Annotated in this window: 66 protein-coding genes and 1 pseudogene (1 of these 67 cut by a window edge); 47 read left to right on the top strand and 20 right to left on the bottom strand. The window is 67.3% G+C overall.

Translation table 11 applies throughout. From position 1 onward, the window contains the following. The 3 genes in view from A5699_RS26125 to A5699_RS26115 are tightly spaced (at most 23 nt apart) and all read right to left on the bottom strand, a layout consistent with a single transcriptional unit that may run on beyond the window. Positions 1–398: the 5' end (the start) of a class I SAM-dependent methyltransferase gene (locus tag A5699_RS26125; protein ID WP_067776099.1), read on the bottom strand. 412 nt of this gene lie to the left of the window's left edge; 398 of the gene's 810 nt are visible here — the first part of the coding sequence; it begins with the start codon at positions 396–398; the stop codon falls past the left edge of the window. Beyond that, complete coding sequence (locus A5699_RS26120) at positions 373–885, bottom strand: DUF2505 domain-containing protein (RefSeq protein WP_157561455.1); 513 nt, start codon at positions 883–885, stop codon at positions 373–375. The genes A5699_RS26125 and A5699_RS26120 overlap by 26 nt, the downstream gene beginning before the upstream one ends. Before the next feature lie 23 nt (positions 886–908). Then, entirely contained in the window at positions 909–1415 is a 507-nt protein-coding gene (locus A5699_RS26115) for a DUF2505 domain-containing protein (RefSeq protein WP_067776096.1), read from the bottom strand. A 26-nt stretch (positions 1416–1441) separates the two neighbouring features. Between A5699_RS26115 and A5699_RS26110 the strand changes: the two genes are divergently transcribed. Beyond that, positions 1442–2536 (top strand): UDP-N-acetylmuramate dehydrogenase, encoded by a 1095-nt coding sequence (locus A5699_RS26110; protein WP_067776093.1) that lies wholly within the window; start codon positions 1442–1444, stop codon positions 2534–2536. 6 nt (positions 2537–2542) lie between these two features. Beyond that, complete coding sequence (locus A5699_RS26105) at positions 2543–3871, top strand: Ig-like domain-containing protein (RefSeq protein ID WP_067776090.1); 1329 nt, start codon at positions 2543–2545, stop codon at positions 3869–3871. A 71-nt stretch (positions 3872–3942) separates the two neighbouring features. On the opposite strand, the gene A5699_RS26100 is transcribed toward A5699_RS26105, so the two are convergent. After that, a complete protein-coding gene (locus tag A5699_RS26100; RefSeq protein WP_067776087.1) occupies positions 3943–4698 on the bottom strand; it encodes an SDR family oxidoreductase in 756 nt (251 codons plus the stop codon). Between the two features lie 275 nt (positions 4699–4973). Between A5699_RS26100 and A5699_RS26095 the strand changes: the two genes are divergently transcribed. From A5699_RS26095 to regX, 6 genes are all read left to right on the top strand, one after another. Next, entirely contained in the window at positions 4974–6242 is a 1269-nt protein-coding gene (locus tag A5699_RS26095; RefSeq protein ID WP_231965840.1) for an ROK family protein, read from the top strand. A 10-nt stretch (positions 6243–6252) separates the two neighbouring features. Next, complete coding sequence (gene mshA, locus A5699_RS26090) at positions 6253–7557, top strand: D-inositol-3-phosphate glycosyltransferase (RefSeq protein ID WP_067776081.1); 1305 nt, start codon at positions 6253–6255, stop codon at positions 7555–7557. Continuing rightward, the gene (locus tag A5699_RS26085; RefSeq protein ID WP_067776078.1) at positions 7554–8054 is read left to right on the top strand and encodes a YbjN domain-containing protein; all 501 of its coding nucleotides are present in this window, start codon (positions 7554–7556) and stop codon (positions 8052–8054) included. The genes mshA and A5699_RS26085 overlap by 4 nt, the downstream gene beginning before the upstream one ends. A 14-nt stretch (positions 8055–8068) precedes the next feature. After that, positions 8069–8821, top strand: coding sequence for a phosphoglyceromutase (locus tag A5699_RS26080; RefSeq protein WP_197508398.1), 753 nt, complete (start codon positions 8069–8071; stop codon positions 8819–8821). 142 nt (positions 8822–8963) lie between these two features. Beyond that, on the top strand, positions 8964–10151 hold the full coding sequence (locus A5699_RS26075) for a cell wall metabolism sensor histidine kinase WalK (protein WP_067776075.1): 1188 nt from the start codon (positions 8964–8966) through the stop codon (positions 10149–10151). Positions 10152–10159: 8 nt separating this feature from the next. Next, positions 10160–10846, top strand: a complete 687-nt coding sequence (regX, locus tag A5699_RS26070; protein ID WP_067776073.1) for a two-component sensory transduction protein RegX — start codon at positions 10160–10162, stop codon at positions 10844–10846. Positions 10847–10854: 8 nt separating this feature from the next. Here the strand turns inward: regX and A5699_RS26065 are convergent, their stop codons facing one another. Beyond that, positions 10855–11631 carry a hypothetical protein gene (locus A5699_RS26065; protein WP_067776070.1) on the bottom strand — a complete coding sequence of 259 codons (777 nt, stop codon included), beginning with the start codon at positions 11629–11631 and terminating at the stop codon, positions 10855–10857. A 152-nt stretch (positions 11632–11783) separates the two neighbouring features. Between A5699_RS26065 and A5699_RS26060 the strand changes: the two genes are divergently transcribed. From A5699_RS26060 to A5699_RS26025, 9 genes are all read left to right on the top strand, one after another. Next, a complete protein-coding gene (locus A5699_RS26060; RefSeq protein WP_067776067.1) occupies positions 11784–12782 on the top strand; it encodes a Ppx/GppA phosphatase family protein in 999 nt (332 codons plus the stop codon). A gap of 2 nt (positions 12783–12784) precedes the next feature. Then, positions 12785–13879: a hypothetical protein gene (locus A5699_RS26055; RefSeq protein ID WP_067776063.1), complete on the top strand. Its 1095-nt coding sequence runs from the start codon at positions 12785–12787 to the stop codon at positions 13877–13879. A 34-nt stretch (positions 13880–13913) separates the two neighbouring features. Further along, the gene (locus A5699_RS26050) at positions 13914–14759 is read left to right on the top strand and encodes a sugar phosphate isomerase/epimerase (RefSeq protein ID WP_067776060.1); all 846 of its coding nucleotides are present in this window, start codon (positions 13914–13916) and stop codon (positions 14757–14759) included. 28 nt (positions 14760–14787) lie between these two features. Then, on the top strand, positions 14788–15606 hold the full coding sequence (locus A5699_RS26045) for a thioesterase family protein (RefSeq protein WP_067776058.1): 819 nt from the start codon (positions 14788–14790) through the stop codon (positions 15604–15606). 45 nt (positions 15607–15651) lie between these two features. Beyond that, a complete protein-coding gene (proC, locus tag A5699_RS26040; RefSeq protein ID WP_142253924.1) occupies positions 15652–16512 on the top strand; it encodes a pyrroline-5-carboxylate reductase in 861 nt (286 codons plus the stop codon). A gap of 138 nt (positions 16513–16650) precedes the next feature. Beyond that, positions 16651–16878, top strand: coding sequence for a cell division/environmental response transcriptional regulator (locus A5699_RS26035; protein ID WP_003882954.1), 228 nt, complete (start codon positions 16651–16653; stop codon positions 16876–16878). 118 nt (positions 16879–16996) lie between these two features. Then, positions 16997–17098 (top strand): 30S ribosomal protein bS22, encoded by a 102-nt coding sequence (locus A5699_RS28810; RefSeq protein WP_003402602.1) that lies wholly within the window; start codon positions 16997–16999, stop codon positions 17096–17098. Between the two features lie 29 nt (positions 17099–17127). Further along, complete coding sequence (locus A5699_RS26030; RefSeq protein ID WP_067776052.1) at positions 17128–18264, top strand: SDR family oxidoreductase; 1137 nt, start codon at positions 17128–17130, stop codon at positions 18262–18264. A 35-nt stretch (positions 18265–18299) separates the two neighbouring features. Next, on the top strand, positions 18300–19367 hold the full coding sequence (locus tag A5699_RS26025; protein WP_067776049.1) for a lysophospholipid acyltransferase family protein: 1068 nt from the start codon (positions 18300–18302) through the stop codon (positions 19365–19367). Between the two features lie 78 nt (positions 19368–19445). On the opposite strand, the gene A5699_RS26020 is transcribed toward A5699_RS26025, so the two are convergent. Together A5699_RS26020 and A5699_RS26015 are read right to left on the bottom strand one after the other, a co-directional pair. After that, positions 19446–19976 carry a MaoC family dehydratase N-terminal domain-containing protein gene (locus A5699_RS26020; protein WP_067776046.1) on the bottom strand — a complete coding sequence of 177 codons (531 nt, stop codon included), beginning with the start codon at positions 19974–19976 and terminating at the stop codon, positions 19446–19448. A gap of 100 nt (positions 19977–20076) precedes the next feature. After that, a complete protein-coding gene (locus A5699_RS26015) occupies positions 20077–20970 on the bottom strand; it encodes an HAD family phosphatase (protein ID WP_067776043.1) in 894 nt (297 codons plus the stop codon). A 107-nt stretch (positions 20971–21077) separates the two neighbouring features. On the opposite strand from A5699_RS26015, the gene A5699_RS26010 reads away from it, so the two are divergent. The 10 genes from A5699_RS26010 (at position 21078) to A5699_RS25965 (ending at position 28724) form a co-directional block, all read left to right on the top strand. Continuing rightward, positions 21078–21293 (top strand): glutaredoxin family protein, encoded by a 216-nt coding sequence (locus A5699_RS26010; RefSeq protein ID WP_231965839.1) that lies wholly within the window; start codon positions 21078–21080, stop codon positions 21291–21293. A 53-nt stretch (positions 21294–21346) separates the two neighbouring features. After that, positions 21347–22699: a glutamyl-tRNA reductase gene (locus tag A5699_RS26005; RefSeq protein WP_067776040.1), complete on the top strand. Its 1353-nt coding sequence runs from the start codon at positions 21347–21349 to the stop codon at positions 22697–22699. Positions 22700–22702: 3 nt separating this feature from the next. Further along, positions 22703–23659, top strand: a complete 957-nt coding sequence (gene hemC / locus A5699_RS26000) for a hydroxymethylbilane synthase (RefSeq protein WP_067776038.1) — start codon at positions 22703–22705, stop codon at positions 23657–23659. After that, positions 23656–25332, top strand: a complete 1677-nt coding sequence (locus A5699_RS25995) for a bifunctional uroporphyrinogen-III C-methyltransferase/uroporphyrinogen-III synthase (RefSeq protein ID WP_067776035.1) — start codon at positions 23656–23658, stop codon at positions 25330–25332. The genes hemC and A5699_RS25995 overlap by 4 nt, the downstream gene beginning before the upstream one ends. Positions 25333–25476: 144 nt before the next feature. Then, complete coding sequence (gene hemB, locus A5699_RS25990) at positions 25477–26409, top strand: porphobilinogen synthase (protein ID WP_067776032.1); 933 nt, start codon at positions 25477–25479, stop codon at positions 26407–26409. Continuing rightward, positions 26406–26828: a hypothetical protein gene (locus tag A5699_RS25985; protein WP_067776029.1), complete on the top strand. Its 423-nt coding sequence runs from the start codon at positions 26406–26408 to the stop codon at positions 26826–26828. The genes hemB and A5699_RS25985 overlap by 4 nt, the downstream gene beginning before the upstream one ends. A gap of 20 nt (positions 26829–26848) precedes the next feature. Further along, positions 26849–27256: a hypothetical protein gene (locus tag A5699_RS25980; protein ID WP_067776026.1), complete on the top strand. Its 408-nt coding sequence runs from the start codon at positions 26849–26851 to the stop codon at positions 27254–27256. Further along, positions 27249–27731, top strand: coding sequence for a DUF3093 domain-containing protein (locus A5699_RS25975; RefSeq protein WP_231965834.1), 483 nt, complete (start codon positions 27249–27251; stop codon positions 27729–27731). Before A5699_RS25980 ends, A5699_RS25975 begins: the two co-directional genes overlap by 8 nt. Further along, a complete protein-coding gene (locus A5699_RS25970) occupies positions 27728–27955 on the top strand; it encodes a hypothetical protein (protein WP_067776020.1) in 228 nt (75 codons plus the stop codon). The genes A5699_RS25975 and A5699_RS25970 overlap by 4 nt, the downstream gene beginning before the upstream one ends. 4 nt (positions 27956–27959) lie before the next feature. Beyond that, complete coding sequence (locus tag A5699_RS25965) at positions 27960–28724, top strand: APH(3'') family aminoglycoside O-phosphotransferase (protein ID WP_067776017.1); 765 nt, start codon at positions 27960–27962, stop codon at positions 28722–28724. A 12-nt stretch (positions 28725–28736) separates the two neighbouring features. On the opposite strand, the pseudogene A5699_RS25960 reads toward A5699_RS25965, so the two are convergent. Beyond that, positions 28737–29176, bottom strand: a pseudogene (locus A5699_RS25960) (low affinity iron permease family protein). Between the two features lie 137 nt (positions 29177–29313). On the opposite strand from A5699_RS25960, the gene A5699_RS25955 reads away from it, so the two are divergent. Genes A5699_RS25955 through A5699_RS25940 form a run of 4 tightly spaced genes read left to right on the top strand, consistent with a single transcriptional unit; the run spans position 29314 to position 31534 of the window. Next, positions 29314–30177, top strand: coding sequence for an oxygenase MpaB family protein (locus A5699_RS25955; RefSeq protein ID WP_067776014.1), 864 nt, complete (start codon positions 29314–29316; stop codon positions 30175–30177). Further along, entirely contained in the window at positions 30164–30778 is a 615-nt protein-coding gene (locus A5699_RS25950) for a TetR/AcrR family transcriptional regulator (RefSeq protein WP_067776011.1), read from the top strand. The genes A5699_RS25955 and A5699_RS25950 overlap by 14 nt, the downstream gene beginning before the upstream one ends. A 43-nt stretch (positions 30779–30821) precedes the next feature. Beyond that, positions 30822–31016, top strand: coding sequence for a hypothetical protein (locus tag A5699_RS25945; RefSeq protein ID WP_067776008.1), 195 nt, complete (start codon positions 30822–30824; stop codon positions 31014–31016). A gap of 35 nt (positions 31017–31051) precedes the next feature. Then, positions 31052–31534: a pyridoxamine 5'-phosphate oxidase family protein gene (locus A5699_RS25940; protein ID WP_067776191.1), complete on the top strand. Its 483-nt coding sequence runs from the start codon at positions 31052–31054 to the stop codon at positions 31532–31534. Here A5699_RS25940 and A5699_RS25935 read toward each other — a convergent pair. From A5699_RS25935 to A5699_RS25910, 7 genes are all read right to left on the bottom strand, one after another. After that, positions 31491–32132, bottom strand: a complete 642-nt coding sequence (locus tag A5699_RS25935) for a hypothetical protein (RefSeq protein ID WP_067776005.1) — start codon at positions 32130–32132, stop codon at positions 31491–31493. The genes A5699_RS25940 and A5699_RS25935 overlap by 44 nt on opposite strands. Before the next feature lie 239 nt (positions 32133–32371). Beyond that, positions 32372–32506: a hypothetical protein gene (locus tag A5699_RS30180; RefSeq protein WP_255376482.1), complete on the bottom strand. Its 135-nt coding sequence runs from the start codon at positions 32504–32506 to the stop codon at positions 32372–32374. A gap of 155 nt (positions 32507–32661) precedes the next feature. Next, on the bottom strand, positions 32662–33330 hold the full coding sequence (locus tag A5699_RS25930) for a hypothetical protein (RefSeq protein ID WP_067776003.1): 669 nt from the start codon (positions 33328–33330) through the stop codon (positions 32662–32664). After that, a complete protein-coding gene (locus A5699_RS25925; protein ID WP_067776001.1) occupies positions 33327–33899 on the bottom strand; it encodes a CsbD family protein in 573 nt (190 codons plus the stop codon). Before A5699_RS25925 ends, A5699_RS25930 begins: the two co-directional genes overlap by 4 nt. Positions 33900–34047: 148 nt before the next feature. Continuing rightward, positions 34048–34431, bottom strand: a complete 384-nt coding sequence (locus A5699_RS25920; RefSeq protein ID WP_067775998.1) for a nitroreductase family deazaflavin-dependent oxidoreductase — start codon at positions 34429–34431, stop codon at positions 34048–34050. An 89-nt stretch (positions 34432–34520) separates the two neighbouring features. Further along, on the bottom strand, positions 34521–34901 hold the full coding sequence (locus A5699_RS25915; protein WP_231965833.1) for a type II toxin-antitoxin system VapC family toxin: 381 nt from the start codon (positions 34899–34901) through the stop codon (positions 34521–34523). A gap of 26 nt (positions 34902–34927) precedes the next feature. After that, a complete protein-coding gene (locus A5699_RS25910; RefSeq protein ID WP_067776189.1) occupies positions 34928–35152 on the bottom strand; it encodes a type II toxin-antitoxin system CcdA family antitoxin in 225 nt (74 codons plus the stop codon). 99 nt (positions 35153–35251) lie between these two features. On the opposite strand from A5699_RS25910, the gene A5699_RS25905 reads away from it, so the two are divergent. From A5699_RS25905 to A5699_RS25870, 8 genes are all read left to right on the top strand, one after another. Then, a complete protein-coding gene (locus tag A5699_RS25905; RefSeq protein ID WP_067776186.1) occupies positions 35252–35638 on the top strand; it encodes a nitroreductase/quinone reductase family protein in 387 nt (128 codons plus the stop codon). Between the two features lie 83 nt (positions 35639–35721). Beyond that, positions 35722–37032, top strand: coding sequence for a glutamate-1-semialdehyde 2,1-aminomutase (gene hemL, locus A5699_RS25900; RefSeq protein WP_067775992.1), 1311 nt, complete (start codon positions 35722–35724; stop codon positions 37030–37032). A 20-nt stretch (positions 37033–37052) separates the two neighbouring features. Then, on the top strand, positions 37053–37640 hold the full coding sequence (locus tag A5699_RS25895; RefSeq protein WP_067775989.1) for a histidine phosphatase family protein: 588 nt from the start codon (positions 37053–37055) through the stop codon (positions 37638–37640). Further along, positions 37641–38264 (top strand): TlpA disulfide reductase family protein, encoded by a 624-nt coding sequence (locus A5699_RS25890; RefSeq protein WP_067775986.1) that lies wholly within the window; start codon positions 37641–37643, stop codon positions 38262–38264. After that, a complete protein-coding gene (locus A5699_RS25885) occupies positions 38261–39040 on the top strand; it encodes a cytochrome c biogenesis CcdA family protein (protein ID WP_067775983.1) in 780 nt (259 codons plus the stop codon). The genes A5699_RS25890 and A5699_RS25885 overlap by 4 nt, the downstream gene beginning before the upstream one ends. A gap of 107 nt (positions 39041–39147) precedes the next feature. Next, positions 39148–40689, top strand: a complete 1542-nt coding sequence (locus A5699_RS25880; RefSeq protein WP_231965838.1) for a cytochrome c biogenesis protein ResB — start codon at positions 39148–39150, stop codon at positions 40687–40689. After that, positions 40686–41666 carry a c-type cytochrome biogenesis protein CcsB gene (gene ccsB, locus A5699_RS25875; RefSeq protein WP_067775977.1) on the top strand — a complete coding sequence of 327 codons (981 nt, stop codon included), beginning with the start codon at positions 40686–40688 and terminating at the stop codon, positions 41664–41666. The genes A5699_RS25880 and ccsB overlap by 4 nt, the downstream gene beginning before the upstream one ends. 139 nt (positions 41667–41805) lie before the next feature. Further along, positions 41806–43074 carry a MinD/ParA family protein gene (locus tag A5699_RS25870; protein ID WP_197508399.1) on the top strand — a complete coding sequence of 423 codons (1269 nt, stop codon included), beginning with the start codon at positions 41806–41808 and terminating at the stop codon, positions 43072–43074. Positions 43075–43080: 6 nt separating this feature from the next. On the opposite strand, the gene A5699_RS29395 is transcribed toward A5699_RS25870, so the two are convergent. Further along, positions 43081–43242 carry a hypothetical protein gene (locus A5699_RS29395; RefSeq protein ID WP_139335052.1) on the bottom strand — a complete coding sequence of 54 codons (162 nt, stop codon included), beginning with the start codon at positions 43240–43242 and terminating at the stop codon, positions 43081–43083. Positions 43243–43317: 75 nt separating this feature from the next. Between A5699_RS29395 and A5699_RS25865 the strand changes: the two genes are divergently transcribed. Then, positions 43318–43599, top strand: a complete 282-nt coding sequence (locus A5699_RS25865) for a DUF4229 domain-containing protein (protein WP_067775974.1) — start codon at positions 43318–43320, stop codon at positions 43597–43599. Here the strand turns inward: A5699_RS25865 and A5699_RS25860 are convergent. Then, positions 43596–44951: an MFS transporter gene (locus tag A5699_RS25860; RefSeq protein WP_067775972.1), complete on the bottom strand. Its 1356-nt coding sequence runs from the start codon at positions 44949–44951 to the stop codon at positions 43596–43598. The genes A5699_RS25865 and A5699_RS25860 overlap by 4 nt on opposite strands. A 139-nt stretch (positions 44952–45090) precedes the next feature. Here A5699_RS25860 and A5699_RS25855 point away from each other — a divergent pair, with 139 nt between their 5' ends. Both A5699_RS25855 and A5699_RS25850 read left to right on the top strand, forming a co-directional pair. Continuing rightward, a complete protein-coding gene (locus A5699_RS25855) occupies positions 45091–45306 on the top strand; it encodes a helix-turn-helix domain-containing protein (protein ID WP_067775969.1) in 216 nt (71 codons plus the stop codon). Position 45307: 1 nt separating this feature from the next. Next, complete coding sequence (locus tag A5699_RS25850) at positions 45308–45874, top strand: Clp protease N-terminal domain-containing protein (protein WP_067775966.1); 567 nt, start codon at positions 45308–45310, stop codon at positions 45872–45874. Between the two features lie 80 nt (positions 45875–45954). Here the strand turns inward: A5699_RS25850 and A5699_RS25845 are convergent, their stop codons facing one another. Continuing rightward, on the bottom strand, positions 45955–46827 hold the full coding sequence (locus A5699_RS25845; RefSeq protein ID WP_067776181.1) for a 1,4-dihydroxy-2-naphthoate polyprenyltransferase: 873 nt from the start codon (positions 46825–46827) through the stop codon (positions 45955–45957). 59 nt (positions 46828–46886) lie between these two features. Here A5699_RS25845 and A5699_RS25840 point away from each other — a divergent pair, with 59 nt between their 5' ends. Genes A5699_RS25840 through A5699_RS25830 form a run of 3 tightly spaced genes read left to right on the top strand, consistent with a single transcriptional unit; the run spans position 46887 to position 49121 of the window. Beyond that, positions 46887–47153: a hypothetical protein gene (locus A5699_RS25840; RefSeq protein WP_067775963.1), complete on the top strand. Its 267-nt coding sequence runs from the start codon at positions 46887–46889 to the stop codon at positions 47151–47153. Positions 47154–47159: 6 nt separating this feature from the next. After that, positions 47160–47936, top strand: a complete 777-nt coding sequence (locus tag A5699_RS25835) for an S-methyl-5'-thioadenosine phosphorylase (protein ID WP_067775960.1) — start codon at positions 47160–47162, stop codon at positions 47934–47936. A gap of 57 nt (positions 47937–47993) precedes the next feature. Further along, positions 47994–49121, top strand: a complete 1128-nt coding sequence (locus tag A5699_RS25830) for a nitronate monooxygenase family protein (RefSeq protein WP_067775957.1) — start codon at positions 47994–47996, stop codon at positions 49119–49121. Positions 49122–49148: 27 nt separating this feature from the next. Here the strand turns inward: A5699_RS25830 and A5699_RS25825 are convergent, their stop codons facing one another. Together A5699_RS25825 and A5699_RS25820 are read right to left on the bottom strand one after the other, a co-directional pair. Continuing rightward, on the bottom strand, positions 49149–52067 hold the full coding sequence (locus A5699_RS25825; RefSeq protein WP_067775954.1) for an RND family transporter: 2919 nt from the start codon (positions 52065–52067) through the stop codon (positions 49149–49151). Then, positions 52064–52489 (bottom strand): MmpS family transport accessory protein, encoded by a 426-nt coding sequence (locus tag A5699_RS25820; RefSeq protein ID WP_067775951.1) that lies wholly within the window; start codon positions 52487–52489, stop codon positions 52064–52066. Before A5699_RS25820 ends, A5699_RS25825 begins: the two co-directional genes overlap by 4 nt. 189 nt (positions 52490–52678) lie before the next feature. Between A5699_RS25820 and A5699_RS25815 the strand changes: the two genes are divergently transcribed. Together A5699_RS25815 and A5699_RS25810 are read left to right on the top strand one after the other, a co-directional pair. Beyond that, the gene (locus tag A5699_RS25815) at positions 52679–53341 is read left to right on the top strand and encodes a TetR/AcrR family transcriptional regulator (protein WP_067775948.1); all 663 of its coding nucleotides are present in this window, start codon (positions 52679–52681) and stop codon (positions 53339–53341) included. Between the two features lie 64 nt (positions 53342–53405). Then, on the top strand, positions 53406–54275 hold the full coding sequence (locus A5699_RS25810) for a GNAT family N-acetyltransferase (RefSeq protein WP_231965832.1): 870 nt from the start codon (positions 53406–53408) through the stop codon (positions 54273–54275). Positions 54276–54703: the final 428 nt, after the last annotated feature.

Below are 54703 nucleotides of genomic sequence, written 5' to 3'. Positions count from 1 at the left end.
GCGTCGGGCACCGCGTCAACCGGGTATTGCCGCAACACGTTGAACGCGCGCACCAACACCGGTTGCAGCCCGGCCAACTCGAACCCGCCGAGCGCAAACTGCACATCGGTGCCGCCCGCCACCGCCCGGGCGGTGGCGACCCGTTCGGGGTGGATCTCCAGGCCGACCACGCGCACATCGGGGCGTATCGACTGCAGCCGTGCGGCCAACTCGAGCGTGGTGACCGGCAGCGCGCCATAGCCCAGATCGACGACCAGTGGATCGACCGCGGCCCGCAACACCGAGCGCACCCGCGGTGAGTGCACCAGCCATCGGTCGCTGCGGCGCAGCCGGTTGTATCCGGTGGTGCCGCGGGTGACTGCCCCGACGGGCCTAGAACTGCTCGGCGATCCAGCCAGCGGTGAACGCCCCCTCGATGGTCAACACGTCGTTGACCGACTGCAGGACCAGATCTTCGAGCTTGCCGCCGACCAGGGGCATCGGCACCTTGCACCGGCTGTCGACCTGCAGCCGGCTGCCCGCGGTCAGGTCGGTCAGCGCATACCGGCCGTCGAGCCGGCCCGGGGCGCGCGAAACCGACGCGGTGTAGCGGCCGTTCACGCCGCCCTGGTCGAACGGTCCGAACGACTGCCTGCGGGTGATGGCCAGGTCGAGCGGGATCACCGACCGCACGATCGGCGGCAACTCCGCGCGCGGCAGCACCTGCCGGAACTCGACCTCGATCCCACGTTCGTCGGAGCTGAACTCGGTGATGTCCGATTTCCCGGGCGTGAGTTCGTCGTAGCGGTCCATCAGGGCCTGCCAGTAGTCGTCGCTCGCGTAGGCCGCGTAGACCGTCTCGGCGGGTGCGTCGAACGCCATCGTGGACTGCCGGGAACGGCTCATGGCTATCGACCGTACCGCCGGGGTCAGCCGCGCTCGGCGATCCACACCGAGGTGAAGCGCTGCTCGGCGATCAACAGGTCCGTCAGCTGTGAGCCGATGAAACCCTCGATCTTGCCGCCGACCAACGGCACCTTGACCTCGACCGTGAGGTGCACCGACAGCCGCGACCCTGTGTCGGTCCCGGTCAGCGTCGCGGTGCCCGACAGGGACACCGGCGCGCCGGGGATCGAACCCTCGACCGTGCCGCGGGACACGCCGTCACGGATCGGCTCCCAATGCTCCTCGCGTCGGATGTTCAGGTTGCCACGGTGAAACTGCGACACCACGCCGGGCAACCGGTCGGCGCGCAAGGTCTGGGTGGTCACCACGCCGATACCGCCGTCAGCGGCCGTGGTCAGGGCGTCCAGTGTGGCCTCGTCAGCCCCCGAATCGGCGAGGCGGGCCAACCAATACCGTTCGTCACCGAATGCCCGATGGACCTGTTCGACGCTGCCTTCATAGTCGGTGGCCATGTCGAATGATCGCGGCATAGCTGGTCAGGCTACCGTTACGGGCCGTGGTCAGTTCGTATGTTGCCGGTGTCGCCGTGGACGAGGCGGTTGCGCTGGCCCCGCTGACCACGCTGCGGGTGGGGCCGGTGGCGCGCCGGGTGCTCACCTGCACCAGCACCGAGCAGCTGATCGACGTGCTGCGCGCGGTGGCCGATCCGATCCTGGTGCTGGCCGGCGGCTCGAATGTGGTGCTGGCCGATGACCTGGCCGACACCATGCCGGACCTGACCGTGGTGCGGGTGGCCAACACCGCGATCACCGTCGACGGCAATGTGCTGCGGGCCGAGGCCGGCGCGGTGTTCGACGACGTCGTCGTCGCGTCTCTGCAGCATGGCCTGGGCGGGTTGGAATGTCTGTCCGGCATCCCAGGTTCGGCCGGGGCCACCCCGGTGCAGAACGTGGGTGCCTACGGCGCCGAGGTGGCCGACACCATCAGCCGGGTCCGCCTGCTGGACCGGCGCACCGGTGAAGTCCGTTGGGCACACCCGGAAGAACTTCAATTCGGTTACCGCACAAGCACTCTCAAACACTCCGATGCCGTCATCGTGCTCGAGGTCGAGTTCACCTTGAACGCCGACGGGCCCCTGGACACCAGAAGTGCCCCGTTGCGCTACCGCGAGCTGGCCGCCGCGCTCGGTGTCGAGCCGGGGGAGCGGGCCGACCCGATGCGGGTTCGCCACACCGTGCTCGGGTTGCGTGCGGGCAAAGGCATGGTGCTCGACGCGAGCGACCACGACACCTGGAGCGTCGGATCGTTCTTCACCAACCCGGTGGTGTCGCAGGCCGAGTTCGAACGGGTACAGGCCACCGCCGCGGAGTCCGGCGTCGGAGCCGTGCCGCACTACCCCGCACCCGATGGCGTGAAGCTGGCCGCCGGCTGGCTCGTCGAGCAGGCCGGCTTCGGCAAGGGCTACCCCGGCGACGGCGCTGCCGCCCGGTTGTCGACCAAACATGCGCTGGCGTTGACCAACCGTGGCGAGGCGAACAGTGCGGACGTGATTGCGCTGGCCAGGACGGTACAAGCCGGGGTTTTGGACCGGTTCGGGATCGTGCTGCAGCCTGAACCGATTCTGATCGGGTGCGATCTATCGGTACCCTAGGTCCACGTGAGCCCTGCCGGTGATATAGAGGCCGACGCGCCGTTGTTCAGTCGGCGGCGTGCCCTGACGGTTCTGACCGTCGGAGTGGGGGCCGGATTACTGGCCGCCTGCTCGGGTGAATCGCCGATGTCCGCCCCTGAGGACAAGGAGCCGGCAGCGCCGACGGTGACGTACGAGCCCGCCGTCGACTCCGAGGATGTGTTGCCCACCGCGCCGATCGGGGTCAAGGTCGCCGACGGTTGGTTCCAGCGCGTCAGCCTGACCAACGCGGCCGGCAAGGTGGTCGCCGGCAAATTCAACAGCGACCGCACCGCATTCACTGTCACCGAACCGCTCGGCTACGACGCCACCTACACCTGGGCCGGCTCGGTGGTCGGCGAGGACGGCAAGGCTCAGCAGGTGCAGGGCAAGTTCAGCACCGTCGCCCCGCAGAAACAGGTCAGCGGGCAGTTCCAGCTGGCCGACGGTCAGGTGGTCGGGGTGGCCGCGCCGATCATCCTGCAGTTCGACGCCGCGATCGACGACCAGTACCGCGCCACGGTGGAAAAAGCCCTCCAGGTCACCACCACCCCGCCCGTCGAGGGCAGCTGGGCGTGGTTGCCCGACGAGGCCGGCGGCTCGCGCGTGCACTGGCGCAGCCGGGAGTATTTCCCGGCCGGCACCAAAGTCAGCGTCAAGGCCCCGCTGTACGGCGTCAGCTTCGGTGAGGACGCCTACGGTGCGGCCGACTCCACGCTCGATTTCGAGATCGGGCGGCGCCAGGTGGTCAAGGCCGAGGCCTCCAGCCACCGCATCCAGGTTCTCGACGGCTCCGGCGCGGTGATCATGGACTTCCCGTGCAGCTACGGCGAAGGAGATCTGGACCGCAACGTCACCCGCAGCGGCATCCACGTGGTCACCGAGAAGTACGAGGACTTCTGGATGACCAACCCGGCCGCCGGGTACAGCAATGTGCACGAGCGCTTCGCCGTGCGGATCTCCAACAACGGCGAGTTCATCCACTGCAACCCGAACAGCATCAATTCCCAAGGCAATACGAACGTCACCAACGGCTGCATCAACCTGAACCTGGAGAACTCGCAGCAGTACTTCAACAGCGCGATGTACGGCGACCCGGTCGAGGTCACCGGCACCCGCATCCAGTTGTCCTACGCCGACGGCGACATCTGGGACTGGGCGGTGGACTGGAACGAGTGGAAGTCGATGTCGGCGCTGTCCTCACGGGATGCCCCGTCGAACCTGCCGGCCTCCGCGCCGGCGACGCCGACGGATGCGCCCACCCTGTCCGGCACGCCCACCACCACGACGCCGCCGAAGCCCGCGCCGGGCGGTTAAACCCGCGCCGAAAATGACGCCAGGGTCGTTGTGCCGTCACGGCAACGACCCTGACGTCACGTTCGCGGTGGTCAGGACCGGTTGAAACGTGACCCGGTGGCCCCGCTGACCTGATCCCGCGGACGCACCACGATCAGGTCCAGGTCGACGTGGGCCGGCCGGGAGGCCACGAATCCGATCACCTCGGCGATGTCCTCGGCCACCAACGGCGTGACCCCCTGGTAGACCTTCTCCGCCCGGTGTTCGTCGCCGTCGAAGCGGTTCAGCGAGAAGTCGGTTTGCACCATGCCGGGCGCAACTTCGGTGAGCCGCACCGGTTTTCCGAGCAGCTCGCTGCGCAGGGTGCGGTGCAACACCCCCTGGGCGTGTTTCGCCGAGGTGTAGCCCGCCCCGTTGTCGTAGATCTCGACGGCGGCGATCGAGGTGACGGTGATGATCAGCCCGTCGCCGGAGTCGATCAGCTTGGGCAGCAGCGCACGCGTGACGCGCAGCGTGCCCAGGACGTTCGCCTCCCACATCCACCGCCAGTGGTCGATATCGGCGTCGGCCACCGACTCCAGCCCGCGGGCCCCGCCGGCGTTGTTCACCAGCACGTCCACCCGGTCCAGCTGGGCGGCCAAGGCGTCGACCGCGGCCTGATCTGTGACGTCGGCCACGATCGCGGTGCCGCCGATCTCGTCGGCCACGGCCTGGATCCGGTCTGCCCGGCGGGCCACGCAAACTACGTGAAAGCCCAGGGCGGCAAGGCTTTTGGCGGTGGCGGCACCGATACCGGCGCTGGCGCCGGTGACCACTGCCACTCGTTTGTCGGACTGTGGTGTCGTCATCTGGCCAACATTAGATGGCGTGCTAGATTCTTCGTGTGTCTCGGAGTCTGAAGTCCCGCTTCGCGCGGCGTGCGTGTTGTTGTTGCGCACTTCGCCGCGCCTGAGACGATCCCGGACACCGTTTTCCCGTCCTGCTGAGTCGCCAGGTGTGGTTTCCACCCACCAGCCGACACTCAGTAAGGACCACTCACGTGACCACCGCCATCGCCGCTCCCCGCCGTACCTCCGCCCGTCCCTCCACCGCGTCCGGCTCCCTGGCGCGCAAGGCCCGGCCCCTGGCCCCCGCCGCCTCGCGTTACCCGCAATCGCGGCTGCTACACATCGTCGCCCCGTCGCTCAAGGTGCCCGATGCCGCCGCGGCGTCGGTGTTCAGCGCGGCGCGCGCCCGCGGGCCGATCGCCCGTGACGCCATCGCCCAGCACACGCAGTTGAGCATCGCCACCGTCAACCGCCAGGTCACCGCGCTGCTGGAGGCCGGCGTCCTTCGGGAACGCGCCGATCTCGCGGTATCCGGCGCCATCGGACGGCCCCGCGTTCCCGTCGAGGTCAACCACGAGCCCTATCTGACCCTCGGTATCCACATCGGTGCGCGTGCCACCAGCATCGTCGCCACGGATCTGTTCGGCCGCACCCTCGACGCCGTCGAGACGCCGACGCCGTCGGGTCCCCAGTCTGCGGCGCTGGCCACGTTGGCCGCCAGTGCGCGGCGTTACCTGAGCCGCTGGCACCGCCGTCGCCCGTTGTGGGTCGGTATCGCCGCCGGTGGTGTCGTCGACAGCGCCACCGGCTACCTCGACCATCCGAGGCTGGGCTGGGTCGACGCCCCGGTGGGCCCGGTGCTCGGCGAAGCCCTCGGGCTGCCGGTGTCGGTGGCCTCGCACGTGGACGCGATGGCCGGTGCCGAACTCCTGCTGGGCGGACGGCGCGCCCCGGAATCCGTCGGCACGCAGGCTCGGACCAGCCTCTATTTCTACGCCCGCGAAACCGTCGGCTATGCGCTGTCCATCGACGGCCGTGTGCACTCGCCGGCCAGTGGTCCCGGCACCATCGCAGGTCTGCCGGCCCAGTCCGAATTGCTCGGCGGCTCAGGGCAATTGGAATCGACGGTGAGTGACGAAGCGGTGCTCACCGCGGCGCGCAAGCTGCGGATCATCCCGGCCGAGGGGCCGTCGTCGACATTGCCTGCGGTGCTGCGCGCCGCGCGCCAAGGCAACGAGAAGGCGGTCGAGTTGCTCGCCGATCGGGCTCGTGTGCTCGGCGAGGCCGTCGCTCTGCTGCGGGATCTGCTCAACCCCGACGATCTGGTGCTCGGCGGCCAGGCCTTCACCGAATACCCCGAGGGCATGCCCGTCGTCGAGGAGGCCGTGGCACGGCGTTCGGTGCTGGGGCCCCGCGATATTCGGGTCACGGCATTCGGCAACCGCGTCCAGGAAGCCAGCGCCGGCATCGTGTCGCTGGGCGGGCTGTACGCCGATCCGATCGGGGCCATGCGGCGCGCCGAGACCCGGCGATCGGCCAGCGGGGTCGGTACGGCGGCAGTGTAGACATAGAGGTGTGCGTCTAGCCGCAGACCTCGAGACTCCCCGCCGCGTCGCGGTGTTGTCCGTGCATACCTCGCCGCTGGCGCAACCGGGGACGGGTGACGCCGGCGGGATGAACGTCTACGTGTTGCAGACGGCGTTGCAACTGGCCCGTCGCGGCGTCGAGGTGGAGGTGTTCACCCGGGCCACCTCGTCGTCGGACGCCCCGGTGGTGTCCGTGGCCCCCGGCGTGGTGGTGCGCAACGTGGTGGCCGGACCGTTCGAGGGGCTGGACAAATACGACCTGCCCACCCAGCTGTGCGCTTTCACCGCCGGGGTGCTGCGCGCCGAAGCGACCCATGAGCCCGGCTACTACGACGTCGTGCACTCGCACTACTGGTTGTCCGGTCAGGTCGGTTGGCTGGCCCGCGACCGCTGGGCGGTGCCGTTGGTGCACACCGCGCACACGCTGGCCGCGGTGAAGAACGCCGCCCTGGCCGCCGGTGACTCACCGGAGCCGCCGCTGCGTGCGGTGGGCGAGCAACAGGTGGTCGACGAGGCCGACCGGCTGATCGTCAACACCGAACACGAAGCGCAGCAACTTGTTTCGTTACATCACGCCGACCGGGGGCGCATCGATGTGGTGCATCCGGGTGTCGATCTCGACGCCTTCACCCCCGGAGATCGCGCCGCGGCGCGGGCGGGGCTGGGCATCGCGCCCGATGAGAAGGTGGTCGCCTTCGTGGGGCGGATTCAGCCGCTGAAAGCGCCGGACATCCTGTTGCGGGCTGCCGCCAAGTTGCCCGGCGTCCGGGTACTGGTGGCCGGCGGGCCGTCCGGTTCCGGTTTGGCCGAGCCCGACACCCTGATTCGTCTGGCCGACGAACTGGGTATCACCGATCGCGTGACATTTCTGCCGCCGCAGTCCCGCGAACAAGTGGTCAACGTGTATCGCGCCGCCGATCTGGTCGCGGTGCCCAGCTATTCGGAGTCTTTCGGCCTGGTCGCCGTCGAGGCCCAAGCCTGCGGCACGCCGGTGGTGGCGGCCGCGGTCGGCGGGCTGCCCGTTGCGGTGGCCGACGGGGTCAGCGGCGCTTTGGTCGACGGCCACGATCTCGACGACTGGGCCGCCACGATCGACGGGGTCCTGCAACGTGATCCGGGGCCGCTGCGGGCGGCCGCCGCGGCCCACGCCGCGCAGTTCTCCTGGGCGCACACCGTCGATGCCCTGCTGGGCAGCTACGCCCACGCGATGTCCGACTACCGGTCCAAGCACCGCAGGCCGGCCGCCCGCCGGACCGCGCGGCGGTTCGGGTTGCGCCGGGGGGTGCGGGCATGAGCGAAGACGTCGCGAAGATCATCACCGACACCCTCGACGAACACGAACTCGTCTACTACCACCACAAAGGTGCCCGCGGCGGGCTGCCCGGCATCGTCGTGGAGCTGCCCGGCGAGCGCAAGCTCAAGACCAACACCATCCTGAGCATCGGTGAGCATTCGGTACGCGTCGAGGCGTTCGTGTGCCGCAAGCCCGACGAGAACTTCGAAGGCGTCTACCGCTTCCTGCTCAAGCGCAACCGCAGGCTTTACGGTGTCGCCTACACGCTGGACAACGTCGGCGACATCTATCTCGTCGGCCGGATGGCCCTGCACTCGGTCACCGCCGAGGAGATCGACCGGGTGCTCGGCCAGGTGCTCGAGGCCGTCGACTCCGATTTCAACACCTTGCTGGAGCTGGGTTTCCGCTCGTCGATCCAGAAAGAGTGGGAGTGGCGGGTCTCACGCGGTGAGTCGCTGAAGAACCTCGAAGCGTTCGAGCACCTGATCGACGACTGACCAGCTATGACAGGATGAGCGTCATGCCGACGCTGATCCTGCTCCGCCACGGTGAGAGCGACTGGAACCAGAAGAACCTGTTCACCGGATGGGTCGACGTCGACCTCACCGACAAGGGCCGAGCCGAAGCGATCCGCGGCGGCCAGCTGCTGGTCGAGCAGGGCGTGCTGCCCGACGTCGTCTACACCTCGCTGCTGCGCCGCGCGATCACCACCGCGAACCTGGCCCTCGACGCCGCCGACCGGCACTGGATCCCGGTGCACCGCGACTGGCGGCTCAACGAGCGGCACTACGGCGCGCTGCAGGGCCTGGACAAGGCCGCCACCAAGGAAAAGTACGGCGAAGAGCAGTTCATGGCGTGGCGACGCAGCTACGACACCCCGCCCCCGCCGATCGAGAAAGGCAGCGAATTCAGCCAGGACTCCGACCCGCGCTACGCCGACATCGGCGGCGGCCCGCTGACCGAATGCCTCAAGGACGTGGTGGAGCGGTTCGTGCCGTACTACGAGAGCACGATCGTGCCCGATTTGAAGGCCGGCAAGACCGTGCTGATCGCCGCGCATGGGAACTCGCTGCGTGCGCTGGTCAAGTACCTCGATCAGATGTCCGACGAGGAGGTTGTCGGCCTGAACATCCCGACCGGCATCCCGCTGCGCTACGACCTCGACGACAACCTCAAGCCGCTGGTGGCCGGTGGGGCCTACCTCGATCCGGAGGCCGCCGCCGCCGGGGCTGCCGCGGTCGCCGCCCAGGGCGCCAAGAAGTAGTTCGCTGACACGCGGGCCGGCGGGCGAACAGCAGGTGACCGCGGGTTAACGACAGCCGAACACCTGTATTTGTCGGTGTGACTTGTCCCGTTTTGGCCGCACGCTGCTGGGATGACGTTCACCGGATGCGTACGATTTTCGCGTGAGCTTGGTGTCGGCGTTACTGCTGACGGCGGTCGTGTCGTTGCTCGCGCTGATCGTCGGTGCGGGTGTGGCCGCCGTAGTCGCACCCCGCATCGTGGCCCGTCGCAAACGTCGCGAGGCCGACGCGGCCGGTCTGACGGTGTCGCAGATGCTGCAACACATCGTCTCGGTATCGCCCAACGGCATCGTCGTCGTCGACACCTTCAATGACGTGGTGTACGCCAACGACCGGGCCGCCGAACTCGGCGTCGTGCGCGACCGTCTGCTCGACGACCGGGCCTGGCGCGCCGCCGAGCAGGTGTTCGCCACCGGCCAGGCCGTCGAGGTCGACCTCTCGCCTCGCAAGCTGACCCATCCGGGACGCTCGGGGATATCGGTGCGTGGCTGGGTGCGACCGTTGACCGCAGACGACCACCGGTTCGCCGTCGTCTACGCCGACGACCAGTCCGAGCACGCGCGGATGGAAGCCACCCGACGGGACTTCGTCGCCAACGTCAGCCATGAACTCAAGACCCCGGTGGGCGCGATGCGGGTGCTGGCCGAGGCGCTGCAGGCCTCCGCCGACGACCCGGACATGGTGCGCCGGTTCTCCGACAAGATGGTGGCCGAATCGCAGCGGCTGGCCGACATGGTCGGCGAGCTGATCGAGCTGTCCCGGTTGCAGGGCGCCGAACGGCTGCCCGATCTGACCGCTGTCGACGTCGACACGGTGGTGTTCGAAGCGCTGTCGCGCCACAAGGTGGCCGCCGACAAGGCCGACATCTCGATCACCACCGACGCGCCGACCGGCTTCCGGGTGCTCGGGGACGAGACCCTGTTGGTGACGGCCTTGGCGAATCTCGTCTCCAACGCAATCGCCTACTCGCCCAACGGTTCTGGCATATCCATCAGCCGGCGTCGGCGCGGTGGCAGCGTCGAGATCGCGGTCACCGACCGCGGCATCGGGATCGCCAAGGCCGATCAGGAGCGGGTCTTCGAGCGGTTCTTCCGGGTCGACAAGGCCCGATCGCGCGCCACCGGTGGCACCGGGTTGGGCCTGGCGATCGTCAAACACGTGGCCGCCAACCACAACGGAACCATCCGGCTGTGGAGTCAGCCGGGCACCGGGTCGACGTTCACCTTGTCGATCCCGGCCTATCCCGAAACCGATGAGTCCGTAGGTGGCTCAGCCGACCGAGAGGATTAGCGAGACCGATGACCAGCGTGTTGATCGTGGAGGACGAGGAGTCGCTGGCCGATCCTTTGGCATTCCTGCTCCGCAAGGAGGGCTTCGAGGCCACCGTGGTGTCCGACGGTCCCTCTGCCCTGGCCGAATTCGAGCGCTCCGGCGCCGATATCGTCCTGCTGGATCTGATGTTGCCCGGGATGAGCGGTACCGATGTGTGCAAGCAACTGCGGGCCCGGTCCAGCGTGCCGGTGATCATGGTGACCGCGCGAGACAGTGAGATCGACAAGGTCGTCGGCCTCGAGCTGGGCGCCGATGACTATGTCACCAAACCGTATTCGGCCCGTGAGCTGATCGCGCGGATCCGTGCGGTGCTGCGCCGCGGCGCCGACACCGACGACACCGGCATCGGCGACGGGGTGTTGGAGGCCGGCCCGGTGCGGATGGATGTGGAACGGCACGTGGTCAGCGTCAACGGAGAGCAGATCACGTTGCCGCTCAAGGAATTCGACCTACTCGAGTACCTGATGCGCAACAGCGGCCGGGTGCTCACCCGCGGTCAGCTGATCGACCGGGTCTGGGGCGCCGACTATGTCGGGGACACCAAGACCCTCGACGTGCACGTCAAGCGGCTGCGCTCCAAGATCGAATCCGACCCGGCCAACCCGGTGCACCTGGTCACCGTGCGCGGCCTGGGGTACAAGCTGGAGGGTTGAGTCGCCGGCTACTCGGCGGCGCGGGTCGCCGGATGCACGGCGACCAACCCCAACGCGCCGCGGCGCCGGCACATCGCGGCCAGCTCGGCGTAGGCCTTCTCGCCGAGCACCGCGGTGAGTTCGGGTGCGTACGACTCGAACACCGGGCGGGCGCCGACGTGGGCGGCGGGGTCGCCGGTGCAGTACCAGTGCAGGTCCGCACCGCCCTCGCCCCAGCCGCGCCGGTCGTATTCGGTGATGACGGTCCGCAGGATCTGGGTCTCGTCGGGCCGGGTGACCCACTCCTGGCTGCGCCGGATCGGCAACTGCCAGCACACGTCGGGCTTCATGGTCAGCGGCTCGACGCCGAGTTTGAGGGCCTTGCTGTGCAGCGCACATCCGATCCCGCCGGGGAAACCTGGACGGTTCAGGAATATGCAGGCGCCCTTGTACTTTCGGGTGCGCAGGTTGGGTTTCCCGTCGTACTCGTCGTCTTCGAGGTAACCCTTGCGGCCCAGGCCCTTCTCCCGGAACTGCCAGTCTTCGTCGGTCAGCCGTGCGACCGCGTCGTCGAGGCGCGCGCGGTCGTCGTCATCAGAGAGGAACGCGCCATGCGAACAACATCCGTCGTCTGGGCGGCCCTCGACGGTGCCCTTGCACGCCGGCGTACCGAAGACGCACGTCCAGCGGGACAGCAGCCAGGTCATATCGGCCGCGATCAGATGCGTCGGGTCCTCGGGGTCGTAGAACTCCACCCACTCGCGGGCAAAGTCGAGTTCCACCTCACCTGGATGCACTTCTGTCACGGCGCAAACGCTACTCCCATATGCCTGAACGCATTTCCCAACCGCGCCACGATCGCCGAGAGTGTGGTGCGCCACACCGGCGGATCCGCCGCCATGACAGCAGCGGGTGGTCCGGCCACGATGCGCCGCCCGGCTGCCGTTAGGTTGGTGCAGTGCGGTTAGGCGTGCTCGATGTCGGGAGTAACACGGTGCATCTCCTCGTGGTGGATGCCCGCCGTGGCGGACATCCGACCCCGATGAGCTCCACCAAGGCCGCGCTGCGGCTCGCCGAGGCCATCGACGATTCGGGCAAGCTCACCCGCAAGGGCGCCGACAGTCTGGTTGCCACCGTCGACGAGTTCGCCAAGATCGCGACGAGCTCGGGCTGTGCCGAGCTGATGGCGTTTGCCACCTCGGCGGTGCGTGATGCCACCAACTCCGAGGAGGTGCTGGCCAGGGTCCAAGCCGAGACCGGGGTGTCGCTGGGGGTGCTCAGCGGGGTCGACGAATCCCGCCTGACGTTTCTGGCGGTGCGCCGCTGGTACGGCTGGAGTGCGGGGCGCATCGTCAACATCGACATCGGCGGGGGCTCACTGGAGTTGTCCAGCGGAGTCGACGAAGAGCCCGAGGTGGCGCTCTCGCTGCCGCTGGGGGCGGGCCGGTTGACCAGGGAGTGGCTGACCGAAGACCCGCCTGGGCGGCGCCGCGTCGCGATGCTCCGAGATTGGCTGGCCACCGAACTGGCCGACGCCGGTGCCACCCTGCGCCGGGCCGGGACTCCGGATCTGGCGGTCGCGAGCTCGAAGACTTTCCGCTCACTGGCCCGGCTCACCGGCGCGGCCCCGTCCGGAGCCGGCCCTCGGGTCAAGCGAACCCTCACGGCGGCCGGATTAAGACAGCTCATAGCTTTCATCTCTAGGATGACTGCGGCTGACCGTGCCGAACTGGAAGGGGTGAGCGCCGAGCGCGCACCACAGATCGTGGCCGGTGCTTTGGTAGCTGAAGCTAGCATGCGAGCACTGGAGATCGATTCCGTCGACATTTGCCCCTGGGCGTTGCGAGAGGGGCTGATTCTGCGGAAACTCGACAGCGAGGCCGACGGCACAGCCTTGGTAGAGACGTCGGCGCGGGATGCTGGACGTAAGGAAAAGCTAGCCCCAAAGGCAACATAGGTATGACAGGACCAGAGAACAGCCCATCCGGCCCCCGACCGATCTCGGTAGCGGAGTTGCTGGCAAAGAACGGGACGATCGGCGCGCCGCCGGTCGGCGGACGTCGTCGGCGTCGTCGCGGTAACAGCGACGCCGTGACCGTCGCCGAGCTCACCGGCGAGATTCCCGTCATCACCGACGACATCGAGCTCGACCAGGACCGCGACGAGCCCGTGCCCCAGCCGGACCCGCTGGTGGACACCACCGTGGTGGCACCCATCCGGGACGAGCCTCGCGACGAACCACGGCCCGCCGCCGGACGTAACGGCGGGCCGCGCCCGCAGCCGGTCCGCGGTAAGCCATTCGCGCGGCCGGTGGAGCCGGAGGCGCGGACCGACGCCGAAGACGACTACGACGCGCATCTGGCGGCGCGCGAGGCTGATCCCGAGCCCGTCGAGTTCCGCCCGCGGCCGCGCCGTGCCCCGGCCAAGCGGCCGGCCCGCGACTACGAGTCTTCCGGCACCGGCGCCGAGCGGATGAGCCCCGACCCGCTCTACGACTTCACCGAGGATGCGGCCCAGGCGGACGCCGACGGGCTGGTCGAATCCGGCCTCGACGACCTCGATGACGTCACCGCCGTCGACGACGCCGGCGACATCGACGATGTCGACGCGACCGACGACTCCGTCTACCGCGACTACGACGACTATGGCGACTACGGCGACGGCTCGTACTCGTCGCTGCGTCCCCTGTTCGGCGAGGAGTCCGGTGCCGAGGACCCGGCCGAGAGCGAGGCCGACACCGAGTTCGACGACCGCGACGAGCACGACGACTTCGGTGACGAAGAGACTGCCAGCTCGCCGCTGGTGCGCGGGTTGTGGATCGTCGGTCAGTGCATCATCGCGGTGGCCTTCGGCGCCGGCCTGTTCGTCGCCTTCGATCAGCTGTGGAAGTGGAACACCATCGTCGCGCTGGTGCTCGGCGTGCTGGTGATCCTCGGCCTGGCCGGTGGTGTGCGCGTGGTCCGCAAGACCGAGGACATCGGCAGCACGCTGACCGCGGTGGCGGTGGGTGCGCTGGTCACCTTCGGACCGCTGGCGCTGCTGCAGGCGAGCTGAGTCGGCTGCACGGCCTCAGTACACAATTACCTCTGTGCGCCCAGCCATCAAGGTCGGTCTGTCCACTGCCTCGGTCTATCCGCTGAGGACGGAGGCTGCTTTCGAGTACGCGGCCCGGCTCGGGTACGACGGTGTCGAACTCATGGTCTGGGCCGAATCGGTCAGCCAGGACATCTCCGCGGTACAGAAGCTGTCGGCCGATTACGGCGTGCCGGTGTTGTCCGTCCACGCGCCGTGCCTGCTGATCTCGCAGCGGGTCTGGGGAGCCAACCCCATCCCGAAGTTGGAGCGCAGCGTGCGCGCCGCCGAGGAACTGGGCGCGCAGACGGTCGTCGTGCATCCGCCGTTCCGCTGGCAGCGGCGCTACGCCGACGGGTTCAGCGATCAGGTGGCCCAACTCGAAGCCGACAGCGACGTGTTGGTGGCCGTGGAAAACATGTTCCCGTTCCGGGCCGACCGGTTCTTCGGTTCGGGCGGCACCTCCATCGAACGGATGCGCAAGCGCGGCGGTGGTCCCGGCCCGGGCATCTCGGCGTTCGCCCCGTCTTACGATCCGCTGGACGGCAACCACGCGCACTACACCCTCGACCTGAGCCATACCGCGACGGCAGGTACCGATGCGATGGAGATGGCACAGCGCATGGGCGACGGCCTGGTGCACCTGCACCTGTGTGACGGCAAGGGATCCTCCACCGACGAGCATCTGGTGCCCGGACGCGGCACTCAACCCGTCGCCGAGGTGTGCCAGATGCTGGCCACGGGCAACTTCTCCGGCCACGTCGTGCTGGAGGTGACCACCTCGGCAGCCAAGACGGCGTCCGAACGCGAGGCGCTGCTCGCCGAGTCGTTGCAGTTCGCCCGCGCGCACCTGTTGCGTTGACCGCTATTTCAGCCCCTAAGGACCACTCATGACCGGCTCCACCCTGTTCACCGACGCCATGGCGCTGATCGCCGCCGGTGACGGCGTCTACCACGGCGAGCTCAACGAGCACTGGACGATCGGCCCCAAGGTGCACGGCGGGGCGATGCTCGCGTTGTGCGCCAATGCCGCGCGTACCGAGTTGGGTACGTCCGCGCAGCCGATCGCGATGTCGGCGAACTACCTGTGGGCTCCGGATCCGGGCGCCATGGAGATCGTGACGACGGTGCGCAAGCGAGGCCGGCGGATCGGCCTGATCGATGTGGAGCTGCGGCAGGGCGACCGAGTCGCGGTGACGGCCTCGGTGACCCTGGGCGAGCCTGAACACCACGTGCCGCCGCTGCTGTCGTTCAACCCGGTGGTGCCGTTGATGACGCCCGAGCCGCCGCCCGGGCTGGAGCCGATCGGCCCCGGACACCCGATGGCCGACGTCGTGCATCTGGCGCACGGCTGCGACATCCGGCCTGCGCTGCACACGATGGGGCCGCGTAGCGACGGGGGCCCACCCGTGTTCGACTTCTGGGTGCGTCCCAAGGGGGTGGCTCCCGACGTCCTGTTCGCGCTCCTGTGCGGCGATGTGTCGGCTCCGGTCACCTTCGCCGTGGAACGCACCGGTTGGGCGCCCACGGTCCAGCTGACGACGTATCTGCGGGCGCTGCCGGCCGACGGCTGGCTGCGGGTGATGTGCACGTCGGTGCAGATCGGCCAGGACTGGTTCGACGAAGACCACATCGTGGTCGACTGCGAGGGCCGGATCATCGTGCAGTCGCGGCAGTTGGCGATGGTGCCCACGTCTGCGTCTGGCTGACTCCGGTCGAAATGGCGGGGCGCCTGTCGTGGAATGCTGTGGCCCATGTCGAGGATCGCGATTATCGGCGGCGGAAGCATGGGCGAGGCGCTGCTGTCAGGACTGTTACGGGCTGGTCGTCAGGTCAAGGACCTGGTGGTGGCGGAGAAATTCGGTGACCGGGCCAAGTACCTGTCGGAGAAGTATTCGGTGTTGGTGACCTCGGTGGCCGACGCTGCCGACAACGCCACCTACGTGGTCATCGCGGTCAAGCCGGCCGATGTCGAGCATGTGATCGACGAGATCGCCGACGCCGCCGCCCGGGCCGACACCGACACCGCCGAGCAGGTGTTCGTGAGCATCGCGGCCGGGGTCAGCACGGCCTACTACGAAGCGAAGTTGCCGGCCGGATCTCCGGTGGTCCGGGTGATGCCCAACGCGCCGATCGTGGTCGGCGGCGGGGTGAGCGCACTGGCACCGGGCCGGTTCGCCACCGCCGATCAGCTCAAGGAGGTCTCGTCGATCTTCGACGCGGTCGGCGGGGTGATCACCGTCGTCGAGTCGCAGCTGGACGCGGTGACCGCGGTGTCCGGCTCGGGGCCGGCCTACTTCTTCCTGATGGTCGAGGCCCTCGTGGACGCGGGGGTGGAATCGGGTCTGTCGCGCGCGGTGGCCACCGATCTGGCGGTGCAGACCATGGCCGGCTCGGCCGCGATGCTGCTGGAGACTCTCGACGAGGTCAATGCGGCCGGAGGCGGCGCGCTGGACACCACGCCGAGCCGGCTGCGGGCGATGGTGACCTCCCCGGCCGGGACGACGGCCGCTGGGCTGCGGGAACTGGAGCGTGGGGGACTGCGGTCGGCGGTCTCCAACGCCGTTCAGGCCGCGAAAACGCGCTCTGAGCAGCTCGGAATTACATCTGAGTAATTAGATTAATTCGGATGGATTAGCCCACACCCGTCGCAGTAACCCCACCCGCCACGCTATTCTCCCTTTGTATGCGCGGGTCGGTGCCAGCGGTGGGGAAGCCGCTGGAACTGCCCGTGCCTGATTGATTGGGTTGCGATGACGTCTATGAACGGGCCATCGGCGCGGGATGCTGGCGACGGTCAGCCTCGAGCTCAATTTCTGACGGTCGCCGAGGTGGCGAGCTTGATGAGGGTCTCGAAGATGACGGTGTACCGGCTGGTGCACAACGGTGAACTGCCTGCGGTGCGAGTGGGCCGATCGTTCCGGGTCCACGCCAAGGCTGTCCACGATCTGCTGGAGTCTTCGTACTTCGACGCCGGCTGACACCCAGCCGCGGCGGGCTGAGCGCGTTGGGCGTACCGGCCGTTTTCCGTTTAGGTGGCTGGCCCGGGTAAAGTGACCGGGTCAATCATCAGCGTCAGTAGCGGAGACACCGGGGTTTATGGGCTCAGTCATCAAGAAGCGGCGTAAGCGTATGTCGAAGAAGAAGCACCGCAAGCTGCTTCGGCGTACCCGAGTGCAGCGTAGAAAACTCGGCAAGTAGCCAACCGCTGCAGCCGCTAGGCTGAGCCGATGGATTCTGATGGTCGTTCGGGGGGACGCCCGACGGGAGTCCCCGGTCCGTCTGGTACGGGCTCATCCGGCGGGGCACAGTCCGCAGGCGCGGCGCCCCCGCCGAAAGTGGTTCTGGTCACGGGTGCGTGCCGGTTCCTCGGTGGATTTCTGATCTCGAGGCTGGCGCAGAATCCGTCGATCGAGCATGTCATCGCCGTGGATGCGGTGGTGCCGAGCAAGGATCTGATGCGCCGGATGGGGCGCGCCGAGTTTGTGCGCGCCGACATCCGCAACCCGTTCATCGCCAAGGTGATCCGGAACGGCAACGCGGACACCGTCGTGCATGCTGCGGCGGCGTCCTACGCGCCGCGGTCCGGGGGACGGGCCGCGTTGAAGGAACTCAACGTGATGGGCGCGATCCAGTTGTTCGCGGCGTGTCAGAAAGCTCCGTCGGTCCGCCGGGTCGTGCTCAAGTCCACCTCCGAGGTGTACGGCGCCTCCCCGCGCGATCCGGTGATGTTCAGCGAGGAGAGCAGCGCTCGGCGTCCGCCGGGTGACGGGTTCGCCCGCGACAGCATCGACATCGAGGGCTATGCCCGGGGTCTGGCCCGGCGCCGTCCGGACATTGATCTGACCATCCTGCGGTTGGCCAACATGATCGGGCCGGCGATGGACACCGCGCTGTCGCGCTATCTGGCCGGGCCGGTGGTGCCGTCGGTCATCGGGCACGACGCGCGATTGCAACTGCTGCACGAGCAGGACGCCCTGGGTGCGCTGGAGCATGCCACCACCGCCGGGGTGGCGGGCACGTTCAACGTCGGTGCTGCGGGCATCATCATGATGAGTCAGGCGATCCGGCGGTCGGGGCGCGTGCGATTGCCGGTACCGCGCCAAGCGTTGTCGATGATGAATTCGCTCAGTCGCGCAACGAGTTACACCGAGCTCGACCGTGAGCAGATGAATTATCTGAGCTACGGCCGGGTCATGGACACTACGCGAATGCACAGGGATCTGGGTTACAGTCCCAAGTGGACGACCGCCGAGGCGTTCGACGATTACGTCCGAGGTCGTGGATTGACGCCGATACTCGATCCGCGATGGGTACGCTCAATGGAGAGTCGCGCCGTGGGGGTGGCGCAGCGTTTGGGACAGTAGGACTGGCTCTGACCGGGGTGGGAGAAGGTATCGACGTGTCGAGTGAACCTAAGGCGAAAGTCATTCCGCTGCATGGGAACTCGAATCGCTCCTCGGCCGCGCGCCGGGCTGCGGCTCGGTCTGAGAGTGCGCGCAGGCATCCGTCGGTACTGGCCGACCCGGGCGGCCGGGCCTCGGCTGAACAGATCGCCGCGGTGGTGCGCGAAATCGATCAGCGCCGTAGCAGCGCGTCAGCCCAGTCTCCGGCGGACGAGGGTCCCTCCGACCTCGTCAAGGGCATCGCGGCGGTGTCGGAATTCATCCGCACCCGGATGTCGGGCGCCTACTCGGTGGACGAGTTCGGCTTCGATCCGCACATCACCAACGCAATCTTCATGCCTTTGCTGAGAACGTTTTTCCGGTCCTGGTTCCGGGTCGAGGTATCCGGTATCGAGAACCTGCCCGAGACCGGGGCGGCGCTCGTGGTGGCCAACCATGCCGGGGTGTTGCCGTTCGACGGGTTGATGGCTCAGGTGGCCGTGCACGATCACCATCCGGCCCACCGGGACCTGCGGATGCTGGCCGCCGATCTGGTCTTCGACCTGCCGATGGTCGGGCAGGCCGCCCGCAAGGCCGGCCACACCGTGGCGTGCACCACCGACGCGCACGGGCTGCTGGCCAACGGTGAGCTCACCGCGGTGTTCCCGGAGGGCTTCAAGGGGCTGGGCAAGAACTTCAAAGACCGCTACAAGCTGCAGCGGTTCGGCCGTGGCGGCTTCGTTTCCGCAGCTCTGCGGGCCCAGGCGCCGATCGTGCCGTGCTCGATCGTCGGGTCCGAAGAGATCTACCCGATGATGGCCGACGTCAAGCTGCTGGCGCGGCTGCTGGGCCTGCCGTACTTCCCGGTGACCCCGCTGTTCCCGTTGGCCGGCCCGCTCGGGTTGGTGCCGCTGCCGTCGAAGTGGCACATCCAGTTCGGCGAGCCGATCGAGACGTCGGGCTACGACGAGACCGCGGCCGACGATCCGATGATCACCTTCGAGCTCACCGATCAGGTCCGCGAGACCATCCAGCACACGTTGTACAAGCTGCTGGCCGGCCGCCGGAACATGTTCTTCGGCTGACTTTTTCCCCGCGAACAGACACAAACCCGCACATTTTCACCGAAAAATGTGCGGGTTTGCGTCTGCTCGCGGGAGAAGCTAGCTCTTTTGCCCAGCAATCATCTTGGCGATCGCGGCATCGCGCTTGGCGGCGATCGCCGAGCTGATCTCGTCGGCCTCGTCGGGGTGGGCGGCCTCACCGAGCATGGTGACCACGCTGGTGGCCACCGGGTTGCCGTCACCGTCGGTGACCTCGGCGCGCACCTCGCAGATCACGGTGCCGTGCGACTCGATCACCGAGTCCAGGTAGGAGTCGAACCATAGCTTGTCGCCGACCATGATCGGCCGGTGGAAGATCAGCTTCTGGTCGCGGTGCAGCACCCGCTCCAGGTTGATCGGGATGTCGAACTTGTCGAACAACTCCAGCTGCACCCGTCGACCGGCCACGGCCAGGAAGGTCAGCGAGGCGACCACCGCGTCGTGGCCGTACTCCTTGGCCCCCTCGGCGGTGTAGTGGGCGGGGTGGTCGTCTTTGACCGCGGAGGCGAACTCCCGGACCTTTTCCCGGCCCACCTCGAAATAGTCGGGGTACCGGTAGTGGGTTCCGATGATGTTTGCGGCGATGCTCATATTCCCTGCGCTGTTCGGTGTGCTGGGCGCACAAAAGTGCCTGGCGGCGGAGCCCCCTGGCGCGGCCCGCCGCGGCAGTTTATCAGCGCAGCGCCGCGGCTCAGCGAATGTCGTGGCGCCGCGAGGCGACCGCCGCCAGCGCGCCGCCCAAGGCGCCGAGCGCCAAGGCCGAGGGCACCCCGATGCGCGCGGCCTTGCGGGCGGTGCGGAAGTCGCGGATCTCCCAGCCCCGCTCCCGGGCCACGTCGCGCAGAGCGGCGTCGGGGTTGATCGCCACCGCGGTACCGACCAGCGAGAGCATCGGCACGTCGTTGAAGCTGTCCGAATAGGCGGTGCAGCGGCGCAGGTTGAGCCCTTCCCGGATGGCCAACGAGCGCACCGCGTGCGCCTTGCCGGTGCCGTGCAGGATGTCGCCGACCAGCCGGCCGGTGAACACTCCGTCGACCGATTCGGCGACCGTCCCGAGCGCGCCGGTCAGCCCCAGCCGCTTGGCGATGGTGGCCGCCAGCTCATAGGGCGTGGCGGTGACCAGCCACACCTGCTGCCCGGCATCCAGGTGCATCTGGGCCAGTGCGCGGGTGCCCGGCCAGATCTTGTCGGCGATGATCTCGTCGTAGATCTCCTCGCCCAGCTCGACGAGCTCGGCGGTGGTGCGGCCCTCGATGAACGCCAGCGCCTTGCGCCGGCCGGCGGCCACGTCGTCGCTGTTCTCCTTGCCGGTGAACTGGAACTTGGCCTGAGCATAGGCGATGCCGACGATGTCGCGGTAGGTGAAGTACTTGCGGGCGGCCAGTCCCCGGGCGAAGTGCACCAGCGACGATCCGTGCACCAGGGTGTTGTCGACGTCGAAGAACGCCGCGGCCGTCAGATCGGGCGGCGGCGCCGGAGTGCCGACGGGATCAGGGTCGGACTCAAGCTCGGTGACGGCGAGTGCGGCGCTGGCCTCACCGCCAAGCTCCTGTTCGAGCGCATCGGAACTACCGGGTTCGGGCACGTTTTCACCCTAAGTCACCGTGCCGGGATACTGGCGGTGTGGAGCGCGAGCAGACGGGTCACGGCGGCCGGAGCACTGTGACGTTGCTGACCAGAGCCGGTTGCGGCATGTGCGCGGCCGCGGCGCAGAAGCTGGCCGTGCTGCGCGACGAACTGGACTTCGAGCTGGTGAACACGGACGTGGATGCCGCGGCCGCCGCGGGTGATGGCTCGCTGCGGGCCCGGTTCGGTGACCTGTTGCCGGTGATTTTGCTGGACGGAACCGAGCACAGCTATTGGGAAGTCGACGAGCAGCAGCTTCGGGCGGACCTCACCGCCAGGTGAAATTTGGTGGGCGAGGGAGAAAACGATTACCTTGGTGACGTGGTGATGAAGCCGTGAGTGTGCTGCTATTCGGGGTTTCGCACCGCAGCGCGCCGGTGTCTGTTCTCGAGCAGTTGAGCACTGACGAGTCGGATCAGGCCAAGATCATCGACGAGGTGCTGCGGTCCTCGTTGGTCACCGAGGCCATGGTGCTCTCGACCTGCAACCGCGTCGAGGTGTACGCCGTGGTCGAGGCGTTCCACGGTGGGCTGTCGGTGATCGGGCAGGTGCTCTCCGAGCATTCCGGCATGTCGCTCAACGATCTGACCAAATACGCCTACGTGCGGTACGCCGAGGCGGCCGTCGAGCATCTGTTCGCGGTGACCAGCGGCCTGGATTCGGCGGTCATCGGTGAAGCCCAGGTGCTGGGCCAGGTGCGCCGCGCCTACGCCACGGCCGAGGAGCATCAGACCGTCGGGCGCACCCTCCATGAGCTGGCCCAACGGGCGCTCAACGTGGGCAAGCGTGTGCACTCGGAGACGGGCATCGACGCCGCCGGCGCCTCGGTGGTCTCCGTCGCCCTCGGCATGGCCGAAACCAAACTTGCCGGCGGGCTGGCCGGACGTACGGCCGCAGTCGTCGGCGCGGGCTCGATGGGTGCGCTGGCCGCAGCGCATCTGGTGCGCGCCGGGATCGACCGGGTCAACGTGGTCAACCGCTCGCTGCCGCGGGCCCGGCGGCTGGCCCACAACCTCACCGAACAGGGCGTCGCAGCGCGGGCGATGGGCCTCGACCAGCTGGCCGAGGCTCTGGTCGACGCCGACGTCGTCGTCAGCAGCACCGGGGCGGTACGGCCCGTGGTCTCCCTGGCCGATGTGCACCATGCCCTGGCCCAGCGCAACGACGACGGGACGCGGCAGCTGATCGTCTGCGACCTCGGTATGCCACGTGACGTGGATCCGGCCGTGGCCGGGCTGCCCGGCGTCTGGGTGGTCGACATGGACCGCATCCAGCGGGAGCCCTCGGCGCGGGCCGCGGCCACCGATGCCGACGCCGCCCGCACGATCGTCGCCACCGAGGTTGCCAACTACCTGGCCGGGCAGCGGATGGCCGAGGTCACCCCGACCGTCACCGCCCTGCGGCAACGCGCCGCCGACGTGGTGGAGGCCGAGCTGCTGCGCCTGGACAACCGGCTGCCCGAGCTGGAGGCAGCACACCGCGACGAGGTGGCCAAGACGGTCCGCCGCGTCGTCGACAAGCTTTTGCACGCACCCACGGTGCGGGTGAAACAACTCGCCAGCGCGCCTGGCGGGGACAGCTACGCAGAAGCCTTGCGTGAGCTGTTCGAACTCGATCCGCAGGCCGTCGAAGCTGTGGCGGCCAGCGAATTGCCCTTCATGACAACAGATCTCGATAAGTCTGAGTAGAGCTTGGAAAAAACGCGCGATACGGTCATCCGGATCGGCACCCGGGGTAGCCTGCTGGCGACCACGCAGGCCGGCACCATCAGGGACGCTTTGCGAGCCGCGGGCCACGCCTGCGAGCTGGTGATCATCTCCACCGAGGGCGACCGCAACCAGGGCCCGATCGCCGACATCGGCGTCGGGGTCTTCACCGCGGCGCTGCGGGAGGCGATCCACGACGGCCGGGTGGACATGGCCGTGCACTCCTACAAAGATTTGCCCACCGCTCGTGACGATCGGTTCGTCATCGCCGCTGTGCCGTCCCGCGAGGACCCGCGTGATGCGCTGGTGGCCCGTGACGGACTGGTGCTCGGCGAGTTGCCGGCGGGCTCGGTGATCGGCACGTCGAGTGCGCGACGGGCCGCGCAGCTTAGAGCACTGGGTCTCGGTTTGGAAATCCGCCCCCTACGAGGCAACCTAGATACCAGGTTGAACAGGGTTACGAGCGGCGATCTCGACGCCATCGTGGTTGCCCGAGCGGGCCTGGCCCGGATCGGACGCCTCGATGTGGTCACCGAGTCGCTCGAGCCGGTGCAGATGTTGCCAGCGCCGGCTCAGGGTGCGCTCGCGGTGGAATGCCGCGCCGGCGACACCGAACTGATTTCGGTGGTGTCGGAGCTGGACGACGCCGACACGCGCGCCGCGGTCACCGCAGAACGGATCCTGCTCGCCGAACTGGAGGCGGGTTGTTCCGCACCGGTGGGCGCGATCGCCGAGGTGGTCGAGTCCATCGATGAGGACGGCAATGTCTTCGAAGAGCTGTCGTTGCGCGGCTGCGTGGCGACGCTGGACGGATCCGACGTGATCCGTGCGTCCGGCATCGGGACCCCCGGCCGGGCCACCGACCTGGGTTTGTCGGTGGCCGCGGAGCTTTTCGATCTGGGCGCACGCGAGCTGTTGGTAGAGCGCGGGAGTGAAGAATGACCATGCGAGGTCGCAAGGCGAAGCCCGGCCGCATCACATTTGTCGGCTCGGGCCCGGGAGATCCCGGGTTGCTGACGGCACGGGCACAGGCCGTGCTGGCGCATGCCGAGTTGGTGTTCACCGATCCCGACGTGCCCCAAGCGGTCCTGGAGCTCGTCGGCACCGAGCTGCCGCCGGCGTCGGGCCCGGCCCCGGCCGAGCCGGCCAAGGCTGACGGGACCGACGCCGACTCCGGTGCGACGTCAGAGGCCGCGCAGGCCGCCGTCATCCCCGGTGGCCCCGAGATCCGTCCCGCCCTCGGCGATCCCGCCGAGGTGGCCAAGACCCTGGCCGCCGAGGCCCGCCACGGCTATGACGTGGTGCGCCTGGTCGCCGGTGACCCGCTGTCGGTCGATGCGGTGATCACCGAGATCGGTGCCCTGGCCAAGAGCCACGTGAATTTCGAGATCGTCCCCGGGCTGCCCGCCACCAGCGCGGTGCCCACCTATGCGGGTCTGCCGCTGGGCTCTGCGCACACCGTGGCCGATGTCCGCGGTGACGTGGACTGGGCCGCGCTGGCTGCCGCGCCCGGGCCGCTGATCCTGCACGCCACGGCCTCGCATCTGCCAGACGCGGCGCGCACCCTGATCGAGCACGGGCTCGTCGACACCACCCCCGCGGTGGTGACCGCGAGCGGCACCACCTGCCAGCAGCGCTCGGTCGAGACCACGCTCGGTGGGCTGACCGACAAGGCCGTGCTGGAAAAGCCGGCCGGCAGTGAGCTGGCCGGCCCGCTCACCGGTCCGCTGGTCGTCACCATCGGCAAGACCGTCGCGAACCGGGCCAAGCTGAACTGGTGGGAGAGCCGCGCCCTGTACGGCTGGACCGTGCTGGTGCCGCGCACCAAGGACCAGGCCGGTGAGATGAGCGACAAGCTGGTCGGCCACGGCGCTCTGCCGGTCGAGGTGCCCACCATCGCCGTCGAGCCGCCACGCAGCCCGGCGCAGATGGAGCGTGCGGTCAAGGGTCTGGTCGACGGCCGGTTCCAGTGGGTGGTGTTCACCTCCACCAACGCCGTGCGGGCGGTGTGGGAGAAGTTCAACGAGTTCGGTCTGGACGCGCGGGCGTTCTCCGGCGTGAAGATCGCCTGCGTCGGGCAGGCCACCGCCGACAAGGTGCGCGCGTTCGGTATCAACCCCGAGCTGGTGCCGTCGGGCGAGCAGTCCTCCTTGGGCCTGCTCGACGAGTTCCCGCCGTTCGACGAGGTTTTCGACCCGGTGAACCGGGTGCTGCTGCCGCGTGCCGACATCGCCACCGAGACACTGGCCGAGGGGCTGCGGGAACGCGGCTGGGAGATCGAGGACGTCACCGCCTACCGCACCGTGCGGGCCGCTCCGCCGCCGGCGCAGACGCGCGAGATGATCAAGACCGGTGGTTTCGACGCGGTCTGCTTCACCTCGAGCTCGACGGTGCGCAACCTGGTCGGTATCGCCGGCAAGCCGCATGCTCGCACCATCGTGGCCTGTATCGGCCCGAAAACCGCTGAAACGGCAGCCGAATTCGGCCTGCGCGTGGATGTCCAGCCGGAGACGGCTGCGGTCGGGCCGCTGGTCGACGCGCTCGCCGAGCACGCCGCCCGACTGCGGGCCGAAGGGGCGCTGCCCCCGCCGCGCAAGAAGAGCCGCCGCCGGTAACCACCCCGCCGTTACGGCATTTTCAGCAGGCAGGTATCTGCGCTTTTCCGGCCGGATGGCATTTCGGCGAAGGAGCGGAAGTAAGGAGACCAGCTAGTGGCTTTCCCGAGGCATCGTCCCCGTCGTCTGCGTTCGACCCCGGCGATGCGTCGTCTGGTCGCCCAATCTTCGTTGGAGCCACGGCATCTGGTGTTGCCGATGTTCGTTGCCGACGGCATCACCGAGCCGCGGCCGATCTCCTCGATGCCCGGCGTGGTGCAGCACACCCGGGATTCGTTGCGCCGGGCGGCCGCCGACGCGGTGGCCGCGGGAGTGGGTGGGCTGATGCTGTTCGGCGTACCCCGCGACGAGGACAAGGATCCGACCGGAGCCGTCGGCGTGCACCCGGACGGCATCCTCAACGTAGCGTTGCGGGATCTGGCCAAGGACCTCGGCGATGCCACCGTGCTGATGGCCGATACCTGCCTGGACGAGTTCACCGATCACGGGCACTGCGGCGTCCTGGATGCCACCGGCCGGGTGGACAACGACACCACCAACGCCCGTTACGTGGAACTCGCTGTGGCACAAGCACAATCGGGCGCACACGTGGTGGGCCCCAGCGGCATGATGGACGGCCAGGTGGCCGCGATCCGCGACGGCTTGGACGCGGCCGGGTACACCGACGTGGCCATCCTGGCCTATGCGGCCAAGTTCGCCTCGGCGTTCTACGGCCCGTTCCGGGAAGCGGTGTCCTCCAGCCTGACCGGAGACCGGCGCACCTATCAGCAGGATCCCGGCAACATCCGGGAGGCCGTGCACGAGATCGAGCTCGACCTGGACGAGGGCGCCGACATCGTGATGGTCAAGCCCGCGATGAGCTACCTCGACGTGGTGCGCGCCGCCGCCGACATCTCGCCGGTACCCGTTGCCGCATACCAGATTTCGGGTGAGTACTCGATGATCTGTGCGGCCGCGGCCAACGGTTGGATCGACTTGCAGGCCGCCGCGCTGGAATCGTTGATCGGGATCCGGCGGGCCGGCGCCGACATCGTGTTGACCTATTGGGCGGCCGAGGTCGCCGGTTGGCTCGCGTGACCGAACCGCATCCTGACCCCACCGGGCGTCCCGACGACGTCGACACCGGGTTCTGGTTGTGGACGGCGGCGCTGGTGCTGATGGTGCTCGGGTATCTCGTCGACGCGCTGACCGGATCCGGCTCGGGCGCCCAACGCTCGATAACCGTCGTCTTCTCGATCATGTTCCTGGCGGTCCTGGCCTCCATCGTGGGTGCCTTCCTGGTGCTCCTGCGCCAGGGCTATCGCTGGGCACGCACGGTGTTGACCAGCGGGGGACTGGTGGCGATCCTGCATTCGGTCACCAGCTTGCTGACCGGTGAGCGCCAGGACGCCGCTGCGGTCGGTTATGCGGTCACCGCGATCGTCGGTTCGGTACTGATCGCCGGCGGGCTGTACCTGCTCTACCGCAAGGACGCCGACGCCTTCTTCACCCGCTGATTCGCTACGCTTTGCCGACAATGCCTGCAACGCCCGCGTCGTCAGAGTCCCGCCCAGCCCCGAACCGGCCGCTCGTGGCGACCGTCGGCTTCTCCTTTTGGCTGGTGGCCTCGGTTCTGCTGATCGTCGGCGGAATGATCGCGGCATCGGTGAGCCTGCCGGGGCTGGACACCTGGCTATTCCGCGGCGGCGGGGTGCTGACGGCTCTCGCCGGGCTCGGCATGGCCTTCCTGGCCGGCCGCAGCCGTACCGGTGACCGCCGTTATCTGCGGGCGGCGATCGCCTTGTCGTTGGCGATCACGGTCATCGTGGCGTTGACTGCGCGGTTCGGCGTGGTCCACATTCTCACGGTGTTCGGTGTGGTGTTGCTGATCGTGGGGACCGGCCTGAGCGCGCTGTCGCTGCGGAGGGGAGTCGATGGTGAGTGAGCCGGTGAGCAAGGCCGCCCCGAAGGTGCTGTTCTACGAGCAGGGCGCGAGCTGGGCGTGGCTGCTGCTGGGGCCGTTCGCCGGGATCGGGATGGCGATCCTGCAGAAGACCGGCGGATACGGCCACGATCTGTGGATCCCGCTGGTGTTCCTGGTGTTGGTGTCGGGGTTCGTGGCGATCCAGATCAAGGCCGCGCGGATCCACACCTCGGTCGAGCTCACCGCCGACACCTTGCGTCAGGGCGCCGAGTCGACACGGGTCGACGAAATCGTGGAAATCTATCCCGAAGCGTCGGGTTCCGAGGTGCCGAAATGGCAGTCCGCGCGGGCTCTCGGTGAGCTCACCGGCGTGCCGCGAGGACGCACCGGTATCGGGCTCAAGCTCACCGGTAAGCGCAATGCGCAGGCGTGGGCGCGTAAGCACCGCAAGCTGCGTGCAGCGCTGGAGGCACTGGTCGAGGAGCGCATCCAGTGAAACGCCGGGCTGTCGTCGAGTTCGTGGTGGCCGCGGTCGCCGCGGTGGGCTGCGTGCTGAGCTGGCACGCGGCCGCCCGCACGGTCGACGTGGCGCCGGTGCTGGATGGCGAGCCTGCCACGACCGCGGTGACGTACTCGTCGCCGCTGCTGGTGTTGTCACTGATCCTGGCCGGGCTGGCCGGTGTGCTGATCGTAATGGGCATCGCGCGACTGCGGCGCTGACCCCGTGACGGATTGGCAGGGGGTGTCCGGCGGGGAGTCCGGCGCAGCGGTGTTCCGCAGCGCCGACGGTGCGCGGTATGCAAAGACGGTCGGGCCCGCCGGTGTGGCCGATCTGGCCGACGAACGGGATCGGCTTTCGTGGGCGCGTAGCCAGGATGTGCCGTGTCCGACGGTGATCGACTGGGGTATCGACGACGACGGCGGCGCGTTCCTGATCACCGGTGCCCTCGGCGGTGTCACGGCGGATCGGCTGCCGGAGGCGATCGTGCGGGCATCCTGGCCGGCGATCGTGGCTGCCGTCGTGGACCTGCACGCCATCGCGGTCGAGGGCTGTCCGTATCGCCGCGACGTGGACGACATGATGGCCCGGGCCCGGGCAACCGTTGCTGCCGACGCGGTCGACCGCGAGTTCTTACGCGACGAAGACCGGGATGTCCCGGCCGCCCAACTGCTGGCGCGTGTCGAACGTGAAGTCCAGTTGCGGCGCCGCCAAGAAGCCGGTGACCTCGTGGTGTGCCATGGCGATCTGTGTCTGCCCAACATCGTGATCGACCCGGACCGATTGGCGGTCGAGGGGTTCGTGGACCTGGGACGACTCGGCCTCGCCGATCGGCATGCCGATCTGGCGTTGCTGTCGGCCAATACCGCTGACACCTTTCCCGGCTTCGACGCGGCCGCCGTGGCAGGTCTGGCCGCAGGCTATCCAGGGCCGATCGACGAGGAACGTCTGCGGTTCTACCTCGCGCTGGACCCCCTGACCTGGGGATGACGTCGCGCCGCGTCAGTCGGTGCTCTCGTGGTCTTCCAGACCCACCGCGGCGTGCAGTCCTTACGGTCTTTGTCGAGGCGGTGATCGTCACCGCCCACTTCGCGCATCAGGTCCGACAGCGCGTCGGCGATGGCGTTCAGCTTGTGCTGCAGCGCGTTGTCGTTACGGGTCTGGGTGTTCTGCAGCAGCGCCACCAGCAGGAACGTGATGATCGTGGTCAGGGTGTTGATGATCAACTGCCACGTGTCGAGATCCAGCACCACGAACGTGGGCGCCCAGATCACCACGATCAACACACAAGCCACGAAGAACCAGGCCTTGGACACCCGATCGGCGACGCTGGTGGCGAAGCGGTCGAAGAGGGGCACCTCGTCGTCGACCTGGCTCGGCAGCGACGGCTTATCAGATTGGCCAGATTTGCCGGGTTTGTCGGAATTGGCGGGTTCACTCACCGCTGAAGAAGTGGTCACCGACGTTGAATACCCCGCGAATTGCTTTTCAACCGCAGGTCAGCCGCGTGTACGGCGGCTCCGGTGAGCGTGGTCACACACCTCTTGGTACAAAGTGCAAAATCTGTAACACTGTGTCCATGACTGAATTGGTCGAGCAGCCTCAGCAGCCTCAGGAAGCCGACGCCTTGCCTCTTGGCCCCGAATCGCTGGTCTGGAAGTACTTCGGCGACAACCGGATGTACCTGATCGGACCACGACCCGCGGTCCTGCAGAACATGCTGGCCGAACTCGGCCAGGGCGTGCTGGACCATTCGACGTTCTTCGCCGACACCGCCGAGCGGCTCAAGCGCACCATTCCGCCGATCTTTCGCACCGTCTACGGCTCCGAGGAGAACAACGCGGGCCTGCAGGTGCGCGACTTCCACCACCACGTCAAGGGCGACATGCCGGACGGGTCGCGGTACCACGCACTCGATCCCGACACCTACTTCTGGGCCCACGCGACGTTCGTCGAGCAGATCTTCTATTTCGCCGACACCTTCGTGAAACGCCTCAGCGACGCGGAGAAGGAACAGATCTATCTGGAGTCCAAGACCTGGTACCGCCGCTACGGGGTCAGCGACCGGCCGATGCCGGCCACCTACGTCGAGTTCGAACAGTACTGGGACCGGATGCTCAACGAGGTTGCCGTCCCACACAAGTCGGCCCGCTACGGCGTCGGCTATGTCACCAAGGGATTCCCGTGCCCCAAGGCCGTACACCCGGCGGTGTGGCGGATCGTCGCCACGGTGTTCAACCCCGTCGCGGCGTTCCTGACCGCCGGTGGCCTGCCGCCGCGCGCCCGTGATCTGCTCGACCTGCCGTGGAGCGAGCGTCAGGAACGCAACTACCAGCGGTTCGCCGCATTCTGGCGGAGCCGTCCGGTGAACTGGCTGTGGGATCATCTACCGATGAGCGTCCGCTACAACAAATTTGCCCAAAAAGGCTATGCCCGGGGTTGATTCGACGCGGTCTGATTCGTCGCCCGCGACGGTGGCAATCCTGGACGCGGCCCTCATCGAGTTCGAACGGCACGGCCTGCGCCGCGTCGCGCTCGACGACGTGGCGCGCCGGGCCGGGGTCAGCCGTACGACGATCTACCGCAGATTCGCCAACCGTGACGAGTTGGTGGGGGCGGTGATCGAACGCGAGAATGTCGCGTTGTTCGCCGATATCGCCAACGAGCTGAAAAGTGCCGGGCCCCAAGCAAATTACTACGTCGAGGCGTTCGCTCTGTCGATCCTGCGGTTCCGGCGTCACCATGTGCTCAACCGGCTGATCGCCGATGAACCGGCTCTGGTCATGGAGATGCTGCACACCCATTACGGCGCGGCGATCGAACGGATGGCCGCGGCGCTGAAGGTGATCTTTCCGGCCGGCTTCGCCGAGCGGATCGGGGAGCCGGCGGTCAACGATCTGGCCGACACCATCCTGCGGTACGCGGCGATGGTCCTGTTGCTGCCCAGCGTCGAGCCGCTGGACACCGCCGAGGACATCCGGGCCTTTGCCACCAGGCATTTCCTGCCCAGCCTGCCGGCCTCGCTGCGTACCGTCCCGGCCTGAGCCGCGCTGTTTGGTAGATCACATTTTGGGGCAGCCGTTAGCCATGACTACTCAGGAACCCCCGGAAGTCACCGAGGAACACCACAAAGAAGCTGAACGCATCATGCAGTCGTATGACGATTCGCGCCCGACAGCCGTCTTGCCCGGAAGCGGCGGCACCGTCTCGGGTACCGCCGTCAACGACTGGGTCGACGACGAAGGCAAGCCCGTGTACGGCCAGGACGACAACGATCAATAACCGTCGGGGATGCCGCGTTGCCTAAGGTGACGTATGTGACCCCGCTGGAGCGCATTGCCCCCGCCTTCGTGACGATGGCCCATCAGATCGTCTGGGCATCGGTGGCCACCGTCGACGCCGACGGTCATCCGCGCACCCGCATCCTGCACCCGATCTGGGATTGGGACGGGACCGATCTGTTCGGCTGGGTCGCGACGGTGCCGAGCCCGGTCAAGCGGGCTCACCTGTCGGCACACCCGTATGTCTCGGTCAGTTACTGGAGTCCCACCCATGACACATGTGCGGCCGACTGCCTGGTCGAGTGGTACACCGACGACGAAACCTGTACCCAGGTCTGGGACCGGTTCGTAAACGGACCCGCGCCGGTGGGCTACGACCCGCACATCATCCCGCAGTGGAGCGCTGGACCGACGTCCGACGAGTTCGCCGCCCTGCGGCTCACCCCCTACCGGCTGCGGGTGATGCCCGGCACTGTCATGACGGCCGGTGCGGGCGAGGTGCTGAACTGGCGGACGTGACCGTGCCCTCCGGTGCTGGGCGCAACGGCCACCCCGGTCCGTCGCTGTCATGCCATCCCACGACGACGTCGGCGATCTCGGTGACCTCGGCGTCGGATTCGATCACCGCGTACGACGCGTTGTCAGGTAGGCCGTTGACCGAACATTCGTAACCGATCCGGTGGGCCAGATCGCGGGTCCAGCTCGCTGCGTGCGCGCGTCGGCGTCCCGGCAGCCGCCGTGCGTCGCAGATCAGCAGAACCCGCCGTGCGCCCACGGTGAGCGCGGCCGCGGTCGTGGAATCGCACGCCTCGTTCGCGCTCACGCGCAGCCGGCGCCGTGAGGCGCAGTTCTGACGCCCGCCGAACCGGGCCCGTACGGTGTGTCCGTCGAAAATGGCGATCACCGATTCGATCGAGTCGATCTCGGCTGCGCTCAATGGCGGCGCTGCCGATTCCGTTGTACGCCACCGTTGCCGGAACGTTTTGTGGGTCACCGGCGGGTGGGCGTGTTTGACGGCGATCTGGCTTCGGCCCAGCGCGGCGGTGATCGCCCCGGAGACATCCGTCAGCCAACCGAGCACCAGCACCTGCGGGCCGGCGGAATCTCGATCCGCCACTGTAGTTCCACCCGCCGTTCTCCACGTCAATAAAGAATTGTCATAGGGTCGTCCCATCGATTTTTTCGCAAAATTACCCAGCCCGGCTAATACATTGGGGCGGGCCGACGGAATTTCGGCGGAATTTCGAATTTCCGATGCGGCAGTTTCATGCGAAGAAAATCCGGCCCAGCCGTGCGAGGCGCGGTGAAGCCGGTGCGCTGACGGCTGGTGGCCGGAAAAACTGCAGTCCAGAGGTGTTAGGCCCGGTCCGGGCGCTTGCGCCTCGGAATGGTCTCGCCGGCCTCTGCGGCCTTGTCGCGCTTTGCCGCCCGGCGTTCCTTGATGGTCATCGCCGGTTTTTTGGGCGCGCGACCTTGAGATTTATCAGCCATCGTTGCTCCTTACTCGCAAACAATCACTGAGGCCGACCATACATCAGAAAAAAATAAAAGCCAGTCGGTCGTTTTTTGCCTCCGGCTTTCACCGTGTCCAGATGCCACTCGACCCCCGGGGCGGATAGCCCCAGGGGTCGAGGATGGCTGTCGGATCAGGCGTTCTCGCGCCGCCGGTTCTCCGCTTCCGTGTCGGCCAAGTCATCGAGCTTTTCGGCCTTGACGCGCTTGTCGGCCGCGGATTGCCGGGCCGCTGTGGCGTCGTCCAACTTGTCCTCGGCGTCAGCCTTCGCGCTCTGCTCGTCCGCCCGGATCTCGGCCAGCTCCGCCGCCCCGGCGGCCTCTGCAGAATTCTTCCGGCGGGCGGCCACCTCGTCGACGCGTCGCTTTGCTTCGGCGGTTTGCTTCTGAACCCGTTGCGCGGCAGCGCTTTTACGTTGGGTGGCGGTCTGGCGGGCTTGGGTGGTCCGGCGTTTGCGGTCGTCGTGCGCCTCGGAGACATCCTCGGCGGCCTGGTCGCGGACCGCCGCGAGTTTGGCGTCTGCCTCCTCCAACTCGCCCTCGGCGACGGCATCGAGGGTGGCGGCACGGGCCAGCGCGTCGCTGCGCTCACGCAGCGCGGTGCCGCGCTGCTCGAGCTCGGTATCGCCCAACGCGCCACCGATCCCGGCGTCCAGCGAGCCGAGCGAACGCTGGTACAACAGGCGCGCCGGCGATTCCGGGTCCAACTTCGAGATCAGCCGGTCGTCGACCACCTGAAGCGGGAACCGCGCGATCCGGTACTGCAGGCGCAGCGCGGCGAACGGGATTTCCATGACATTCATCGCTTCTCCTCGGGGTTCTCGGGGAGGTCGGCGGATATCTGATCCGCCGCCTCGCGCCAGCGCTCGGCTTCGACCTTTGTCTCGGCGGCCTCGGCGACGGCTTCACGGTGCTCTTCCACCGCGTCCGCCACATCGGCCACCGCGGCGCCGACTTCGGCGTTCTCCTCGGTTCTGGCTCGTTCGATCTCGCCTTGTGCGTCGAGCTCAGCGCGCGTGGTCGCCTGTTGGACGGCGTGGCGGCCGGCCTGCTCGGCCGAACGCTTCTGGGCCGCCCGGGAAAGGTCGACGGAATTCTCGACTGCCTCCGTACGGGCCTGGACCTCACTACGGGATTGCGCCGCGTCACGTTGCGCCTCGGCGGCCTCTGCCCGGGCCTCCTTGGCTTCTGCGTCGGCAATGGCCTCGGCGTTGTTGGCCGCTCGCCGCTCCTTGGCGGCGCTCTGCTCCAACTGGCCCTCGGCGGTCAACGAGTCGTTGTCGGTCAACGCGCCGACGATCTCTTTGGCTTTTCCCTTCACCGAGTCGATCAAGCCCTCGCGCGCCTCGGTTGCCCTGCTGTGTTTGGCCATGTCAGCCCCTTCTCCGGTTCCTGGCCGGTCGGCCACAGTGGAGTGCTTTCGTGACAGGCCGCGTACCCGCCGGTTCACCGAAGTCAAACCCCACAGTGGTCGGGGACACAGTCGCGCCACTTCGCCGCGCGCCCGGCGTCGTACCCGGTCAGGCGACCCGGCGAAGCAATACCGCCTGTTCGACCGGGACGCGTTCGAAGACCCGGCGCACCCGGCCCCGCACCCGGGCGGCCGCCTCGGCTTTCGTCACCACCCGGGGATCGGTGAGCTGGATGGTCTTGCCGTGGCGGCGCATCTGGGCGTGTCCGGCGGCGGTGATGTTCTTGAGCCAGTCCCGGTTCGGGCCGTAGGTGAGCAGGATCGCGACGCCTTCATCGGTGGGAAACACCGACAGGGGAGTGCGGTAGCGGGTACCGGATGTGCGCCCGACGTGTTCGAGGATGCCGTACAGCGGCGCCCAGCCGGCCCAGAGTTTTTGAATGGGATTGGTGACATACCGGTTGACACGGGCCAGCCATTGCGGCAACTGCATACCCGATTCAATCGCAGCCGCGACAGGCGTCACAACCTCCTACGGTCGGATTTCGATCGGTTTCTCCGAGGTATTTCATCAGGCCGAGATCAGGCCGTGAGGTCCTCAGCTATGCCACACATGCGGGCCAGTTTGCGATCGACGGTAAGCAGCGGCATTCGGAGCTGACTGGCCAACTCGACATAAAGCGCGTCGAGCAGCCGGATGTCTGCCCGACGCGCCCATGCGCCGAGGATGAGCGAGTCGAGGTCGTGACGTTGCACCGGGAGGTGCGCCAGTCGGTTGAGTCCGGCTTCGACGTCGATAGCATCGATCGTTCCTGCGCGATTGAGTCGCCCCAACGTAGACAAGACTTCTGCGTGGAGATGCGCGGGCGCATGCATGCGGGTGTCGCGTAGACGCTGTTGCACCCTCTCGCCGTACGTGAAGTCGCCCAACAACTCGACAAGGGCAGAGGCGTCGATCACCACATGCTCGGCTGGGGATTGCCCAGCGCTCATTGCGGCCCGCCGAACTCGTCGCGAGCTTCGTCCAAGGCAGTAATGGCCGCCTCGTGTGATCGACGGCCGCGCAGCGGCGGAAGCGCGTCGAGCCAAGTGTTCGTCGCTCTGCGATCGAGCTCCTCGGTGAGGGCCGTCTGCACTATTGCGGACACGTTGACCTCAGCTGAGCGCGCCCGATCGGCCAGCTCATCTGGGACATAGACATTCAGCCGTGCCATACACACACTATACACACGTGCCCCGCTTCCATCGGGGATCTCGCTGTCCACCAGATCGATCCCTTGGCGCGACCGACGGCGAGCACCGAGACTGAACACATGGCCTATCTCAAACCGCCGTGGTTCGTCCGCAAGGTGGTCAACCGGATCGCCATGGCCACCGGCGCCGGGCATAGTCAGACGCTGACCGTGACCCGGCGGACCAACAAGCAGCCGCAGCAGCTCCCGGTCGTCGTTCCGGTCGTCGACGGGGTGAAATACCTGGTCTCCACCCGTGGCGAGGCGGATTGGGTGCGCAATGTGCGGGCCGAACCCCGGGTCCAGCTCGGGTCGGACACCTACCTCGCGGCCGAGGTTCCGGTAGCGCAACGGGCACCGGTCATCGCGGCGTACCGTCCCTTGGCCGGCAAAGTGGTGGAGGGTTACTTCCGCGATCTGCCCGATGACGCCGACCATCCGGTGTTCGCGTTGACACCGGTCGGGTGACGCGGGCGGGTGACGCGAATGGGTGACCCTGCCCACTACACCCTGTAGTTGACGCATTTGCACCGGCTGGGACACTGGTGGCCATGCGTGTTGACCAAGCGCACACACCGCGATCGGCCCAGCTGTTCTCCGACGCGTGCGCAGTTATCCCCGGTGGGGTGAACTCCCCGGTGCGTGCCTTCAACTCCGTCGGGGGCACCCCGAGGTTCATCACCTCCGCCCAGGGCTACTGGCTCACCGATGCCGACGGCAATCGTTACGTCGACCTGGTCTGCTCGTGGGGGCCGATGCTGCTCGGCCACGCGCACCCGGCGGTCGTGGAGGCGGTCCAGAAGGTGGCCGCCGACGGTCTGAGCTTCGGCGCCCCGACCCCGTCGGAGACCGAGTTGGCCGCCGAGATCATCGCCCGGGTGTCCCCGGTCGAGCGGTTGCGTCTGGTCAACTCGGGCACCGAGGCGACCATGAGCGCGATCCGGCTGGCCCGCGGCTACACCGGGCGCGCCAAGATCATCAAGTTCTCCGGGTGCTATCACGGGCACAGCGATGCGCTTCTGGCCGACGCCGGCTCCGGCGTCGCCACCCTGGGACTGCCGTCCTCGCCGGGAGTCACCGGCGCCGCGGCGGCCGACACCATCGTGTTGCCGTACAACAACGTCGAGGCCGTGGAGGAGATCTTCGGTCGATTCGGCGACGAAATCGCTTGTGTCATCACCGAAGCCAGCCCGGGCAACATGGGCACGGTGCCGCCGCTGCGCGGGTTCAACGCCGCGTTGCGCCGGATCACCGCGGCCCACGGCGCGCTGCTGATCCTCGACGAGGTGATGACCGGCTTCCGGGTGAGCCGTTCGGGTTGGTACGGACTGGATCCCGTCGACGCCGACATCTTCACGTTCGGCAAGGTGATGAGTGGTGGCCTGCCGGCCGCCGCGTTCGGTGGCAGCGCCGAGGTGATGGGGCGACTGGCCCCCTTGGGGCCGGTCTACCAGGCCGGGACGCTGTCGGGTAACCCGGTGGCGATGGCGGCCGGGCTGGCCACGTTGCGTCACGCCGACGACGCCGCCTACGCCCGGGTGGACGCCAACGCCGACCGGCTGGCCGGTCTACTCACCGGTGCGTTGACCGATGCCGGTGTGGCGCACCGGGTTCAGCGCGCCGGCAACATGCTCAGCGTGTTCTTCACCGAGGAGCCGGTCACCGACTTCGCCACCGCCAAGGACACCGAAACCTGGCGTTTCCCACCGTTCTTCCACGCACTGTTGGAGGCCGGGGTCTATCCGCCGTGCAGCGCCTTCGAAACCTGGTTTGTGTCAAGCGTTTTGGACGACGAGGCGTTCGAGCGCATCGCCGACGCGCTGCCCGGTGCGGCCCGTGCCGCGGCGGAGGCCACAGCGTGACCAGAACAACGGTGCACGTGATGCGCCACGGCGAGGTCCACAACCCGGAGAAGGTGCTCTACGGCCGGTTGCCGGACTATCACCTCTCCGAGCGTGGCCGGGCGCAGGCGCAGGCTGCCGCGGACTGGCTGGCCGACAAGGACATCGTCTACGTGGTGGCCTCGCCGCTGGAGCGGGCGCAGGAGACGGCCGCGCCGATCGCCGAGAAGCACAGTCTGCCGATCGCCACCGACGACGACCTCATCGAGTCGTGGAACGTCTTCGAGGGCAAGCGAGTGTCCCCGGGCGACGGCGCCCTGCGCGACCCACGGAACTGGCCGCTGCTGCGCAATCCCGCCAAACCGTCGTGGGGTGAGCCCTACGAGGAGATCGCGCCCCGGATGATGGCGGCCATGCACCGGGCCCGGGAGAAGGCGGCCGGCCACGAAGCCGTATGCGTGAGCCACCAGCTTCCGGTCGAGACGCTGCGCCGGGCGATGATCGGGCGCAAGCTCGCCCACCTGCCGTTGCCGCACAGCCGGCTGTGCAACCTGTCCTCGATCACGTCGTTCACCTTCGATGACGACAAGCTGATCCGGTGGGGCTACACGGAGCCCTGGGGCATCTGAATGAGGTCGTTGTTCGCCCGGGTGAGCGTGGCGGTGCTGGCGGGGCTGGTGCTGCTCACCGGATGCTCCACGGGTGACGACGCGGTGGCCCAGGGCGGCACCTTCGAGTTCGTCGCCCCCGGCGGGAAGACCGACATCTTCTACGACCCACCCGAAAGCCGCGGCCGCCCAGGAAAATTGACGGGGCCTTCGTTGACCGACCCGGCCAAGACCATCTCCCTCGACGATTTCGCCGGCCAGGTCGTGGTGATCAATGTCTGGGGCCAGTGGTGTGGGCCGTGCCGGGCCGAGATCGGTCAGCTGGAGAAGGTCTACACCGAGACGCACGATCAGGGCGTGGCGTTTCTGGGCATCAACGTGCGCGACAACAACCGCCAGGCCGCAGTCGATTTCGTCACCGACCGCAAGGTCACCTTTCCGTCGATCTACGACCCGGCGATGCGCACCATGATCGCCTTCGGGGGCAAGTACCCGACCACGGTGATCCCCTCGACCGTGGTGCTCGACCGGCAACACCGGGTCGCCGCGGTGTTCCTGCGTGAACTGCTGGCCGAGGATCTCGAGCCGCTCTTGGCCAGATTGACCAAGGAACCCGGACCGGCGCCGGAAGGCGCACAGAAGTGACCGGTTTCGCCGAGATCGCCGCGGCCGGGCCGGTGCTGCTGGCGCTGGGCATCAGCGTGCTGGCCGGGTTGGTGTCCTTCGCCTCGCCGTGCGTGGTGCCGCTGGTGCCCGGGTACCTGTCGTATCTGGCGGCGGTCGTCGGGGTCGACGAGTCCGATGCGGTATCGGGTGCCGTCGGTGTCAAGACCGCGCGGTGGCGGGTGGCAGGGGCGGCGGCGTTGTTCGTGGCGGGCTTCACCGTGGTGTTCCTGCTCGGCGCGGTGGCGGTGCTCGGGATGACCACCACGCTGATCGTCAATCAGGTTCTGCTGCAACGCATCGGCGGTGTGGTGACGATCGTGATGGGGCTGGTGTTCGTGGGCTTCATCCCGGCGCTGCAGCGTCAGGCCCGGTTCGCGCCGCGGCAATGGTCGACCATGGCGGGGGCGCCGCTGCTGGGCGCGGTGTTCGCCCTGGGCTGGACGCCCTGCCTGGGCCCGACGCTGACCGGGGTGATCGCGGTGGCCTCGGCCACCGACGGGGCCACGGTGGCGCGCGGGGTGGTGCTGGTGCTGGCCTACTGCTTCGGTCTGGGTATCCCGTTCGTGGTGCTGGCACTGGGCTCGGCGCGGGCGGTCACCGGCCTGGGCTGGTTGCGTCGGCACACCCGCACCATCCAGATCTTCGGTGGGGTGTTGTTGATCTTGGTGGGCGCCGCGCTGGTGACCGGATTGTGGAACGAGTTCGTGTCGTGGGTGCGCGACGCATTCGTCAGTGACGTGAGGCTGCCGATATGACCCAAGTGTCTCCGCGAGCAGACACAAACCAGCCCAAAAAGCAGCGTTTTGGTACGGGTTTGCGTCTGCTCGCGCTGATCCGCAACACCTGGCGGACCCTGACGTCGATGGGCACCGCGCTGGTGCTGCTGTTCCTGCTGGCGCTGGCGGCTATCCCCGGTGCGCTGTTGCCCCAACGCAGCCTCAACGAGTCCAAGGTCGACGAATACCTGGCCGCCCATCCCACCATCGGGCCGTGGCTGGACCGCGTGCAGGCCTTCGACGTGTTCTCCAGCTTCTGGTTCACCGCGATCTACGTGCTGCTGTTCATCTCGCTGGTGGGATGCCTCACCCCGCGCATGATCGAGCACTTCCGCAACCTGCGCGCAGTGCCGGTGCCGGCACCGCGCAACCTGGGCCGGTTGCCCAAGCATTACGACGACCAGGTGAGCGCCGAGCCCGCCGAGCTCGCCGAAACGGTGACGAAGCGGCTCAAGGGCTGGCGCACGGTCACCCGGCAGCAAGACGACGGGATCACCGAAGTCTCAGCGGAGAAGGGCTATCTGCGCGAGTTCGGCAACATCGTCTTCCACTTCTCGCTGCTGGGCCTGTTGGCTGCCGTGGCGGTCGGCAAACTGTTCGGCTACGAGGGCAATGTCATCGTGATCGCCGACGGCGGACCGGGATTCTGCACCGCCTCGCCGGCCGCGTTCGACTCCTTCCGGGCCGGCAACACCGTCGACGGCACCGCACTGAACCCGATGTGCCTGCGGGTCAACGACTTCGACGCGCATTATCTGCCCACCGGTCAGGCGTTGTCGTTCGCTGCCGACATCGACTACCAGGCCGGTGACGATCTGGCCGCCAACACCTGGCAGCCGTACCGCCTGGAGGTCAACCACCCGCTGCGGATCGGCGGGGATCGGGTGTACCTGCAGGGCCACGGATACGCCCCGACGTTCACCGTGACCTTCCCCGACGGGCAGCAGCGCACCCAGACCATCCAGTGGCGGCCCGAGGAACAGCTGACCCTGCTGTCGTCGGGCGTCATGCGCATCGACCCGCCGGCGGGCACGTATCCCGACCCCGACGAGCGCCGTAAGCACCAGATCGCGATCCAGGGTCTGTTCGCGCCCACCAAGGAACTCGAGGGCACGCTGCTGTCGTCGAAGTTCCCGGCGCTCGACGATCCCGCCGTCGCCGTGGACATCTACCGCGGTGACACCGGGCTGGACACCGGCCGGCCCCAGTCGCTGTTCACCCTCGATCCCCGGCTCATCGGTCAGAACCGGCTGACGAAGGTGGCCCGGGTGAACCTGGTCGAAGGTCAGGACACCACCCTCGATGACGGCACCAAGGTCCGGTTCGACGGTGCCGTCCCGTTCGTGAACCTGCAGGTGTCCCACGACCCGGCCCAGGTGTGGGTGCTGGTGTTCGCGATGTCGATGATGGCCGGGTTGCTGGTGTCGTTGGTGGTGCGCCGCCGTCGGATCTGGGTTCGGATTCAGCCCGCTTCTGCAGGTACGGTGAACGCTTCTGCAGGTACGGTGAACGTTGAGCTGGGCGGGCTGGCCCGTACCGACAACTCCGGTTGGGGCGACGAGTTCGAGAAGCTGACCGGGCGGTTGTTGGAGGGCTACGAGCAGCCGGCAGGAGAGAAGGACGCATGAATACCGAGCACATCGACATCGGGCTGGCCAGATACTCCGACTGGGCGTTCACGTCGTCGGTGCTGATCCTGGTCGGCGGGCTGATCCTGCTCGCCATCGAACTCGCCTACAGCCGCGGCCGCAAAGTCGAATCCAGGGAACTGGTCGGGGCCACCGTGGGCTCGCGCGTGGGCGCCGACAGCACAACCCCCGGCGTCGTCGTCGAGGAACCGCGGCGGTCGTTCGACGAGCGCGTCGGCAAGACCGGTCTGGCCCTGACCTATGTCGGCATCGGCATGTTGTTCATCTGCATCGTGCTGCGTGGGCTGGCCACCTCGCGGGTGCCGTGGGGCAACATGTACGAGTTCATCAACCTGACCAGCTTCTGCGGCCTGGTCGCGGCGGCCGTCGTGCTGCGCAAGCCGCAGTACCGCGCGCTGTGGGTGTTCGTTCTGGTGCCGGTGCTGATCCTGCTGACGGTGTCGGGACGCTGGCTGTACTCCAACGCCGCCCCGGTGATGCCTGCGCTGCAGTCTTATTGGCTGCCCATTCACGTGTCGGTGGTCAGCCTCGGCTCCGGGGTGTTCCTGGTCGCCGGTGTGGCCAGCATCCTGTTTCTGCTCAAGATGTCGCCGCTGGCAGATCGGGACAACGGCCTGGGCCGTGTCATCTCACGGCTGCCCGATGCCCAGACGCTGGATCGAATTGCCTACCGCACCACGATTTTCGCGTTCCCGATCTTCGGCTTCGGCGTGATCTTCGGCGCCATCTGGGCCGAGGAGGCCTGGGGCCGCTACTGGGGCTGGGACCCCAAGGAGACGGTGTCGTTCATCGCGTGGGTGGTCTATGCGGCGTACCTGCATGCCCGCTCCACCGCGGGTTGGCGTGATCGAAAGGCCGCCTGGATCAACGTGGTGGGCTTCGTCGCGATGGTCTTCAACCTGTTCTTCATCAACCTGGTGACGGTGGGTCTGCATTCTTACGCCGGCGTCGGTTAGCCCTCAGCGCGATTCACACCGCGTGGGTATCCGCTTCGAGGACCGCGCTAAGGTCGGGCGACGGCAAGTTGTCCGAACGGAGGGAAGATCGGTGTCCGAGTCCGAACACCCAGAGTCCGAGACGGCGGATACCCCGCCCCTGCCGCCGGCCGACGAGCCGACCGTCGTCGACCAGGCCGGCCCGCCGGTCATCGAGGCGCCCGCCGAGTCATCCGCCCCTGACCCGCTCCCGCCACGTCCGGCCGTCGAACCTCCGCTTGTCCCTTCGGTGTTCGCTCCGGTGCCGGCGTTCCGTAATCAGCAACGCTTCAGCAATCCGGCCGAGCCCGGGGTGTCCACCCCGTTGCCGGCGGAGTGGACGGCGCCGACTCCGCCGCATGGCGTCCCGGTGCTCGCCGCACCGCCGGCGCCCGCCCGGTTCGAGGGCCCCGCTGCCGAGCCTCCGATCGCCGCGGACTTCGCCACGCCCTACCGAGATCTGTCCACCACGGCCCTGCTCGGCCAGCGCAAGAATCCGCCCACCTCGGGCTGGCGTAAGGCGCTGTACGTGGCGTCGTTCAAACAGGTCAACGTGGGCGAAAGCCCCAAGACCACTCACCGCAACAACTTGATCGCCGAGGTCAGCCAGCCGTTGCAGGGCTGCTACCGGATCGCGTTGATGTCGCTGAAAGGTGGGGTGGGCAAGACGACGATCACCGCGACGTTGGGCGCGACGTTTGCCTCGATCCGCGGTGATCGCGTGGTCGCGGTCGACGCCAACCCCGACCGGGGCACGTTGAGCCAGAAGGTGCCGTTGGAGACGGCCGCCACGGTGCGACACCTGCTGCGCGACGCCGAAGGTATCGAGCGTTACAGCGACGTGCGCGCCTACACCTCACAGGGCCCGAGCCGGCTGGAAGTGCTGGCGTCCGAGAGTGATCCGGCGGTGTCGGAGGCCTTCAGCTCCGACGATTATCTGCGTGCGCTTGAGGTGCTGGAGCGCTTCTACAGCCTGGTGCTCACCGATTGCGGCACGGGGTTGATGCATTCGGCGATGTCGGCGGTGCTGTCCAAGGCCGACGTGCTGGTGGTGATCAGTTCGGGTTCGGTCGACGGGGCGCGCAGTGCCTCGGCGACGTTGGACTGGCTCGACGCGCACGGACATCAGGATCTGGTGCGCAATTCCATCGCGGTGATCAACGCGGTGCGGCCCCGCTCGGGCAAGGTCGATCTGTCGAAGGTGGTCGATCACTTTTCCCGGCGCTGCCGCGCGGTGCGCCTGGTGCCGTTCGATCCGCATCTGGAGGAGGGCGCCGAGATCAGCTTGGATCGGCTCAAGCCTGCCACCCGCGAGGCGCTCATCGAATTGGCGGCCGTGGTGGCCTCGGACTTTGCCGGAGCGCGCCGGTCGATGGACAAGCGCGCCTGACGCAGGTCAGGTACGCGGGTTGTCGCCGTGCCCGAGTCGACGCAGGAAATCCGGGTCGTCGTCTGGCCCGATCACCCGCGTCCTGGGTTGACTGGAAGAGACCCGCGCCAGCCGCCAGCCCACGTACACCAGGCTCGCTGCGGCTATGAGCAGGAGTAGATACGCCACTCGAAACCTCCTTGATCCGAATATACGCGTCGTCGGTAGGCTCGGAGCGTGTCAGGAAGTGGTTCGACCTCGCGCATGGTCACCGATGTCGCGGTATATCTGGTTGCCCGGTTGGTGCTGGTGGCCGTGCTGACCGCGGCGATCTACGGCGTGGGGCATCTGATCGCCGGGGATTTCCCGGTCGTGGTGGCGTTGTTGTTCGCGATCGTGATCGCGCTGCCGGTCGGGATCTGGCTGTTCCGCCCGCTGCGCGAGCGTGCGACGGCGTCCATCGCGCTGGTCGACGAGCGTCGACGCAAGGATCGTGAGCAGCTGCAGGCGCGGTTGCGGGGCGACGAGCCGCCGAAAGCGGGCTAGCGCAGGAACGCCGATCCTTTCTCGCGGTCCAGGTAGGTGTCAGACTTGTTCTTGAGGCAGAAGACGTACACCGCCAGTGAGATCGCGATGCACACCGTGACGTAGGCGATGAACCACGGAACGTGGTCACGGTCCTTGAGCGCCTGGTAGATCACCGGCGCGGTACCGCCGAACATCGAATTGGCCAGGGCGTAGCCGACGCCCACCCCGAGGGCACGGACATGGGACGGGAAGAGTTCGGATTTCACCAGGGCGTTGATCGACGTGTAGCCGGTCAGGATCACGTACCCGATGATGACCAGAAGGAACGACAGCAGCGGTGAATGTGTCTGGGGCAGATAGGTGAACAGGACGTAGGTGTAGAGCACCCCGCCGATACCGAACCAGATCAGCAGCGGTTTGCGGCCCACCTTGTCGCTGATCATGCCGCCGACCGGCTGGATGGCCATCAGGAAGATCAGCCCGATCAGGTTCACCCAGGTCGCCGTCATGGCCTGGTCTTTGTAGGTGGTCTTGACGATCGCCGGGGCGTTGACGCTGTAGGCGTAGAAGGCCAGCGTGCCACCCATGGTGATCATGAAGCACAGCAGAAGCGGTCTCCAGTACCGGGTGACCAGCTCGCGTAGTGACCCCGAGCTGGTGTCCTTGCCCTCCCGGATCGCCTCGAGTTGTTCGGCCGACAGGGATTCGTCCATGCTCCGCCGCAGCCAGAACACCACCACGGCGGCCACCCCGCCGATGGCAAAGCCGATGCGCCAACCGAATTCGTGAACCTGCTCGGGGGTGAACGCGGTCAGGATGAGCAGCAGGGTGAACTGCGCCAGCACGTGACCGCCGACCAGGGTGACGTACTGGAACGAGGAGAAGAAGCCGCGACGTTCGCGGGTGGCGGCCTCGGACATGTAGGTGGCCGAGGTGCCGTACTCGCCGCCGGTGGCGAAACCCTGCACCAGCCGGCACAGGATCAGGATGATCGGCGCTGCGAGGCCGATGGTTTCGCGCGAAGGCACCAACGCGATGACCATCGAGCACGCGGCCATCAGCGAGACGCTGACGGTCAGCGCCGCGCGGCGGCCGCGTCGGTCGGCGAAGCGGCCGAAGAACCACGAGCCCAGCGGGCGGGTGAGGAACGTGATCGCGAAGATCGCGTAGACGTAGACCGTGGCGTTCTTGTCGGCCGGGTCGAAGAACTGCGCCTCGAAGTACGTGGCGAACACGGTGTAGACGTAGACGTCATACCACTCGACGAGGTTGCCCGACGAACCCTTGATGGTGTTCCAGATGGCCCGTCGCGTTTCGGCGCGGCTCGAGGGCGCGGGCTGGTGCGCCTCGGTCGAAGTGGTCACGCGCATCCTCCAGATGGTCGGCGTTGCAGGCCGACGGCCACGTTAGTGCACTCCCAGTGGTGCCGGGGCGACCTTTGGACGCGCCACGAAGCGCGTAATGTCAACTTTCCTTGACAGCTCTCGAATGTCAACTTACCTTGACAGCATGAGTGATCTCAACGAGTTGATCGCCGACGGCGTCAGCAGCTCGGACCCTGCCGTCGGGCTGCGGGCGGTGCGGGCCTTGCAGCGCCTTCAGGAGCGCCTGGAGGCGATTCACGTGGCCAATGCCCGTGAGCAGGGCTGGAGCTGGCAGGCGATCGCAGATGCCCTCGAGGTCAGTCGTCAGGCCGTGCACCAGAAGCACAATCGAAAGGGATGACATGTTCGAAAGGTTCAGTCGTCACGCGCGCGTCGCGGTGGTCCTGGCCCAGGAGGAGGCTCGCGAACTGGAGGCCAACGACATCCGGCCCGAACACATCTTGGTCGGGGTGTTGCAGAGTTCCGGCCGCGAATTGTCCGCCCTGCTGGCCGGTTTCGGCCTGACCTCTGATGTGGTTCGGGCTGAGTTGGTGTCTGCTGACGCACCCGCTGACGAAGCGTTCGACGGCGATGCGGAGGCGTTGCGGTCGATCGGGATCGACCTGGGGGCGGTGCGGGCCAACGTCGACCACACCTTCGGCGCCGGCGCGTTCGACAATGCGCTGCGCAGCACCGGCCGCCGTCGGCGGCGCCGCGGGCACCTGCCTTTCACCAAACCCGCCAAGAAGGTGTTGGAGCTGGCGTTGCGGGAGTCCTTGGCGCACAAGGACGGTTACATCGGATGCGAGCACATCCTGCTCGCGATCCTGCGCGGGGGAGACGACCGGGCGGTTGCCTTGATCACCGAGCACGTCGGTGCCGGCGAGTTGCGCGACGGGGTCGTCGGGCTCCTCGACAACGCGGCGTAGGCGCACGCCCGGCCTGCCGGTTTCCACGTGAGGGTCGTGGGCGCCGACGAATCACAGCCCCCAGGTGGAAATCGGCTTGTCTACCCGGCCAGCAACAGCGCCACCGACACCGCGAGCGACCACACGAGCATGGTCAGCCCGGTGTCGCGCAGCACCGGGATCAGTTTGGCGCCGGTGCTGCCGTCGCGCACCGGCCGCAAGGCACGTAGTGCGGGGGCAACCGCCAACAGCCCGAACGCACACCACGGCGTCGCCGCCATCAGAACCAACGGCAACACCAGGGCCACCGCCACCAGCACCTGATACAGCAGGCGGGTCCGGGCCTCGCCGAGCCGCACGGCCAGCGTGATCTTGCCGGACTGGCTGTCGGTGGGGATGTCGCGCAGGTTGTTGGCCACCAGCACGGCCGACGACAGCGAACCCATCGCCACCGCCGCGACCAGACCTACCCAGTCGATGCGCAGGGCCTGGGTGTACTGCGTGCCCAGTACCGCGACCAGGCCGAAGAAGATGAACACCGCCACCTCGCCGAGCCCGAGGTAGCCGTAGGGCTTCTTGCCGCCGGTGTAGAGCCAGGCCCCGGCGATGCACACCGCGCCGACCGCGATCAGCCACGGCGCGCTGACCGCCGCCAGCACCAGTCCTGCCACCGCACCGACCGCCAGGCTCGTCACCGCCGCGGTCACCACCGCCCGCGGTGAGGCCAGCTTGGAACCCACCAGCCGCAACGGTCCCGAGCGCACGTCGTCGGTGCCGCGGATGCCGTCGGAGTAGTCGTTGGCGTAGTTCACCCCGATGATGAGCGCGAGGGATACGGCCAATGCCAGCAACGCTTTCCACCACACCGCCGACCCGGCCCAGGCGGCCGCGCCGGTCCCGGCGAGCACGGGCGCGACGGCATTGGGCAGGGTGCGAGGACGAGCGCCTTCGATCCATTGCGCGAAACTGGCCACGACGGTCATCGTATGAGCTGACCCGGTGCACCACCGCGCGGACTCTTACACTGGGCCACATGAAGGAGCAGCTCAGCAAGACCGAGATCGGCAAGGACGTGCTGCAGGAATCCGTCGAGGCGGTGGCCACGACGGTTGGGCAGGTCACCTCGATCATCACCACGGCGGTCAAGGACGTCGCCTCGGCGATCGGCGGTCTGGCCACCGATGTGTTCGAGATCGCCGACGGCGCCCGCAAGGCCAACGAGGATTTCGACGGGGACTTCGAGGATGCCACCGATGTTGCCGACGGCCCGGCCGACGTGACCCCGGACAAGGCTGAATAGCACTGCATGCTGGGCGTCATCGGCGGTAGTGGTTTCTATTCGTTCTTCGGGCCCGAGTCCCGCACGGTCAGTGTGGACACGCCCTACGGCGCCCCGAGCGCGCCGATCACCATCGGCGCGGTCGGTGGGCAGGAGGTGGCGTTCCTGCCGCGCCACGGCGTGGACCACGAGTTCTCGCCGCACACGGTCCCGTACCGGGCCAACATGTGGGCGCTGCGCACGCTGGGGGTGCGACGGATCTTCGCGCCGTGCGCGGTGGGCAGCCTGACCGCCGAGTGGGGTCCGGGTTCGATCGTGGTGCCCGATCAGTTGGTGGACCGCACGCGCGGCCGCGCCGACACGTACTTCGATTCCGGCGGCATCCACGTGAGTTTCGCCGACCCGTACTGCCCGACGCTGCGGTCGGCGGCGGCCGGGCTGCCCGGCGTCGTCGACGGCGCCACCATGGTGGTGATCCAGGGCCCGCGGTTTTCCACCCGGGCCGAGAGCCGGTGGTTCGCCGATCAGGGTTTCAGCCTGGTCAACATGACCGGCTACCCCGAGGCGGTCTTGGCGCGTGAGCTTGAGATGTGTTATGCGGCAATCGCTTTGGTGACGGATCTGGACGCCGGTATCGAGGCCGGCTCCGGGGTGACGACGGTGGACGTGTTCGCCGAGTTTCAACGCAACATCGTGCCGTTCAAGAAATTGGTCCATCAGGCCCTCGAGAGCGTCGACGCCGAGCGCGCGTGCACTCGCTGCCTGGCCCACGACGGCGTGAAGTTGCCGTTCGACCTGCCCTGACGGCCCGAACCGGCAGCCACTTGACACCCGTCAAGTTGAAGGGTTGATACTGGCGGGGTGAAACCCGCGATCTGTGAGCAGTTCGGTATCGACTTTCCGCTCTTCGCCTTCAGCCACTGCCGTGACGTGGTGGCCGCGGTGACCAACGCCGGAGGTTTCGGCGTGCTCGGTGCCACCGCGTACACCCCCGAGCAGTTGGACCAGGAGTTGTCCTGGATCGACGAGCAGGTCGGCGGCAAACCCTACGGCGCCGACATCATCGTGCCGGCGAAATTCGAGGGCAAGGGCGAGAACCTGTCCCGCGGGCAGTTGACCGACCGCATCCCGGCCGAATACCGCGAATTCGTCGCACAACTGCTGGCCGATCACGACATCGAACCCGAGGCCAAGCAGCGCTTCGGTGGATCCTCACTGTCCGGTGACACCGGTCGCGAGTTGCTCGACGTGGCGATGAGCCACCCGATCAAGCTGATCGCCAACGCCCTCGGGGTGCCGCCGGATTACATGATCGAGGCCGGGCGTGAGCGCGGGGTTCCGGTGGCGGCCCTCGTCGGCGCCCGCGAACACGCCCTTAAGCAGGTGCAGGCCGGGGTGGATCTGATCATCGCGCAGGGCACCGAGGCCGGTGGGCACTGTGGTGAGGTGTCGACTCTGGTGCTCGTCCCGGAGGTGCTGGAGACGCTGGAGCAAGCGGGCAGCGACATCCCGGTGCTCGCCGCCGGCGGCATCGTGACGGGCCGGCAGATGGCCGCGGCGGTCGCGATGGGTGCGGCCGGGGCGTGGACCGGCTCGGTGTGGTTGACGACGGAGGAGGCCGAGACCGCACCGCACACCGTGCAGAAGATGCTCGCGGCGACCTCGCGGGACACCGTGCGCTCGACCGGCCGCACCGGAAAGCCGGCCCGCCAGCTGCGCTCGGATTGGACCGACGCCTGGCAGCCGAACCCCGGCGGCCATCAGACCCTCGGGCTGCCGCTACAGAACATGCTGGCCGAGCCGGTCATCCGCCGAGTGGATGCCCTTGCCGCCCAAGGGCACCCGGGTGCCCAAGCGCTGGCCACCTACTTCGTCGGGCAGGGCGTGGGCTTGATGAACAAGGTCAAGCCGGCCCGCGAGGTGGTCCGCGAGTTCATCGAGGACTACCTCGCTGCCACCGAGCGGTTGAGCAACTCACTTCCGGACTGAGCCGGCCGGTCTGAGGGGCCCGACCCCTCAGACCACCGCTTCCTCGGGGCTGCGCTGGATCGGCTTGGGCCACGGTTGCGGTACCGGACGCTGCCGGACATGTTGCGGCCACCAGAACCAGCGGCCGAGCAGTGTCGCGATGGACGGTGTCATCAGCGAGCGGACCACCAGCGTGTCGAACAGCAGGCCGAGGCCGATCGTCGTGCCGACCTGACCGATCACGATCAGACTGCTCACCGCCATCGACATCATGGTGAACGCGAACACCAGGCCTGCAGCGGTCACCACGGCGCCGGTGCCGACCATGGCCCGGATGATGCCGGTCTTCAGGCCGGCATGGATCTCTTCCTTGATCCGGGATACCAGCAGCAGGTTGTAATCCGCGCCCACGGCCAGCAGGACGATGACCGACATCGGCATCACCATCCAGTGCAACGGAATTCCCACGATGTGCTGCCACAGCAGCACCGACAGCCCGAACGCCGAGGCGAGACTCAGCACCACCGTGCCGACGATCACCGCCGAGGCCACCACGGCCCGGGTGAGCACCAACATGATGATGAAGATCAGGATCAGGGCCGCGGCCGCGACGATGATCAGGTCGTAGTCGGCGCCCAGCTGCATGTCGTGGTACGTCGCCGAGCTGCCACCGAGGTAGATCTTGGCGCCCTCCAGCGGAGTTCCCTTGATCGCGTCGGCCGCGGCGACCTTCAGCGGCGCGATGCGGGCGGTGCCCTCCGGCGTCAGCGGATCACCCTGGTGAATGATGGTGAACCGCACTGCATGTCCATCGGGGGACATGAACAGCTTGAGTCCGCGCTGGAAGTCGTCGGTCTCGAAAGCCTCCGGCGGCAGGTAGAACGAGTCGTCGTTCTTGGCCGTGTCGAACGCCTCGCTCATGGCGGTGGCGGTGTTCTGCATCGCCACCGTCTGATCCTGCTGCGCCTTCTGCACCTGATACTGGTTGAGCAGCAGCTCTTTCTGGTGCTTCATCGACTGGATCTGCCGCGGCATGGTGGCGACCATCTTCGGCATCAGATCGGCCATGCGCTGCATCTCGGGGACCAGCTCCTGGAAGTCGTCGGACATCGTGTTGATGCCGTCGAGGGCGTCGAAGATCGAGCGCAGCGACCAGCACATGGGGATGTCGAAGCAGTGCGGCTCCCAGTACAGGTAGTTGCGCAGGGGGCGGAACTGGTCGTCGAAGTCGGCCAGATGGTCACGTACATCGGACATGTCGTTCGACGTCGTCTTCATCTTGTCGGCCATGCGCTGTGACACCGCTGCGAGATCCGTTTGGATGCTCATCATTTCGGTCATCGCGTCGATGCTGGTCTGCAGATCGTCGGCCTGGTCGAGCAGATTCTGCAGATTCGCCTGCGCGTAGTCGTTGTTCATCAGCTGGGTGGTGCCGCTCTGGCCCAGCGTGTACGGAATCGTCGAGTGCTTGATCGGATCGCCGTCGGGACGGGTGATGGTCTGTACCTGGGCGATGCCATGCACGTTCTTGAGGGCCTTGGCGATCTTGTCGATCACCAGGAAATCGGCCGGGTTTCGCAGATCGCGGTCGGACTCGATCATCATCAGGTCCGGGTTCATCTTGGCCTGCGAGAAGTGCCGGAACGCCGCGTCGTATCCGACGTTCGTCCCGACGTCGGAGGGCAGGAAGATGCGGTCGTTATAGGTGGTGTGGTAGCCGGGCAGGGCCAGCAAGCCGACCAACGCGGCCACGATGGCGCACACCAGGATGGCCCCCGGCCAACGGACCGTGGCGGTGCCGACGCGATGCCACCCGCGCGACTTCGAATACCGCTTGGGCTCAAGGATCTTGCCGAATCGGGTGAACACCGAGATGGCTGCCGGCCCCAGGGTCAGCGCCATGGCGACCACCATCGTCATTCCGATTGCCAGGGGGATGCCCATGGTCTGGAAGTACGGCAGGCGGGTGAAGTGCAGGCAGAACGTCGCACCGGCGATGGTCAGGCCCGACGCGAGCACGACATGGGCCGTGCCGTGGAACATGTCGTAGTAGGCCGCTTCTTTGTCCTCGCCGGCTCTTCGTGCTTCCTGATATCGGCCGATCAGGAAGATGGCGTAGTCGGTGGCCGCGGCGATGGCCAACGTCACCAGCATGTTGGTCGCGAATGTCGTGAGGCCGAAGAAGTCGTTGTAGCCCAGCAACGCGACAAGTCCACGGGCGCCGGACAATTCGAGGACGACCATGCCCAGCACGATCAGCGTGGTGATGACCGATCGGTAGACGCCCAGCAGCATCACCGCGATGACGCCGAAGGTGACGAGCTCGATCAGCTTCATGCTCTCGTCGCCGACGATGTTCTGGTCGGTGCTGGAGGCCGCGGATCCGGTGACATACGCCTTGACGCCATCGGGTGCAGGGGTTTCGGTGGCGATGCGCCGCACCGCCTCGACCGACTCGTTGGCCAGCGTCTCACCCTGGTCACCGGCGATGTAGACCTGCACGTAGGCGGCCTTGCCGTCGCGGCTCTGGGCGCCCTTGGCGGTCAGGGTGTCTCCCCAGAAGTCCTGCACATGCTGCACGTGGGTGGTGTCCGCGCGCAGTTCACGCACCATCTGGTCGTAGAAGACGTGCGCCTCGATGCCCAGCGGCTCGTCGCCTTCGAGGACGACCATCACCGAGCTGCTGGTGTCGTACTCCTGGAACTTCTTGCCGACCTCTTTGATGGCGATCATCGACGGCGCGTCGTTGGGGCTCATCGACACCGCGCGCATCTTTCCGACGACCTCGAGTTGTGGGACGACGGTGTTGAGCAATGCGACGATCACGATCCACGCCAGGATGATCGGCAGGGCGAACGCCCGGATGAATCGCGGGATCAGCGGGCGCGGGGGTGCCGCGTGGCGCCCCGTTGCGATGGCGTCGGTCGGGGTCTCGTCGGTCTGGGTTTCTTCCCTGGGGCTGCTCATGCTGCCTTCACAAAGCAGAAGGTTTGTGCGTTCAATCCAGTAGCCGTTCTTTCTTCTTTGACCTCGTCATCGACGGTGACTCGGCAACTGATGCTGTCTCCGTCGCCCTGGGCCATGATGTTCGGCTGTACCGAGGGCAGGGTGGTCTGCAACGTCAAAGTCCATGGCAGCGGCACAGTTCCGGTGCGCTGCGGTTTGCCCTCGAGATCCATGTAGTTGATGACGGCGGTGCTGCCGGTGCCGTAGATCTCGTATTTCACGAATTTGGGGTTGAAATCCTCGGCGTTGTCCGACGTGACCTCAGTGATGATCACCGGATGAGCGCCGAACACCTTGCGAACGTTCATCACGATCAGCACGCCGGCCCCCATCGCGATGATGATCAGGACGGGAAGCCATATTCGTCGGATTGCCTTGGTCACTGCGGTCGCCCCGGGGAGAGGGCCGCGGCGGGCATATCGATGACAGCTGTCATTGGTGGCCTCCCGACGTTTCGATGCGTTCGCGCCGACCCTCGCTATTAGGCGGCCTACACAGTTCGAAGCGTAAAGTTATCGGATTAAGTGGATAGATACAATCCACTTATGACGACGGTCACTTAGACTGGCGTCATGTCCGAGGAACCCCGTCGTGCCCTGCGTAAGGACGCAGAGCGCAATCGACAGCGGGTGCTCGAGGCTGCGCGGGAACTGTTCGCCGAGAAAGGGCTGGAGGCCACGCTCAACGACGTGGCGCACCACGCCGGCGTTGGGGTGGGCACGGTCTACCGCCGGTTCGCCACCAAGGAAGAGTTGCTCGACGCGGTCTTCGAAGACGGCATCGATCAAGTGGTCGGCCTGGCTGAAGCCGCTCTGCAGCAAGAGGATTCATGGGAAGGCTTCGTGTGGTTCGTGGAGCATCTCTGCGAGTTGACGGCCACCGATCGAGGCCTGCGCGAGATGGTCTACAGCCGGGCCTACGGGGGCTACGGCGTGGAGTGTTCACGTAAGCGGCTGTCCCCGCCGGTGACCAGACTCGTCGAGCGTGCGCGTGACGACGGTCACCTGCGGCCCGACGTGCAATCCACGGATGTACCGATCCTGAGCCTGTTGGCCGGCACGGTCAGCGAGTGGGCCGGCCACGTCCAGCCGGAGCTGTGGCGCCGCTACGTGACGATCCTGCTCGACGGCATGCGCCACCGTGAGGGGCAGCAGCCCGTGCCCGTGGCCGCACTCGGCGACGAGGCGCTCGACACCGCGATGCAGACGTGGGAGCCCGCCGGCCCGCCGTGCTGACGCGCGGCATCCGGGGGTGCCGGTGCTCAGGTTTCGGAATCGCTTGTGTGGGCACAATATCGGCGTGGTGATCAATGGTGACATCGGCAGCGGCTCAGACACGTTCGTCGATCAACTCTTCTGTGGACCCGAACTGGCCCGGCGTATCGAGCGGGCCGAGGCCGACCTGGTCGTGGCCGCCACACGCGCTGCCGCAGACCGCGGCGCCGACGGCCTCGTGCTGCCGCTCGCGGGCGGCTTCGCCTGTTTTGCCGAGGCCGGGTCCCCGATGAACAAGGTGGTCGGGCTCGGCTTCGACGGGGTGCCCGACGAGGCGGTGCTCGGCGAGATCGAGCGGGCATTCGCGGCCCGTGGCAGTGATACCCGCGTGGAGTTGTCCAACCTCGCCGATCCCGAGATCATCGGTCTGTTGTCGGGCCGTGGCTACCGGCTGGTCGAGTTCGAGAACGTGCTGGGCCGGCCGATCCGCGACGAGAGCCGGCCGGAGACCGACGTGCAGGTGCGCCGGGCCGACGATCTGACCGCATGGGTGCAGGTTGTGGTGGAGGGCTTCGCCCATCCCGACGGTGAGGGTCCGGTCAGCCATGAGCAGTTTCCCGTCGACATCATCGAGCGCGCTGAACGGGACATGGAAAAGGCAGGGGCCACCGCATATGTCGCGCTGTGTGACGGAGTCATCGCCGGGGGCGCGGCGATGCGGCTGAACGGCTCGATCGCCCAGTTGGCCGGAGCTGCGACGGCACCTGCCTACCGCCGCCGCGGCGTGCAGGCGGCACTGCTGGCGGCGCGGCTGGCCGACGCGGCCGACGCCGGGTGCGAGATCGCCGTGGTGACAACGGCACCCGGCTCGGCGTCCCAGCACAACGTGCAGCGCAGCGGTTTTCAGCTGCTCTACACGCGGGCGATTCTCGTAAAAGCAGTTGAGCCGGCCTAGCTCGAAACCGATGTTGTCACAACGAGACTGCCGTCGCCCCTCGACCGACTTTCCGCCTTTCTTGGCCGTTCGATTGTCCAGGGCAGATGCGGTCGCGGCGCTTGGGCCCGTCGCGTTGGCGATGGGGTGTCGAACTGCCCGCCTATGAGCGACAATTCAGCGACAATCGCCGCGTGGGCACCATGGGCACCGTTTGTCACACGGTCATTCAGCACTTTTGCCACTCAAATACCAAAAGCCCCATACGACACGGATTTTGGGCTGTCCAGCTATCAGCGACAGAGTCGCTGGCATGCGGGCACTGGGCAGATGATGCCCATGGGGTAGGGGATACGTGAGTGGCATAATCGTTGAGCGACAATGGGTTTGCTGAGGCCTGTGTTGTGCTATGTGGCGATTGTCGCTGAATTGTCGCTCATAGGCGGGCA

It is taken from the genome of Mycobacterium sp. E802 (genome assembly GCF_001666875.1).
Taxonomy (GTDB): domain Bacteria; phylum Actinomycetota; class Actinomycetes; order Mycobacteriales; family Mycobacteriaceae; genus Mycobacterium.
The sequence above is the reverse complement of the archived record's forward strand: the minus strand, read 5'-3'. Positions and strand labels throughout refer to the sequence as shown.

Excerpts from the sequence above, each read along its gene's own strand:
- A5699_RS26115 (WP_067776096.1), bottom strand. The coding sequence starts at position 1,415 with ATGCCGCGATCATTCGACATGGCCACCGACTATGAAGGCAGCGTCGAA.
- proC (WP_142253924.1), top strand. The coding sequence starts at position 15,652 with ATGTCGAGGATCGCGATTATCGGCGGCGGAAGCATGGGCGAGGCGCTG.
- A5699_RS28810 (WP_003402602.1), top strand. The coding sequence starts at position 16,997 with ATGGGCTCAGTCATCAAGAAGCGGCGTAAGCGTATGTCGAAGAAGAAG.
- A5699_RS25880 (WP_231965838.1), top strand. The coding sequence starts at position 39,148 with ATGGGCACCGCGCTGGTGCTGCTGTTCCTGCTGGCGCTGGCGGCTATC.
- A5699_RS25950 (WP_067776011.1), top strand. The coding sequence starts at position 30,164 with ATGCCCGGGGTTGATTCGACGCGGTCTGATTCGTCGCCCGCGACGGTG.
- A5699_RS26035 (WP_003882954.1), top strand. The coding sequence starts at position 16,651 with ATGACGTCTATGAACGGGCCATCGGCGCGGGATGCTGGCGACGGTCAG.
- regX (WP_067776073.1), top strand. The coding sequence starts at position 10,160 with ATGACCAGCGTGTTGATCGTGGAGGACGAGGAGTCGCTGGCCGATCCT.
- A5699_RS25930 (WP_067776003.1), bottom strand. The coding sequence starts at position 33,330 with ATGAATGTCATGGAAATCCCGTTCGCCGCGCTGCGCCTGCAGTACCGG.
- A5699_RS25850 (WP_067775966.1), top strand. The coding sequence starts at position 45,308 with ATGTTCGAAAGGTTCAGTCGTCACGCGCGCGTCGCGGTGGTCCTGGCC.
- A5699_RS26010 (WP_231965839.1), top strand. The coding sequence starts at position 21,078 with ATGTGCGCGGCCGCGGCGCAGAAGCTGGCCGTGCTGCGCGACGAACTG.
- A5699_RS25905 (WP_067776186.1), top strand. The coding sequence starts at position 35,252 with ATGGCCTATCTCAAACCGCCGTGGTTCGTCCGCAAGGTGGTCAACCGG.
- A5699_RS25825 (WP_067775954.1), bottom strand. The coding sequence starts at position 52,067 with ATGAGCAGCCCCAGGGAAGAAACCCAGACCGACGAGACCCCGACCGAC.
- A5699_RS25815 (WP_067775948.1), top strand. The coding sequence starts at position 52,679 with ATGTCCGAGGAACCCCGTCGTGCCCTGCGTAAGGACGCAGAGCGCAAT.
- A5699_RS26100 (WP_067776087.1), bottom strand. The coding sequence starts at position 4,698 with ATGACGACACCACAGTCCGACAAACGAGTGGCAGTGGTCACCGGCGCC.
- A5699_RS25955 (WP_067776014.1), top strand. The coding sequence starts at position 29,314 with ATGACTGAATTGGTCGAGCAGCCTCAGCAGCCTCAGGAAGCCGACGCC.
- A5699_RS26020 (WP_067776046.1), bottom strand. The coding sequence starts at position 19,976 with ATGAGCATCGCCGCAAACATCATCGGAACCCACTACCGGTACCCCGAC.
- A5699_RS26045 (WP_067776058.1), top strand. The coding sequence starts at position 14,788 with ATGACCGGCTCCACCCTGTTCACCGACGCCATGGCGCTGATCGCCGCC.
- ccsB (WP_067775977.1), top strand. The coding sequence starts at position 40,686 with ATGAATACCGAGCACATCGACATCGGGCTGGCCAGATACTCCGACTGG.
- A5699_RS25890 (WP_067775986.1), top strand. The coding sequence starts at position 37,641 with ATGAGGTCGTTGTTCGCCCGGGTGAGCGTGGCGGTGCTGGCGGGGCTG.
- A5699_RS25855 (WP_067775969.1), top strand. The coding sequence starts at position 45,091 with ATGAGTGATCTCAACGAGTTGATCGCCGACGGCGTCAGCAGCTCGGAC.
- hemB (WP_067776032.1), top strand. The coding sequence starts at position 25,477 with ATGCGTCGTCTGGTCGCCCAATCTTCGTTGGAGCCACGGCATCTGGTG.
- hemL (WP_067775992.1), top strand. The coding sequence starts at position 35,722 with ATGCGTGTTGACCAAGCGCACACACCGCGATCGGCCCAGCTGTTCTCC.
- A5699_RS25910 (WP_067776189.1), bottom strand. The coding sequence starts at position 35,152 with ATGGCACGGCTGAATGTCTATGTCCCAGATGAGCTGGCCGATCGGGCG.
- A5699_RS25925 (WP_067776001.1), bottom strand. The coding sequence starts at position 33,899 with ATGGCCAAACACAGCAGGGCAACCGAGGCGCGCGAGGGCTTGATCGAC.
- A5699_RS25945 (WP_067776008.1), top strand. The coding sequence starts at position 30,822 with ATGACTACTCAGGAACCCCCGGAAGTCACCGAGGAACACCACAAAGAA.
- A5699_RS26030 (WP_067776052.1), top strand. The coding sequence starts at position 17,128 with ATGGATTCTGATGGTCGTTCGGGGGGACGCCCGACGGGAGTCCCCGGT.
- A5699_RS25895 (WP_067775989.1), top strand. The coding sequence starts at position 37,053 with ATGCGCCACGGCGAGGTCCACAACCCGGAGAAGGTGCTCTACGGCCGG.
- A5699_RS30180 (WP_255376482.1), bottom strand. The coding sequence starts at position 32,506 with ATGGCTGATAAATCTCAAGGTCGCGCGCCCAAAAAACCGGCGATGACC.
- A5699_RS26080 (WP_197508398.1), top strand. The coding sequence starts at position 8,069 with ATGAGCGTCATGCCGACGCTGATCCTGCTCCGCCACGGTGAGAGCGAC.
- A5699_RS26120 (WP_157561455.1), bottom strand. The coding sequence starts at position 885 with ATGAGCCGTTCCCGGCAGTCCACGATGGCGTTCGACGCACCCGCCGAG.
- A5699_RS25865 (WP_067775974.1), top strand. The coding sequence starts at position 43,318 with ATGGTCACCGATGTCGCGGTATATCTGGTTGCCCGGTTGGTGCTGGTG.
- A5699_RS25995 (WP_067776035.1), top strand. The coding sequence starts at position 23,656 with ATGACCATGCGAGGTCGCAAGGCGAAGCCCGGCCGCATCACATTTGTC.
- A5699_RS25980 (WP_067776026.1), top strand. The coding sequence starts at position 26,849 with ATGCCTGCAACGCCCGCGTCGTCAGAGTCCCGCCCAGCCCCGAACCGG.
- A5699_RS26085 (WP_067776078.1), top strand. The coding sequence starts at position 7,554 with ATGAGCGAAGACGTCGCGAAGATCATCACCGACACCCTCGACGAACAC.
- A5699_RS25860 (WP_067775972.1), bottom strand. The coding sequence starts at position 44,951 with ATGCGCGTGACCACTTCGACCGAGGCGCACCAGCCCGCGCCCTCGAGC.
- A5699_RS26055 (WP_067776063.1), top strand. The coding sequence starts at position 12,785 with ATGACAGGACCAGAGAACAGCCCATCCGGCCCCCGACCGATCTCGGTA.
- A5699_RS25840 (WP_067775963.1), top strand. The coding sequence starts at position 46,887 with ATGAAGGAGCAGCTCAGCAAGACCGAGATCGGCAAGGACGTGCTGCAG.
- A5699_RS25920 (WP_067775998.1), bottom strand. The coding sequence starts at position 34,431 with ATGCAGTTGCCGCAATGGCTGGCCCGTGTCAACCGGTATGTCACCAAT.
- A5699_RS25835 (WP_067775960.1), top strand. The coding sequence starts at position 47,160 with ATGCTGGGCGTCATCGGCGGTAGTGGTTTCTATTCGTTCTTCGGGCCC.